This window comes from Xanthomonas sp. NCPPB 3569, assembly GCF_041475645.2.
Classification (GTDB): Bacteria; Pseudomonadota; Gammaproteobacteria; order Xanthomonadales; family Xanthomonadaceae; genus Xanthomonas; species Xanthomonas phaseoli.
Window position 1 is genome coordinate 746,101 of record NZ_CM192969.1, and the last position, 57,355, is coordinate 803,455.

Below are 57,355 nucleotides of genomic sequence, written 5' to 3' on the forward strand. Positions count from 1 at the left end.
ATGCCAGCAGCATCCAGCTGCGCAATGTCGGATTCACCGGCCCGGATGGACAAAATCGCGATGGCTGGTGGGCGCGTATCGTGCTGGACGATGCGCGCATGCAATGGCGACAACCGGTGGGCGTGGATGGGCGTGTACGCATCCAGGTGCGCGATCTGGCATTTCTGGTGGCGTTGTACGCGCGCGACCGCTCGATTCCGAACTGGATGCTGCGGCTGGTGGATGCTGGCCAGGCGCAGCTGACCGCACGCGCGCACTGGCAAGGCGAGACGGTCATCGTCGATCGGTTGCAGGCACGTAACGAACGCTTTCAGGTCGATGCGCGCCTGCGCCTGCAGGGCACTCAACGGAGCGGCAGTCTGCTGGCCCGCTGGGGGTTGCTGAGCGCGGCAGTTGGCTTGCGCGGCGACACACCCGAATGGCATCTGCGCGGCGCGCCAGAGTGGTATCGCGCGCAGCCCGACCTGTTGCGCTGAAGCCCGCATCTCGCGCGCTGGCGTGAAGAAAAACACCAGTTCTGTACTGCCTGGTGTTGTTTTGCAGTGCAGCGTGCAAGTCCGATTCGGGGCGCGCACTATGATCCTGCATCCCGACGTGGGGGAGGGAGCAAAGCCCGCTGGCAGTTCGCTGCAAGCGGGCTTTTTTATGCCTGCAGGTTGCCGGGTCAAACGCCAACCGGCGCAAGATCCGCTGCAAATGAAGGCCGCCCGCATGCCGTGGCTGCCGCCGGTCTGCATCGCGGCGAGCAGGCTTGCATGGCTTGGAGCTGCCCTCGATACCTGGCGAGCCATCGTGCTGCTCGATGTGCACGGCGGGCTCGGAACGGTTTGTAAGTGTGATTCCTGCCATCGCGGGCAATGGCCGCGTCCGCCTGGCGGTTTTCGTCAACCGTGCTTAGTGCTGCAACTCCAGCAACCACAGCGTGCTGCCGCCGGTGATGAACAATCGTTTTTGCTCCAGGTCGAAGGTGCAGTTGGACGCTGTCTGCGGCGTCGGTACCAAGCCGAGGCAGTGGCCATCGGTGTCGAAGACGCACACGCCCGCGCCGGAGCTGCTCCAGAGCCAACCCTGGCGATCCACGCAAAAGCCATCCGGTAGGCCATCCGGCACCACCGCGAAGCGGCGCCGGTTGTGCAATGCGCCATCGCGCCAGTCGAAGGCGGTGATCTCCGGCGAGGTCGGGCCACCTTCAGGCGTCTGCGAGACGTACAGCACGCGTTCGTCCGGGGAGAACGCCAGCCCGTTGGGGTGATCCAGGCTGACCATGCACTGCAGGGCACCGCCATCGGGCGGCAGCCGGTAGACACCGTGATGGTCCAGCTCCTGCGGGCCTGGGCAGCCCTGGCTGGGCTTGAGCAGCCCGAATGGCGGGTCGGTGAACCAGATCGCGCCGTCGTGCGCCACGATCAGATCGTTCGGCGAATTGAGCTGCTTACCCTCGAACCGCCCGACCAGCAGATGCGCGCGCCCATCGACATCGCTACGGGTGATCGCGCGGCGCCCGTGTTCGCAATGCACCAGGCGCTGTTGCGCATCCACCGCGTTGCCGTTGGTGAATGCGGTGGCATCCAGCAGCACGTCCACCGCGCCGTCCTCGCGCCAGCCAAGCACGCGGCGGCCCACCACATCGCTCCACACCAGCGTGCGCTGTGCTTCCCACCAGGCCGGCCCCTCGCTCCAGGTGGCCTGGTCGTAGAGGGTCAGCAGGCGCGCGTTGCCCAGCCGCGCCGCTAGGGCGGCGTGGTGCGTGGTGGGGGGCGGGCAGTCGGCCGGCCGGGCGGCGCCGGGTGCACGCAGGCGGCAGCGGCGGTCCATCAGCGCGGCGCTGGATGGCCGAATGGATGCGCGGTGGCCGCGCCTGGCGATTGCGCAAACTGCACCATCATCTGCAGGCAAGGTTCATCGCCAAGTTGGCCGGAGCGATGGCCGCGCTGATCGCTGGTGCCCTGGTCCTGGCCGAAATGGATGTCGCCAGGGCCCATCTCCACGCGTGTGCCGTCGCCGGTTTCGATGAACCAGCGGCCGCGCAACGGAATCACCCACTGCGGGTGCGGGCTCTCATGCCAGTCGCCAACCCAGCCCACGGGCAGCACCGCGAACTGGATGCCGAGCACCTCGCCGGGAAACGGTCGCAACCACTGTGGCGCCGCACCGCCCCCCACGCTCTTGCGACCGAAGCCGGGCAGCTGCGAGGCGTTGAGGCAGCTGTTGCCATCCGGCCCGGTCCATAGATGCAGGAAGGGCAGGCTGGGCGGCAATGCAGGATCGTTGCCATCGGTCTGGAGCGGAATCTGCGAGGGCAGCAGGTGGGCGGGCAAGGTGGTGGGCGACATGGCATGACCTCGTGCGAAAGCGGCAGTGCAGCATGGAGATCGTCAGGGCTGCGTAAGCGAGATGTTCAAAGCGGCGAAATGCTGCACGCCGCGTTGCAGTCGCGGTGCGGATGTCGCGCATGCGTGTACTCACTGCATGGCGGGGATGCCAAAATCCGGTCATGCCGATGCCTACCGTTTCCATGTCTGCTGCGCTTACCGCCCTGATCGAGCGGGCCGTGGCCCGTGTCCGTCAAGCATTGCCTGCCGGGCAGGCATGGCCGGGCGGCGCGTTCGATCGGCAGCTTGCGCAGGTCGCACTGGCGAGCGAATTCGCGCTGGATACCTTGGCGCGGCAACCGGCATTGCTGCAGCACCTGGCGCAACCCGATCCGCCGCCACTGCCCTTACCGCAGCTCGATCCGGCCCAGCCACAGCTGTGGCCTGCACAATTGCGACGCTATCGCAGCGCCGAGTCCACGCGCCTGGTGTGGCGCGATGTGCTCGGTCTGGACAGCGTGGAGGCGACCCTGGCCGGCGCCACCCAGCTGGCCGAACACTGCCTGCAATGCGGCCTGCACGCGCTGGAGCAGCAATTCCACACCCGCCACGGCAAGGTCGTTGCTGCAGACGGCAGCGTGCAACGCCTGGTGGTGTTCGGGCTGGGCAAGCTGGGCGGCGGCGAGCTGAATTTTTCCTCGGACGTGGATCTGGTGTACGCCTATCCGCAAGGCGGCCAATCCGATGGCGCGCGCGCATTGGCAGCGGAAGAATATTTCGCACGCCTGGGCCAGCAACTGGCCAGGTTGCTGGACGAAACCACCGCCGACGGCTTCAGCCATCGCGTGGATCTGCGCCTGCGTCCGTTCGGCACCGCCGGCCGCGTAGCGTTGTCGTTCGCCGGCATGGACCAGTATTTCCAGCGCGAAGGGCGCGATTGGGAGCGCTATGCCTGGCTGAAGGCGCGCGCGGTGGCGGGCGATGTCGACGCCGGCGAAGCCTGGCTGGAAACGCTGCGCCCCTTCGTCTTCCGGCGGTATCTGGACTTCACCGCACTGGATGGCTTGCGCGAAATGAAGGCAGCCATCACCGCCGAAGTGGCGCGGCACGATCGTCTGGACGACATCAAGCGCGGGCCCGGCGGGATTCGCGAAATCGAGTTTCTGGCGCAATCGCTGCAGCTGATTCGGGGTGGACGCGAGCCGAGCCTGCGCGAACGCCGGCTGCTGTCCGCATTGCAGGCGCTGGTGGCCGCAGGCCAGATCGACCAGGAGAACGGCCAGGCGCTGTCGACGGCGTATCGGTTTCTACGCCGGCTGGAAAATCGCCTGCAGATGTTGCGCGATGCGCAGACCCACGCATTGCCGCAGGCGCCGCTGGATCGCGAGCGCATTGCGTTGGGCCTTGGGTATGCGGATTGGTCGGCATTGCTGGACGCGCTGGCACCGCAGCGCACACGCGTGGCCGCGGAATTCGCCGAGCTGCTGGCTCCGCGTGTGCGTGCCACCGCACCAGATACGCTGGCCGATTACTGGCGCGCGCTGCCGGAAGGCGATGCGGCGCCGTTGGCGGGGATTGGCTTGCACGATCCCGATGGCGCGCACCAGGCGCTGGCCGATTTTGCGCAGTCCTCCGGCGTGCGCGCGTTGTCCGATAGCGCGCGTGCGCGGCTGGATCGGGTGATGCCGGCACTGCTGCACGCGGCCACCCGCGCCAGCCAGCCGGATGCGGCGGTGCGCCGCATGCTCGGCCTGTTGCAGTCCACCTTGCGCCGCACCAGCTACCTGGCCTTGCTCGACGAGCAACCCAGCGCGCTGGCACGCCTGGTCGATGTGCTCTCGCGCAGTGCGCTGCTGGCCGAGCGGCTGGCGGCGTATCCGTTGCTGCTGGACGAATTGCTCGACACCCGCATCAGCGGCCCGCTGCCGGATCGCGCAGCGTTGCACGCGGCCTGCGCCGAGACCTTGCACATCGACGACACCGAAGCGGCGCTGCGCGAGCTCAACGAGCGTCGGCTCGCACTGAGCTTCCGCATTGCGCTGGCCACGCTGGATGGGCGCCAGCAGGCGGTGGAGAGCACCCGACAACTGGCCTGGCTTGCCGAAGCGGTCGTGCAGACCGTGCTGCAGCTGGCGCGCAGCGACATGGCGGCCGCGCACGGACACGTGCCTGGCGGCAGCTTTGCCATCGTCGGCTACGGCAGCCTGGGCGGGCTGGAGCTGGGGTTCGGATCGGATCTGGATCTGGTGTTTCTGTACGACCATCCGCCCGCGGTGGAGGCCTCCGACGGCAAGCGCCCGCTGGAAGCCGGGCGCTGGTTTGCGCGGCTTGCGCAGAAAGTGATGGCATTGCTGGCTGCCGAGACCGGCGCCGGCCGGCTGTACGACATCGATGTGCGACTGCGCCCGGATGGCGGCAAGGGCGCCCTGGTGTCCTCGCTGGCCAGTTACCGCGAATACCAGCGCGACCGCGCCTGGACCTGGGAGCATCAGGCGCTGGTGCGTGCACGCGCGGTGGCCGGCGACGCGGCGCTGTGCGATGCGTTCGCACAGGTGCGTCGCCAGACGCTGATGCGGGTGCGCGACACCGCGCAGCTGCACGAGGACGTGCGCAAGATGCGTGCGCGCATGCGCGCCGAACTGGATCGCAGCGATGCCGGCCGGCTGGATCTCAAGCAAGGCGCTGGCGGCCTGGTGGATCTGGAATTCGTGCTGCAGGCCGGCGTGCTCGGGCTGGCAGCGCAGCAACCGCAGCTGTTGGACGCCTGCGATACGCCCGCGTTGATCGACGCACTGGCGCGCACCCACTGGCTCCCGGACGAGCGCGCCGCACCACTGCATCAGGCGCACGCAACGCTGGTCGATGCCGGCCTGAGCTGCACGCTGGACCGACGCCCACGCCTGCTCGCACCGACACCGGCCATCCAGCAGGCGCGCGGCATCATCTTCAACGCAGCACGCGGGCAGGGCCTGACGTTTCCGCTGGGCAAGGATGAAACAGCGCTGTAGGTGCAGTGGCGAGGACGCCGCTTTCGATGTGCCTGCAGCAAATGGCAGCAACGGTGCCTTGCTGGCCTGGCGGGATGCCCTGCACCCAGGAGCGCCATGCGTTCTACCGACGCGGCGCACTCCGCCACAGCAGGGCGCGAAACGGGCCGAGCAGGAACACGCCCATGCCCAGTTTTACCGCCAGATCGCCTGCGGCCCAGCTGATCCATGGCAGGCTCGCGCCGGCAAACGCAATGCTCCAGAAGAGGGTGGTATCCAGGGTGGCGCTGCAGGTGGTGGCCACGATCGGTGCGCGCCACCAGCTGCCGTCGCGCAGGCGGTCGAACACGCTGATGTCCAGCAATTGCGCCGCGATGAAAGCGCTGCACGAGGCCACTGCAATGCGCGGCGTCGCCAGCCAGATCGACAGCAGCACCGCCAGCGCGAACCCGCACCAGGCAACGTGGCGTGCAGCGCGTGGACCGAAGCGGCGGTTGATCAGGTTGCTGACCAGGAACGCCAGCGGATAGGAGAACGCGCCCCAGGTCAGCCAGTCGTTGATCGGGTATTGCACCAGGATGTTGGACAGCAGCACCACCGCGCCCATTGCCAACACCGCCCAGAGCAATGCACGGGTGGTGAGCGGGGCAAATGCAGGTGGCGAGGCACGACGCATGGCGACACGGTGTTGATGGGGCGCGCAATTATCGCTGCGACGGCAGGGATGAACCAGCGCAGCGCTGCGCTCGCCGGCCATGGCCTCGGTGCGCAAAGACCCTTTCCCGTATTGCGCCGGCGCCTGGCGCCAGAGCGTGCCTGTATCGTCGGCGACGACGACGACGACGACGACGACGACGACGACGACGACGGGGCGCGTGCGCGCCGCGGCTGCAGTCGAATGGCGCGTGCGCCTGCATTCGTGGCGGCGCATACGCTCGGCGGCAGTGTCGGCAGGCGATGTGCAGAGCGGGGGCAAGCCTGCGCCCCGGCATCGGGGCGTCATCGGTCACGCGTGCACCTGACGCCCGACTGGCGGCATCGGCAGCACGCGGTGATCGCAAGGCGAGCCGCAGTCTCGGCGTAGGAAGTGGGGCCGTGAGCGGCTGCATGTGCGCGCAATGGGCGCTCGCAGGTGCTCGCGGCAACGGCGTGCAGCGTGAGACGGCCAGCTGGCTTGCAGCGGCACCTGCAGCCGCAGACACGCGCACCTCGCTGGTGGCGACACAATCTCGCCCGCTGGCATTTCAGCGGTAGACATCGCACGTATCGTCCCGGCTCCCGACCCGCTGTCTGACTGATGGCAGTCCTTGCAAGCCCCGCGACCTGCCGATGCCGATGGAGATAGCCGCCGAATGTGCAGTGTCGCGATGATGCACTGGCAGCGTTGGGTCTTGCTGTCGTCTGTTGCAGCGATCAGGTGTGCGTCTCGCGGCCGCCGCGGCCATCGATCGCAGCCGGCATCTGCTTTCCGTTTTCGTGTCGACACGATCGCGCCGTTGGTCGCGAGCGGTCGTGCGCGCCCCTGCGATGCCATTCGGCCTCGCTCACTGCTGTGCCCCCCGGAGAGATCCATGCTTACTCGCATCCGCTGTCGGCCGCTGCTGGCGGCCGTGTTGTCCGCTTCGCTCTTGGCCTTCGGCAGCGCCAGCGCTGCCACAACCGTCCCCGATGCCCGCTTGACGCGATGACGGCCAGCTTGCGCGCAGCGCCCGTGTCCTTCGAGGTGCATCTGCCATCACGCGACCAGGTAGCGCTGAATGCGCTGCTGGCCGACATCCAGGACCCGCTGTCGCCGCAGTACCACAAGTGGCTGTCGGCGACCGAATTCCAGCAGCGTTTTGGTCCGGCGCCTGCGCAGCTCGCGCAGGTGCGCGCCGCCCTGCAGGCCGCACACATGACCGTGGTGCAGCAGGGGCCAACCCTGCATGTCAGCGCGAATGCCGACAGCGTGGAGCGGTTGTTTGCCGCGCCGTTGGTGGCTGATCTGAATGCCGGCCAGCAGGTACGCCTGGCGGCTGCCGCTCCGCTGCAACTGCCGGCCGCGCTGCGTGCCAACGGTGTCACCGTCACCGGCCTGAGCCGTGGACTGCCGGCGGCACGCATGGACTCGCGCACGCTGGCCGCCGACCCCGCCAACCGCACTGGCGATGGCACCACCAGCTATTGGTACAACGATCTCAAGCAGGCCTACGGCTATCCGTCCTACCAGACGATGATCGGTGCGCCAGGCAAGCAACAGCGGCTCGACGGGAGCGGCAGCACGATCGCCGTGTTGATCGGCAGCGACGTGCTGGACACCGACATCGCCGCGATGTTCGACCACGAGCGCTTCAGCCGCTATGCCGGCAATCACGCCAATCCGACCCTGTATGCACGCCGCTATGTGGCCGGTGCCAAGCCCGGGGTGCAGGATGGCAACCGCGCTGCGGCGCGCGAGGCAACGCTCGATGTGGACATGGCGCTTGGCGGCGCGCCGGGCGCGCACGTGCTGCTGTACGTGATCCCCGATCTGTCCATCGATTCCATCCTGGCCGGTTACCGACAGATCGTGCAGGACAATGAGGCCGACGTGGTCAGTTCCTCGTTCGGGTTCTGCGAACAGGTCTTCACCGCGGCCTATAACGGCAAGGACGCCACCTCCATCCTTGGCGTGTTCGATTCGGTCTTCAAGCAAGGCAACGCGCAGGGCATCAGCTTCGTCGCCTCCAGTGGCGACAATGCCGGCCTGGATTGCCCGGACACCCAATACCTGGTGGAAGGCAAGAACGGCCGGTACGTCCCCAGCGTGCATTGGCCCGCCGCCGATGCGTATGTGACCGCGGTCGGTGGCGGCAACCTGCTCACTGCCTACACGAAGGGCAGCCTGGATTCGAGCTACCTCAGCGAAAGCGCGTTTGCCGACCCGTTGCAGGCCGAGGACCCGTATGGCGTGGGCGCGCTGCTCAGCGGCGGCTACTGGGGCGCCGGTGGTGGCGTCAGCACGCTGTTCCAGCGTCCGGCGTATCAGCTGCGCGCGCTGGGCGGCACACGCACATCGATGCGCGCATTGCCCGATGTCGGCATGCTGGTCGGCGGTTGCCCGGGAATCGCCGTGCATCCCTGTCAGCAGGGCACCAGCTCGGTGTCCATCTACGTGGCAGGTGCACTCACCAAGTTGATCGGCACCAGCGTGGCGGCGCCGGAGTTCGCCAGCGTGGCCGCGTTGCTGGTGCAGAAGCAGGGCCGGCAGGGCAATCTCAACGATTACCTGTATCGCCTGGCCGCCAACGGCCCGCAGGCCTACCACCGCGGCATCCCCGGCAATAACGGGGTGGTCGGCAACGATGTGCCGATCGCCGGCAAGTACAACTACACCACCGGCTTGGAAACCCCGATCGTGCGGCTGATGATCGGCGCGCTGGACGCGGCGCCTGCCGGCATTCCGCGTTCTCCCAGCAATCCGTAACGGATAGTGTCGCCGCGCCGGCGGGGCCTTGTCGGTGCGGAGAGGGGCGGTAGAGCGCACAGTGCGCGTTAGTGCTGTGCGCTCTTGCTCCGCTTCGAGGGTTGGGTGCGCGAGCGAGGGGCGATGCAAGGTCACCGCCGCCCGCAGGAAGGCAACACGCACGCATCGCGACCCAAATAGACAGCCCCCTGGTCCACGACGGTGGCCGCTGCGGGTCGGCGGTTGCCCGGCAGCGCGCCCGCCTACGCGTGATCGCCGTGCAGGCAGCGCTGTTGCTCAGCGCGTTGAACTCACCAGCTGCGGCTGCTGTTGTAGGCCGCCGCGTCGCCGGTGGGCAGGAACGCCAGGGCCTCGCCTTGCGGTGCATGTACGGTCCAGCCACTGCCGGCCGGGCTGGGCTGGAACGACACCATGTCGCCAACCCGAAACCCGGCTGCCGGGTCGTCCTGGCGCGCGGGCCAGCGCAGCATCACGGTCGCCTCAGGCTGTTGCGGATCCTGCAGCCTGACCTCGCGTTCGCCCGCGGGCAAGGTTTGCACCGCGTCGACCCGCATCGGCGGCAGCGTGCCCGCGCGCGGTTGACGGCGGTCATCGCGTCTGTCTGCGTAGGCGTTGACGGACGCAATGAACGGAGACACGACGATAGCGCTCGCCACCACCACTGGGACAGAGACGGTCAACATGGCATAGAACCCGGATTTATCGGCCGGGCTCATCTCCCCGGCCTGCACGCAGGTTGGCAGTAGGGTGGCGAGCGACAGGGCAGCGGCAAACGGGGCGGACAGCAGGCGCGTCATGGCGTGGCTCCAGGCGTGGCGGTGGCGTGTGGGATCGACAGCTCCTGTGCAAGGGCGTCGCGTTGATGCAGGAAATTGAACACCGATTCGACGGTGACCACCGAGTGGTTGCCGGAAACGCGCTCGCCGACAGGATGATCGGTGGTGGTGGCATTGGCGGCGACAAAACGTGCGCCCACGCGCTGCTTCAAATCCAGATGCAGGATGCTGGGGTGATACCGCGCCGCTTGCAGCCAGGCCTGCGATGCGCGGCGATCGCCGATGACCGTCGGTGGTTGCGCATCGGCTGCCAGCGCCGCTGCCAGCACTTCCAGCACCCACTGGTTGGAATTCTGGTAGTCGGTGGAGAAGGGATAGGCGACCATGCTGTAGCGCGTTTCATGCAGGCGATGCGCGAGCTCGCCTGAGTCACTCAACAATGCCCGCAGGCGCTGTTGGATCGCGGGTGTCAGGACGCCGACACGCAGATCGTGGCTGACCGCGCTTTCGCCGACGAAATTGCTCAGGCCTTCGACATAGAGCTGCGAGGCATCGCTCTTGCAGCGATTGAGCAGGTGCCGCACGCGCCAGATGCCATCATCGTCGCGCACGGCAAATGCCAGGTGGCTGTGCTTCAGACCGTAGCGGCTTAGATCCTGGCCGCCGCGCGCCAGCAGCACCACCTTGGCATCGGGCAACGCATCCAGCGCCTGCGCGGTGGAGGTGGCCATGTCGAACATCGCGGCAGTGGCTTGCGGTGTGGGATAACGCGGCACGCAACGCGGTGTTGTTGCGGTGGCGGACAGCGGTAATGTGGCGAGTACCAGCAGCGCAATTGCCTTGCGCCGGGTTTGTCGAATCCATCGCGCTTTGATCGTCCCTGTCATGCACATCGTCCTTGTCTCGGTGGCCCGGTGGTGGGCGTTGGGTTATGGCAGCAGGCGCGCGCGTACCTGCATGGCGATGCGCTCGGTTTCGCGCACAGGAACGATATCGACAGCGCTGGCGAGAACTTCATCAACGAAGTGCAAGCGCTGGCGTTGCCGCAACGCTCGCAAATAGGTGTCAACGCGCCCACGTGCCTGCTCGGCAAACGCGGCAGCGACCGGCACACGGGTGGCGCAGGCTTCGGAGAGCAGGTTGACCGAATCGGCGCTGGCCACGATGGCATCGGCCCAGCCGAGCAGGCCGGCGTATGGGTTGGGCCCATCGCGTTCGTCGCACCACAGCAGATGCGGCAGGCCGGCGCAGGCCGCGCGCAGCGTTGCGATTGCATCGCCCGGCGTGCGGCGCGAGGTGGTCACCAGCAGGCTGCCGCCCAGCGCGCGCAGTTGGGCACGCAACGACGTGCACAGGGCCGCCAGCGCCTGTAGCGTCCACGGCACCTGGTCGGTAGGCCCACCGACCAGCAGGGCCAGCCGCGGGCCCGGCAAGTCGCCGATTGCGGGAAACGCGGCCCGGCCGGCCGCCAGCCACGCATCGTCCACCGGGTGCAGGCTGCCGAGCAGGGTGAGTACGTTGCTGCCGCGCAGTGCATCGTGCTCGGGCACGACCAGCAGGTCCCAGTGCCGCGGGTCCAACCGCGGATCCAGGATCTGCACGCTGCGGCTGCCCTGGGCACGCAGCAACCGGGTGGCCAGCGCCGCCTGCCGGCCGCAGCCGATGGCCAGCGCCGGGGGCTGCTGCAGTTGCCGGGCAAATTCCGCGCCGAAGGCCTGCCGTGCGCCGGGGAGCCGCCGCGGCGCCGCCCAACGCCACGGCGCGTTGGTCTGCAGGTGCAGTGGCTGACAGGCATCGGGCTGCAGTGCACGCGCCAGCGCCTCGGCCTGGCGCGCATTGCCGGCACGGCCGTCGCTCAGTGCCCAGGTCAGCCCCATCGTTTCAGATCCGACATAGATTTGTTTCAGATTGAACGCGTGTGGCGGCAATCGCGCCACTCTACACTGCGGGTCTTCACACTGGCGCCGACGCCGCAGCCTACCGTCGCACCACCCCTTCCCCTGGAGTGCTCATGTCCGACTCGCTCAACGCCGCCGCACTGGATCAGCTGTTCCGCACCGCCCGCACGCAAAATGCGTTTGCCGACACGCCGGTCAGCCACGAGGTGCTGCGTGAGCTGTATGAGCTGGTGAAGTGGGGCCCCACCGCGGCCAATAGCTGTCCGGCGCGCTTTGTATTCGTGACCAGCGCCGAGGGCAAGGCCAAGCTCAAGCCGGCGCTGTCGGAGGGCAATGCCGCCAAGACGCTGGCTGCGCCGGTGACGGTGATCGTGGCGCACGACGAAGACTTCCACGAGAAGCTGCCGTACCTGTTCCCGCATGCCGACGCCAAGAGCTGGTTCGAGGGTCCGCGCGCGGGCCGCACCGAATCGGCGTTCCGCAATGGCTCGCTGCAGGGCGCCTACCTGATTCTGGCCGCGCGTGCGCTGGGGCTGGATGCCGGCCCGATGTCCGGCTTCGACAACGCCAAGGTGGATGCGGCGTTCTTCGCCGGTACGCCGATCAAGTCCAACTTCCTGGTCAATCTTGGCTACGGCGACCCGGCCGGGCTGTTCCCGCGTTCGCCACGCCTGAGCTTCGACGAAGCGGCGCGTTTCGAGTAAGGCGATACATGCGTGCCGGCTGCGGCGCAGCGCCGTGGGCGGCGCGTGCCGGCCCGGCTACCGCGTGTGCCTGCTACGTTCAAGCGACGCAGTTGGCCGTTTGCCGGCCGATCGCTTGATCTAGCTCGCCGTGTCGACGTACATGGTGTCTTGCGTTTCCTGCAGTCCTCGTCCGTCTGCATCTGTCCCACCCGCGTTGATCCGACGCGTCTCTCATCCCATGGAGTTCCAATGAAGACCACCCATAAGCTGTTGCTGCCGCTCGCCCTGACCCTGGCCATTGCCGCCTGCTCCAAGCCGGCCGACAACGCTGCCGCTCCGGCCGCCGAAACCCCGGCCGCTGCCACCGCACCGGCCGACGCCGCTGCTGCGCCGGCGCCGGCACCGGCGGCGGCCGCCTCGACCGCCCCGGCCGTGGAAGTGGCGTCGGGCACCTACACCCTGGACCCGTCGCACACCGACGTGCTGGCGCAGTGGAGCCACTTCGGTTTCTCCAACCCGAGCGCGCACTTCGGCAATGTCGACGGCACCCTGGTGTACGACGCGGCCGACGTGACCAAGTCCACCGTGCAGGTCACCCTGCCGCTGTCCGGCTTGAACAGCTTCATCGCCAAGTTCGACGAACACCTCAAGAGCGGTGACTTCTTCGACGCGGCCAAGTTCCCGACCGCCACCTTCAAGAGCACCAAGGTGGAAGCTGCCGGCACCAACAAGCTGACCGTCACCGGCGACCTGACCATCAAGGGTCAGACCAAGCCGGTCGTGCTGGACGTCACCCTCAACGGTGCCGGCGAGCACCCGATGAAGAAGGTGCCGGCCGCCGGTTTCGACGCCACCACCACCATCAAGCGCAGCGATTTCGGCCTGGGCCAGTACGCCCCGAACGTCAGCGACGAAGTGAAGATCCGCATCACCACCGAAGCCCTGCAGGCCAAGGCCGGCGATGCTGCGGCGAAGGATGCCGCAGCCAAGTAAGCGGTCTGGCTGCTGTCCAGGCAAAGGCCCGCTTCGGCGGGCCTTTGTCGTTGAGGGGGACGACCACGTGCGACCCGTCGGGTGTGGGCACGACATGTTGGGGCAGCCTGCGTGTCGGGGCGTGTCTTGGGAAGCGCCGCCGCGTACGGCATAACCGGCAGCGTGGGCCGCATGGACTCTGGCATCGGCAAACAGGTGGTCGCCGCGTTGGGCAAACTTGCTGCAGCGTCGCTGTCCGCAGATCGCGCCTTCGCCATCGCCGCTCATCCACTGCCGGGCGCAACGCACGGCAACGGAGTTGGCGGTTGTCATCCACGCGTCATCCGGTCCACGCAGGCTGGGCGCATTTTTCTGGACCGGTGATGTCTGTCGTGCGCTTGGTAGATCGCTGCTTCTGTTTTTGCAAGCGCAGCCTTTGCGTCGCCGCGGTGTCCGGCCTGGCGGCACGCGCACCGTCGGTGTGCGTGCCGTCCATGCTCAGCGGTCTGTCGGTCGGTCTGGACGCGGGGTCGTGCTCGCGTTGTCGGCGACCTTCTGAGGCAAGCCATGCGTAATCGCTCTTTTGCCACGACGATGTGGCACGCACTGCTGGGTCTGGCGCTCTGCCTGCCGATGGCGAAACCGGTTGTGGCAAAAGAGACCGCCGCCGCAACCGCGCACCTGCGCCTGAGCATCGTGCTGGTGCGGCATGGCATCCGTGCACCGACCCAGCCCGGCAGCGAGCTGGATCGCTACAGCGCGCAGCCATGGCCGCACTGGCCGGTGGCCGAGGGCCAGCTGACGCCGCACGGACGGGCCGGCATGCAGGCGTTGGGCGCACGTTATCGCGCGCTGCTGGCGCCGCCGCTCGCGCTGCCGGCCCGTGGCTGCGCGGGCACCGAACAGATCGTCACCATCGCCGACAGTACCGCCCGCAACCACGCCAGCGCGCAAGCGCTGCTGCAGGGCATGGCGCCTGGCTGCGCAGTGCACTACCAGGCCCTGCCGGAGGGCGAGCGCAATGCATTGTTCGATGGCGGCAAGGCGCCCGCACCGCCGGTGCGGCTGGAGGCCGACACCCGTGCGCAGTTGGCGCAACTGCAGGCGGTGTTGAGCGGCTGCCAGCACGGGCGCTGTGTCGTGCCGCCGCCGGAGAGCCTGCTCTACGATCCGGCCACGCGCGACGGCTCGCCGGCCGCAGCCAGCACCCTCAAGCTGGCCGGTGGACTGGCCGAGAACCTGATGCTGGAGGACGTCGAAGGTTTCGATGCGGCGCAGCTGGGCTGGGGCCGGGTGGATCGCGCCGCAGTGGGGCAGTTGATTACCTTGCACAACGCCTCGTTCGCTCAAAGCAAGCGCCCGTTGCCGGCCGCCCGCGCGGCGGCGTCCAACCTGCTCGCGCATCTGCTGGCCACCGTGCAGGCAGCCGTTGGGCAAGCGCCGTCGGTGGCGGCGCTGGCGCCGCCATCCACGCGGCTGCTGGTGCTGGTCGGCCACGACACCAACCTGGCCACGCTCGGCGGCCTGCTCGGTGTGGACTGGCATCGCAGCGATCGTCCCGACGACTATCCGCCCGGTGGCGCGTTGGTGCTGGACGTACTCGAACGCGACGGCGCGCCGTTGCTGCGCGTGCGGACCTTGATGCCCAGCTTGGCGGCGTTGCGCAGCGGCCGCTTCGATGGTGATGCGCTGGCCTCGTCCACCCTGGTGCTGCCCGGTTGTCATGGCCAGGCCCTGTGTCCGTTGCCGGTCGCGCTGGCCTGGCTGCGCACGCGCATCGATCCGGCCCAGTTGCAAGCGGACTTGCCTCAGCTGCGCTCCTGGCCGGCGCAACCGTAGCGCATGTCATGCACGGCAAGTGCGGGAGAAGCGGCTTGGCGACGTGTTGAGGGCCAACGCACGCTGCGTGCACGCAGGGCATTCACTCCTCGCCGTGTTCGCCGCGCGCCTTCCAGTAGCCTTTGGCGCGTACCCATTCCTTGTCCACGCCCAAGTGCTCTTCCAGGAATTTGCGCATGGCGCGCGCGCGCATCGATTCGGCGCCGATCCAGTAGAACGTATCGCCGTCTTCTGGCTCGTAGTCGCGCAGGCTGTCTTCCAGCAGGGTGCTGCTGGCGGCATCGAAGCCATTGCGCTCCAGCCAGTTCACCTGCACTTCGGCGGCGCTGAGCAGTTCCTGCCGCTCGGCGGCATCGGCGATCTCGATGAACACCTGCGCGTGCATGTCGGCGGGCATCGCTTCGAGCCAGCGGCCGATCGCCGGCAGCGCGGTTTCGTCGCCGATCAATACGTAGTGGTCATAGTCGTCGGCAACCAGGAACGAGCCGCGCGGGCCGCCGATTTTCAGTGGGTCGCCGGGCTGTGCGCGCGCGGCCCAACTGGAGGCCACGCCCTCGCCGTGCAACACGAAGTCGATGCTCAATTCGCCGCTCTGCGGATCGAAAGCGCGTGGCGTGTAGTCGCGCGCCGGCGAAGGCAGCGCGCCTTCCTCGTAGCGCGGGCCTTCCGGCGTCATGGTCGGCAGCACGAAGGCGCCGTCGGCATTGGGAAAGAACAGTTTGACGTGATCGTCTGGCGCCTCGCTCTGGAAACCGGCCAGTTCGCCGCCGCCGAACACGATGCGGCGCATGTGCGGGGTGATCGCTTCGCAACGCAGCACCTGCACGGAGCGCAGGCGTGGGTCGCGACGCAGTTGGGTGTTGGTGTGTGCAGCCATGGGGTGCAATTCCTGGAGGGCCGCAGGGATGCGCGGCGGTGCGGGAGAGGGATGGAGCGTTAGGAAATCACTGCGTGATCAGTCAATGAGGTGGTGAGTGGCGACCTGCCACGGTGATGCGCTGGCACCCAGCGCAGGGGGGTTGCCCTCTCCCTGCGCGAGCCGTGCCCCGTAGGAGCAGATGAGGGGAAATGCGAAGCTGCGTGCAGTGGCATTGCCTCACTTCGCATCTGGGCAATGCCGTCGTTGGATCGACCTACGCGGCTGGCAGATCGCTGTCAGGCCGGCCCCAAACGTCACCCCACGACACCGGCTCAGTCGTCGTCGCGCTCCATGCCGTCGGCGGCGGCGTTGAGTAATGCAGCAATCCGCGCGGTCTCTACCGCGTTCCATTGCCCGTGGCGCGCGAACAAACCATGTTTGATGCGATGAATCGCCTCGCGAATCGGGGCCGGCGTTTGCGACTTGATCAACTCGCGCGCGCGCCGATGGGTACGGGCCAAGGCGGCATCGAGCGCATCGCGTTGCTGTGCAACGTAGTCGCCGCCAGCGTCAGTGACCTGATAGCGCTTGCGGCCGGCATCCAGATCGGTGTGCACCCAGCCGGCCGCTTCCAGCTGCGCCAGCGCCGGATAAATCGCCCCGGCGCTGGGTGTGTATAGCCCCTTGAAGAGGGCGGCGATCTGCCGCATCAGCTCATAGCCATGGCACGGGCGATCGGCAATCAGCGCCAGCAGCAGCAGGCGCAGATCGCCGTGCTCAAGCGGACGCACGCGCGCGCCGTCACTGCGACCACGGGCAGGCGCAGCATCGAGATCGGCCGATGGACTGAAGGGAGGGAGCTTTTTCATTCGATATATCGAAGCATGGAGAAACGATATATCGAAGTGCGCTGATGCACAAGCGCCCGACTCTTGGATGGCTAATCGCCTCTCAGGCGAGACCCGGATGCTGCAACGCGTCTAGACATGCAAGGATTCCATAATTACGATGTAATTACTTTGACATTACGGGCTTGCCCCCGGCGAGGCAGAGGCATGAGTCGACAGTGGGACACCCAGGCCGAAAGCCGGCGTCAGCGCTTGCAGCGGGCCGCCGCGCTGGCGCCGCAGGGCCGCGTGGTGGCTGCCGACGATGTGGTGGCGCTGCTGGAAGCGGTGATCGAGCCCGGCGACCGCGTGTGCCTGGAAGGCAACAACCAGAAGCAGGCCGATTTCCTGGCACGTTGCCTCACCGAGGTGGATCCGGCCCGCGTGCATGACCTGCACATGGTGCAATCGGTGCTATCGCTGGCCGCGCATCTGGACGTCTTCGAACGCGGCATCGCCAAGCGCCTGGATTTTTCGTTTTCCGGCCCGCAGGCAGCGCGCCTGGCCGGGCTGGTCGGTGAAGGTCGTATCGAAATCGGTGCCATCCACACCTATCTGGAATTGTTCGGCCGCTACTTCATCGACCTGACCCCGCGCATCGCACTGGTCACCGCGCAGGCGGCCGATCGCCACGGCAATCTCTATACCGGCCCCAACACCGAAGACACGCCGGTGATCGTGGAAGCCACCGCGTTCAAGGGCGGTATCGTGATCGCGCAGGTCAACGAAATCCTCGACACCCTGCCGCGCGTGGATATTCCCGCCGATTGGGTGGATTTCGTGACTCAGGCGCCCAAGCCCAATTACATCGAACCGCTGTTCACCCGCGACCCGGCGCAGATCTCCGAGATCCAGGTGTTGATGGCGATGATGGCCATCAAGGGCATCTATGCCGAATACGGCGTGGACCGGCTCAATCACGGCATCGGTTTCGATACTGCCGCCATCGAACTGCTATTGCCGACCTATGCCGAATCCCTGGGGTTGAAGGGCAAGATCTGCCGGCATTGGGCGCTCAATCCGCATCCGGCGCTGATCCCCGCGATCGAATCGGGTTTCGTGCAGTCGGTGCACTCGTTCGGTTCCGAGCTGGGCATGGAGCAATACATCGCCGCACGCCCGGACGTCTTCTTTACCGGCGCCGACGGCAGCATGCGCTCCAACCGCGCGCTGTCGCAGACCGCCGGGCTGTATGCCTGCGACATGTTCATCGGCTCCACGTTGCAGATCGATTTGCAGGGCAACAGTTCCACCGCCACGCGCGACCGCATTGCCGGTTTCGGCGGCGCGCCCAACATGGGTTCGGATGCGCGCGGTCGCCGGCACGCCAGCGCCGCCTGGCTCAAGGCCGGGCGCGAAGCGGCAATGCCGGGCGAGATGCCGCGTGGGCGCAAGCTGGTGGTGCAGATGGTGAAGACCTTCCGCGAACACATGGCGCCGGCATTCGTGGACAAACTCGACGCCTGGGAATTGGCAGAGCGCGCCGACATGCCGCTGCCGCCGGTGATGATCTACGGCGACGATGTCAGCCATGTACTCACCGAAGAGGGCATCGCCAACCTGTTGTTGTGCCGCACGCCGGAGGAACGCGAACAGGCCATCCGTGGCGTGTCCGGCTATACCGCAGTGGGCCTGGGGCGCGACAAGCGCATGGTCGAGAACCTGCGCGACCGCGGCGTCATCAGGCGGCCGGACGATTTGGGCATTCGCCCGCGCGATGCCACGCGCGATTTGTTGGCAGCGCGCACGGTCAAGGACCTGGTGCGCTGGTCCGGCGGCTTGTACGACCCGCCGAAACGTTTTCGTAATTGGTAAGGGCACAGCATGGAAACCCTGCGATATCGCTTTGATGGCCAGCGCGGTGCACGCGCCGGGCTGGAACACGCGTTGGTCGGTGTCGTGGCCTCCGGCAATCTGGAAGTCCTGGTCGAGCGCGTGCCGCTCGACGGTGCCATGGAAATCGAGATCCTCACCGCCGCACGTGGCTTTGGCGCGATCTGGCAGGCAGTGCTGGACGATTTCGCCGCACGTCATCCACTGCGCGATGTGCGCATCAGCATCAACGATGTCGGCGCCACGCCGGCGGTGGTGAGCCTGCGCCTGGAACAAGCGCTGGATGTGCTGCAGGGAGAGGTTGCATGAGCCGCCGCAGCTATTCCGTAGGAGCGCACCAGGGCGCGAAGGGCATTCCCAGTCATGCCCCGGTCGCGCCCAGGTGCGCTCCTACGCGCGTCGTCGGGAGCACCATTGTCGATAGTGCCGACCGCAGCAATCCCGTAGGAGCGCACCAGGGCGCGAAGGGCTTTCCCGGTAACGCTTCAGTTGCGCCCAGGTGCGCTCCTACGTGTGTTGTCGGGAGATATGTATGAGCACCACCATTCCCATGGCCGAGCGCAGCTATTACGAGGCCGATGCGCGCGAGCGCATCGATGGCGTGCTGGATGCCGGCAGCTTTCGCGAATTCGTTGGCCCGCGGCGTCGCTTGATCAGCCCGCACCTGGCACAACTGGAAACACCCGGCGCCTTCGATGACGGCATCGTGGTGGGCGAAGGCACATTGCGCGGGCGCAATGTGTTGATCGCGGCGCAGCAAGGCGCCTTCATGGGCGGCGGCGTGGGCGAAGTGCATGGCGCCAAGCTCACTGGCCTGCTGGAGCGCGCCGCAACCACGCAGCCGGCAGCGGTGCTGTTGCTGTTGGACACCGGCGGCGTGCGTCTGCATGAAGCCAACGCCGGGCTCATCGCCATCTCCGAAATCATGCGTGCCACCATGGGTGCGCGTGCCGCCGGTGTGCCGGTGCTGGCCTTGATCGGCAGCGGCAACGGTGCATTCGGCGGCATGGGCATCGTGGCGCGCTGCTGCAGCGCAGTGATCATGTCTGAAGAAGGCCGCTTGTCGTTGTCCGGCCCGGACGTGATCGAAACCGTGCGTGGGGTGGAGGAGTTCGACGCGCGCGACCGTGCCCTGGTGTGGCGCGTCACCGGCGGCAAACACCGCTACCTGATTGGCGAAGCCCACACGTTGGTGGCCGATCGCATCGATGCATTCGCCGATGCAGCGTTGGCCACGCTCGATGCACTCACCGAGGCGACCGGCGAGGCCGCATTGCAGGCGTTGGAGCATGCGCAGCAGCAGCTGGCAGCGCGCATCGATGCATACGGCGATTGCCGCGACGGGCTGGAAATCTGGAAGCGCCAGGGCATCGTCGATGCGCAGCGCCTGCCGCTGCTGGACACCGAGGCCTTCCTTGCCGCAACCGCAGACCGGAGCCTCCCATGGAACTGAGCCGCTTGCTCGACCAGCTGTTTCCGCTCGGTCACGCCATCGCGCGTAACGACGATGTGCTGACCGGCAGCGCAACCACTGCCGCTGGCGAGGTCACCGTGATCGGCACCGCCAACAAGCTCGAAGTGGGTGTCGACCACGCCTTGGCCTTGGCGGCCACCGTCTTGGCAAGCACGCGCGCCTACCCGCAGCGCCCGATCGTGATGCTGGCCGACACCGCCGGGCAGCGGCTGGCACGGCGCGATGAACTCCTCAGCATCAACGGCTATTTCGCCCACCTGGCACGCGTACTGGAGTTGGCACGCAGGCGCGGCGCGCGGCTGATCACGCTGGTCTATGGCGAATCGGTCAGCGGTGGATTCCTGTCGTTCGGGCTGATGGCCGACCATATCCATGCACTGCCCGATGCACAGATCCGGGTCATGGATCTGCGCGCGATGGCGCGCGTGACCAAGCAATCGGTCGACACCTTGCAGGCATTGAGCAAGAGCTCGCCGGTGTTTGCGCCGGGCGTGGAAAACTACGTACGCATGGGCGCGGTGGAATCGCTGTGGGAGGGCGACCTGGCGCAGGCACTGCTCGATGCATTGGCCGCGCCCACCGATGGCGACCAACGCCGCGCGCTCGGCGCGCAACGTGGTGGCCGTACCCTGGCGCGCGATGTCGCTGCCGCCGTGGCAGCGGGCGAGGCCTGAGCATGGCTGGCCGCCACGCCCTGGTGTGGTTGCGCGAGGATGCGCAGTGGCAGGCCCTCACGCCTGGCGCGCAGCCACGGTTGCAGCAGTGGTTCGCGGCCGGCCTGCCCGCGGTGGTGGCGCGTGGCGATGGCAGTCAGGCACCCGACACCGTTCGGCTTGGCGTGCCGCTGCCGCCCAGCGAAGGCAAGCAGCGCCTGGCCCTGCACGCACACGCGACCGAGATCGCACGCTGCACCGCGCCCCTGGCACTGGATGCGGTGATGCCGCATGCGCCTGTCGCGCTGCAGCCGGCACTGCAGGCCCTGCTCGCGCACGCGCAGGTGCACGCATTGCACCCGCGTGTGTTCGGCAGCTTCGCCTGGCAAGCCCTGACCGGGCTGACCTATGTGCATGCGCAATCGGATCTGGACCTGCTGTGGCCCATCCACACTCCCGAGCACGCGCACGTGGTGGTCACGCTGCTGCAGCGCTGGGAGCAGCACCACGGGCTGCGTGCCGATGGCGAACTGCTGTTGCCCGGTGACCACGCGGTGAACTGGCGCGAGTACGCCGGCAACGCGCAACAGGTGTTGGTGAAATCCAACCAGGATTGCCGGCTATTGCCGCGTGCTGCGCTGTTTCCGGTCCGGAGTGCGGCATGAACGCACAGCTGCAGCAAACCTGGATTGCCAGTGCGCCTGCACCGCCACGCGATGCTGCCTACCGGCTCGGTCGTCTGGCAGTGGGCGCCCTGCACGCGGAGCTGGCCTGCGCGCCCAAGCCGGGTTTGGTAACGCCGTTCGACAGCGGCAGCCACACCGACATGGATGCCGCCACCTTCATGCGCAGCCTGTTCGCCTTGCGTGGCTATTTTGTCGCCATTGCCCAGGCCGGCATCGACCACGCGCCATTCGAGCGGCTCCGCGCGCTGGGCATCGGGGCCGAGTCGGCGATGTTGCGCGCGACCCGTGGCATCAATACGCATCGCGGTGCGATTTTCAGCCTGGGGCTGCTCACTGCGCAGGCGGCGCGCCTGTGGGCTGCGCAGTGGCGGCGGCCCACTGCAGAACACGTGTGCGACGGCGTACGCGCCTGGCGCGAGGCATTGCAGGCTGCGCCGCTGAACCCGCACAGCCATGGCCAGCGCGTGCGTGCGCAGTACCGCATCGGCGGCGTGCGCGAACAAGCCGCGGCAGGCTATCCAGTGCTGCGTGAGATCGCCCTGCCTGCATTGCGGACCGCGCTTGCCGGTGGCGCCACGCGTGAGGCAGCGCTGGCGCAGACCTTGATGCAGCTCATCGCCCAGGTGGACGATCTCAATCTTTTGCATCGTGGCGGGGCGGAAGGCCTGGCATTTGCCAAGGCGCAGGCGAATGCCTTCCTTGCCGACGGCGGCATTGCGCATCCGCAATGGCGCGCACAGCTGCATGCCATCGGCCAGCAGTTTGTCGCCCGTCGCCTGAGCCCTGGCGGCAGCGCGGATCTGCTGGCCTGTGCATGGTTCCTGCATCGGCAGGAGCTGGCATGAGCCGTCCTCGCTCTCTGGCTGCAGAACATATGGTGCATGCGCAGACGCAGTGCCGCAGCGTCTTGCTTGCAGCCACAACGACTGCTGGCCCGCCTGCGGTCGCAACAAACCTCGCATGGTGCCCCCCAGTCAATCGCCGCATCCAGGTTTCCCGGCACATCGCTCGCACGACGGAACACGCCAGCGTACGCGCAGGCCATTCCTGCGAACTCGGTCAGGCCAGCGCATGAGCCTGGCCGTGCTCTGCCCTGGCCAAGGCGGCCAACACGCCGAGATGTTCGCGCGACTGGGCGATGCGCCTGCGGCAGCCGCCGTCATGGCCAGCGCACAGCGTGTGCTGGGCGTCGCACCACACACAGTGGCCGCAGATCCGGGCCGCTACGCCAATGCCATCGCACAACCGCTGGTCTGCGCCGGCACGCTGGCGCATTGGCAGGCACTGCGCACGCAGCTTCCCACGCCGCTGCTGGTGCTCGGTTATAGCGTTGGCGAGCTTGCCGCACATGCGGTGGCCGGCAGCATGTCCACCGACACCTGCCTGCAGCTGGCAGCGACGCGCGCCCGGCTGATGGATGCGGCCAGCCCGCAGCAGGCGGGGCTGATGGCGGTGATCGGTGTGCCCTTGCGCGCCCTGGAAACGCTGTGCCAGGCGCACGGCGCAGCGCTCGCGATCATCAACGGCGACGATCACGCCGTGCTCGGCGGCCCGCACGTTGCGTTGCGGGCGCTTGGCGAGGCGGCCAGCGCACAAGGTGCGCGCGTCACCTTGCTGCCGGTGAGCGTGCCGGCGCACACGCCGTGGTTGAGCGCGGCCGCCGAAGGCTTTGCCATCGAGCTGGAAAGCGCAGACCTTCTCGCCCCCAAGCTGCGCGTCTTGGCAGGCATCGATGCACGTGCGGTCGGCACGCACGCCCTGGTGGTCGACACGTTGTCCAGGCAGATCGCGCAGACCGTGCGCTGGTACGACGTGCTGGTGCAAGCCGCCGAACGCGGCGCACGCGTGTTTCTCGAACTCGGTCCTGGCAGCGCATTGGCGCGGATGGCGCGCGAGTTACTGCCGGCGTGCGAAGCGCGCTCGGTGGACGAATTCGACAGCACCCACGGTGTTGTCGAATGGGTCGCGGCTGCGTGCGAGCGCGCGGCATGACGATCAGGCAGGTGCTGCACACGGTGTGACCCCAGGGTGGCGGGCGGCCATCCGTGCTGTACGCGTATCAGGTGTCTGGGAGGGCGCATGACCCCGCAAATTGCAACGATTCTTGGCTTGGTGATCATGTTCATCGTCGCCACTGCATTGCCCATCAACATGGGGGCGGTGGCGTTCGCGCTGGCCTTCATCATTGGCGGCGTGTGGGTGGGGCTGGAGGGCAAGGAAGTGCTGGCCGGCTTTCCTGGCGACCTGTTCCTGACCCTGGTCGGCATTACCTATCTGTTCGCCATCGCGCAGAAGAACGGCACCATCGATTTGCTGGTGCATTGGGCGGTGCGTGCGGTGCGGGGGCGCATCGTCGCCATCCCGTGGGTGATGTTCGTCATTACCGGGCTGCTGACCGCCTTCGGTGCGCTGGGGCCGGCAGCGGTGGCCATCATCGGGCCGGTGGCGCTGCGCTTTGCCAAGCAGTACCGCATCAATCCGTTGATGATGGGGTTGCTGGTGATCCACGGTGCGCAGGGCGGCGGTTTTTCGCCGATCAGCGTGTATGGCGGCATCACCAACAAGGTGGTCGAAAAAGCCGGGCTGGACGTCAGCGAGATGGCGGTGTTCCTCACCAGCCTGGGCTTCAACCTGATGATGGCGATCATCTGCTTCTGCGCCTTCGGTGGACTGAAGTTGATGCGTCGGCAGGAGCTGTCGCTGGCCGATGCGCAGTACGTTGCGGTTGCCGGCGACCAGGCGTCGCACCGCGGCTTTGCGATCGAAGGGCACGGTGCACTGGTGGCGCCGGGCGGCGGCACCCTGTCCACCGACCCGCTGGCATTGGAGGCGGTATCGATCACCCGCGACCGCGTGATCACCTTGATCGGCCTGCTGGGCCTGGGCGTTGCTGCGTTGATCTACAACCTCAACGTCGGCCTGGTCTCGATCACGGTCGCGGTGGCACTGGCGCTGATTTCGCCCAACGCACAGAAAGGCGCGGTAGATGGCATCAGCTGGTCTACCGTGCTGCTGATCAGTGGCGTGGTGACCTATATCGCCGTGCTGGAAAAGTCCGGTGCGGTGGACTACATCGGTACCGGTGTCTCGCACATCGGCATGCCGCTGCTGGGCGCGCTGCTGGTCTGCTACGTCGGCGGTATCGTCTCGGCATTCGCCTCTTCGGCAGCGGTGCTGGGGGCCACCATTCCGTTGGCGGTGCCATTCCTGATGCAGGGCCAGTTGGGTGCGGCCGGGGTGATCTGCGCGCTGGCAGTGTCCTCCACCATTGTCGATGTCAGCCCGTTTTCCACCAACGGCGCGCTGGTGGTGGCCTCGGCGGCCAAGGAAGAACGCGACGGCCTGTTCCGCCGCTTCCTGATCTACAGCGGCCTGGTGGTGTTGCTGGGGCCGCTGGCAGCGTGGCTGGTCTTCGTGGTGCCGGGCTGGCTGTGATGCGGGCCACACGCCACAGCGCAGCGGGGCGCCCACGTAGAATGGGCGCCCCGCCCCGATGCCGACAGCCTGCCTACCATGACCCTCGCTCCTGATTCGCGCGCCTCCAAAAAGCGCGTGCCGCTGTACGAGGAAGTGGCCGAGCGCCTGCGTCAGAAGATCTACGATTACGCGCTGCCGCCGGGCGAGTGGATCGACGAGCCGGCCCTGGCCGAGGAACTCGGCATCAGCCGCACGCCGCTGCGCGAAAGTCTCAAGCTGCTCGCTGCCGAAGGCCTGGTGCAGCTGGATGCCGGCCGCGGCAGCCGGGTCACCCGGCTGACGCTGGAAGACCTCAACCAGTTGTTCCCGGTGATGGCGATGCTGGAAGGCCGCTGCGCGCACGATGCGGTCAAGCGCATCGACGCGGCCGGCGTGCAGCGCCTGGAAGAGCTGCATGCGGCGATGGAAGCCGCATCGGCGGCCGGCGATGTGGCCGAGTACTACCGCAACAATTACCTGATCCACGAAACCGTGCAGCAGTACGCCGGCAATCCGTGGTTGATCCGTGTGACGCACGATCTGCACCGCATCTTGAAGATGCACCGCGGCCGTCAGTTGCTCACGCCCGGGCGCATGGCCCAATCGCTGGCCGAACATCGCCAATTGATGGACTGCGTGCGACGTGGCGATGCCGAAGGCGCCGAGCGCACCATGCACGGGCATTTGCTCAGCCAGGGGCAGGCCTTGGCCGCGTATGTTGCGTCAGGCGGCATGTTGAATGTACCGGCGCCGTTGCCGCGCTCGGGCGGAGTGTAGTCGTCTGCTTGAACGGGGCGGAGTGCTGCACTCTGCATCACGTGCGGCAGCTGGGGACTGACACGGCCGATCAAGGGAGCCACGCCTGAGCGAGGCGCGCGCGGAGAGTGGCATGCGCGTGATGCTTGATGTCGAACAGGTGTTCGCCTGGCGGGCGAACACCTGAGAGTTTCACGGTCAGCACCAGACATGCGTCACGCGGTGCGTTGCGTCACGAACATGCCCAGTGCTTCCAGGGCCGCGACGATGGAGGCAACCGGCGGCAAGTGTTCTGTGTCGTAGTCGAGCCGTACGCCAACGCGCAGGTCGCCGTGCGCCTGGGTGAGCTGCGCGCGGCCATACACGTCGGGCAGATAGAGCAGGGCACCCCACGGCGCATCCATGCGATGGGCAGCCGGTGTGAATCGCAGGATGGCATCGGCGACGGCATCCACGATCAGCGCCTGCACGGTGAACAATTCGACAGTGGCGCGATCGATGCCGGAATCGAAGCTGACGAAGGCCGAGCGCAGGGCGGGGCCGGCAGCGCCCCAGTCCAGCGGGTCGGCCAAACCCTGCGGCATCCAGTACACGCGTTCGTCCTGGCGCGGCAGCACGAACAGTGCGCGGCGTGCGTGGCTGTAGAAGATCTTGTCGCCGTCGAGCGAGTACGCGAATGCCACGCCCTGGGCCGCTTCGTCGCGGCTCAAGGTGTGGTCCTCGCCCCAGAACTCATCGAAGTATTCCCGCACGAATGCCTGTTCGGCCGGCGTCTCGGCGATGATCTCGGCGGGCAGGCGCACGATCACGCGATTGTCGTAGGTGCCGGCCCCCCAACGGGTCACGTATTCGGCGTAGCCGGTCGGCAGGGGATGGCCCAGCCAGTCGGCAAGCATCTGCACATCGGCGTCGGTGGCGCGTTGCAGCTTGGGGGTGACCAGGTAGGGTGGCGGTGCGGTCATGGGCAGTCGCGGATCGTCGTGTCGCGGAGGAGACCGGACTCTATACAACGTGGATGCGTCGGCCGGTGTCTGCGGGTCGGGTCGGCGTTAGCTGCAGCACGGCGCCCAAACTCGCTTCGCTCAGAGGAGGGTGCCTCCTCGGCCATGCATGACGACGGTACTCGGCTCGCTTCAACGCGACTTGGATACAGCCAAATGCGCATGCAACAGCGACAGCAAGCAAGCCAAGCGCAGGCCAGGCATATGGGTCGCGTCCCAATCGGCGACCCGATCTCACATGCATTGCCTGTGCCGGGGTATCTGCGGTGGCGCGCAACACGCGGCGAAACCACGCCGTCTGCCCGACAGATGCGCAGCCCTCGCTACGGGCGGACCACGTCGTTGGCACACCTCGGGCCAGCGGCCGGCCGCAAGCTGTCGTCACGTCCTTCTCCCACCGGTGGGAAAAGGTGCCCGAAGGGCGGACGAGGGCGCGCCTGGTGCTAGCGCGTCCCCAGCGCAAGCAGGTCTTCCACCCGCGCGATCAGCTGCGTTCCGGCCAATCCGGCGAACACGTCCGGATGCGCGTAGCCCCAAGCCACTGCGGCGAACGGCAGGCCCACGACCTGTGCGGCTTCCCAGTCGGCGACCTGGTCGCCCACGTAGACCGCTTGCGACGCAGGGTGCCCGGTGGCATGCAGCACACGACGCAAGGCGCGTTGCTTGCCCAGCAGATGCGCGCCGCCCTCGATGACGGCAAACCTGGCGCTCAGCTCTGCGCCGAGCGCGCGTTGCACGTTCTCCACGGAGTTGGACGACACCACGGCCAGCCGGGCGCCCCCGGCATGCAGCGCGCTCACGGTGTGGGCAATGCCGGGAAACAACGCCACCGGCGGTGCGGCACGCATGAGCCGGATGAAGTCGGCTGCCACCCATGGCACGCGCCAGGCGCTCAGGCCCGATGCCTTGAGCAGTTCGCGCGTGCTGAGTCGACGGGCATCGTCGACCTCGTGCGCTTGTGCCGCGCGAAAGCCATGTCGCTCGGCCAGCAGCCGCTGCGTGCTCAGGAAAAAACCAAACGAATCGGCAAGCGTGCCGTCGAAATCGAAAATGATCAGTGCAGGCATGGCAACGCGTGGGGCAGGGCGTCATAGCCTAACCAAGGTGGTGCCGGCACCCGCGCACACAGGTCCCCACATGTGCGCGCAGGCGTCCGCTCCGAAGGAAGGCCTGCAGCCACCGTGCGGCGCGCGGTACAAGCCGCACCGCGCCTTGCCGCGCCCACACGGCGGTGAGCGCTGGCGCGAGTACAGCTGCGCTCAGGCTTCGGCGAAGTGCGGCACGATCGGCGTATCGCTCTGCGCGCTTTGTTCGATCACCTTGCGCTGCATCGCGGCCAGGTACGCGTCCAGCTCTTCGGTGGAGGCGAACACGTCGCTCAACGGCACCGCCTTGACCATGTCGAAGACCTTGCGGATCTGCGGTTGCGGGTTGCTCACCAGCACCTTGCCCTGGCGCGTGGCCAGCGCCTTGCGCGCCTTGAAGATGCAGCGGATGCCGGCGCTGGAAATGTATTCCAGTGCGCTCAGGTCCAGCACCAGCGTGGTGATGCGGGTGCCCAGCAACGGCGACAGCGCCGCGTCCAGGTCCTGGTAGGTATGGGTGTCCAGCCGCCCGGTCAGAATGACGCGTTGACGGGTGTCTTGCGGCGGGTCGATCTGGATGGCAAGGGTGGTCATGACAGGGCCTCGGGGACAGGGGCGTACGGGTGCAGCAGGGTGACGCGCACGACGTTATATGCACCATCGCGGCGGTAGTCGATGTGATCGGCGAACTGATGGACCAAAAACAACCCCAGCCCGCCGATGGTGCGGTCGTCGAGCTCGTCGCTCACCTCGGGCATGGGCGCAGCGCAAGGGTCGAAGGCGCTGCCGGCATCGTGCATTTCCAACACCAGCGCCTGCGCGTCCAGCTGCAGCTGCAAGCGCAGCGGCTGTGCGGCGCACTGGCCGTGGGTCAGCGCATTGCAGCCGAGCTCTTCCACGATCAATCGCACCTGGCCGATGCGCTCGGCGTGCAGGCCCTCGAGCGTGAGCGACTGTTCCAGCGCATCGTTGGCGCCGGCCAGTTGGGCCAGCGATGGCGCGATGGCCAAATCGAGCTTCATGCAGTCGTTGCCTTTCCGGGCGCGTCCCGGCCAGCGTGTGCGACCCGCCCAGCATGCTCCTGGCGCAGCCAGATCGCCAGCAGCGTGATGTCGTCGTATGGATCGGCGCTGCCGGTGAACCGGGCGATATTGGCGATCACCGCCTTGCACTGCGCCGCCGCGCTGCGGCGCGGGTGCAGTGCGGCCAGCAACCGCTCCAAGCCGTAGCTGGCGCCGCGCTCGTCCATCGCCTCGGTCACGCCATCGGTGTAGCCCAGCAAGGTCTGCCCGGCGCTCATGCGGCCCTGCAGCACCGGGTAGGACTCCTGCGGCTCGATTCCCAGCGGCGCACCGGTTTCCAGCGGCAACGGGCGCGCCTTGCCATCGATATCGATCAACAACGGCGGCTCGTGCCCGGCGCTGGCCAGCCAGTAGTCGCCGCTCACCACGTTGATCAGGCCGCATAGCACGGTGGCGAACATGCAGGTCTCGTTGTTCTCGGCCAACCGCGTGGAGGCGGCAATCAAGATCGCGTCCGGGCGCGTGTACCGGCGCGCAGCAATCTCCAGCACGCTCACCGCGCGCGCCATGAACAAGGCCGCCGGCACGCCCTTGTCGGAGACATCGCCCACCACGAACCACAGCAAGCCCGGTTCGGTTTCCACGAAGTGGTAGAAATCGCCGCCCACCGCCTTGGCCGGTTCCAGCCATACGCAGGTTTCCAGATGCGAACTGGCGCGGTCGAAGGTGCGCCCGGAAGGCAGCATCGCCTGCTGGATCTCGCGCGCAATCTGCAGCTCGCTGTGCATGCGTTCGCGCGCGGCGGTCATCTCGCCAATCTCGGCGATGTGGTGGCGGATCGCATCGCGCGCGCTGTCGAAGGCGCGTGCCATCACGCCGACCTCGTCGTCGCGCTCGATGTGCTGCAACGGGTACTCGAATTCGCCGCGCCGGAAGTGCTCGGCGGTGTCTGTCAGTTCTTCGATCGGCCGCGTCAACTTGCGCGTGATCCGCCGCATCAACCACCACCACACCAGCGCGCCCAGCAGCGCGGCCAGCGCCACCCACGCCGCCAGCCAGTTCAGGCCGGCCAGCACATAGCCTTCGGACGCCGACAACACGAAGGTCCAGCCGCTGCGCCCCACCGCCGCGCTATGGGTCAGAAAGCGCTCGCCGTCGGGCGCGGTATGCGAAAACGAAATCGGCTGGCCGGCCGCCACGGCGCGCTGCAATGGCCGCAGATCCGGGCGCGAACGGGCCACGTAGGCCGTGAGCGAATGGCGCAGATTGAGTGCCGGATCAGGGCTGAAGACCAGCAGGCCTTCCGGCGACAGAAGCATCGTCTGGATGCCGATATCGCGCGGCAGCTGGTCGATGATCTCGCGCAGATGCTGCAGCGGCAGATCCACGCTCACCATGCCGACCGGCGCGGTATCCGGTGCATCGCCAGGCCGGCGCAGCGGCAGGTTGTAGCTGGTGTGCAGGCCGCCGCCGTTGGCATCCAGGTAGGGCTCGGATCACCATGCGCGGCCCTCGCGCTGGGTGCGCAGATACCAGGGCATTGCGCGATAGTCGTAACCCAGTTCCAGCGCGGATTTTTCCAAGACGTGGGTGCCGCTGCGGTGCACGTACCACACAAACCCGCTGTCTTGGGCCTTCTGCGTGCGTGGCGCAATGATCAGCCGCGCCGCTCCGATATCCGGGTCGCCGGTCAGCGTGGCCAGCAGCAACGCACGCAGATTGAACGGTTGCAGCCCCACGCCGCTACTGCTGGCGGCCAGCGTGCGCCCGCTCACCTGCACCGAATCGAGCAAGGCCGCCAGGCTGCGCGCAGTCTGTTCGGTCAAACCATCCACCTCGGTGCGCGCCGCCTCCACCAGCTCGGCGCGCGCGCCCAGGTAGAACACCGTGCCCAGCACTGCCAGCAAGGCCACCAGCACGGCGGTGGCAGCCAGCAGCACACGCATGCGCAAGCTGCGGCGCCAGGGCATGCGTGCGGCGACCGATGTGTGTTGCGGCAGTGATCGCGGGCGGTTGCGCATGGCGCACTCTTGGTGGGAGCAGCTGCGCTGGATGATGGCAGCTTTGCTGCCACGCACAACTCTTCTGGCAGCCTCATCCTCACCTGGTCTCGATTGACCGGCCGAATGCGAGCGGACTAGATTGGCTGCCCCACTGCCACGGAGGCCGGCCTTGCGCCAGATGTTGACCCCCAGCCTGCTGGCCCTTTTGCTTACGGCCTGTCACCCCCCGGAGACCAGCATGACCCAGACCCACTCCCCCGCCACCGAGGCCACTGCAGCAGCCGACGTCCAGGCCGGCGGCCGCGGTCTTGCCAAGTTGAATCCGAGCCCGCGTCAGGCCTACGCGCTGACGCTCACCCTGGACAAGGCGCCTGGCGCCTTCGGCCTGGTGGAGGCTGCGGCGCAATACGATATCAGCAACGAGCAGGAGTGCGGCAAGATCCAGCCCGAAACCGGTACTGCCGGCCGCATCACCAGTCAGGAAAATGTGGCGCTCAAGAAGATTTCAGACACCGAATACCGCGGTACGGTGTATCTGGATCTGATGCAGGACGAAGACTATTACGGTCGCGGTGTCTGCCATTGGGAATTCAGCGGCGCCAGCGTGCTGCTCAAGGCCACCGGTGCCGAAGAAGAGACGCGGTTCTTGTCGTTTATCGAAGCCAAGACGGTGACCGCGCAGCAGGCGCTCACCAAGTACTACTGGAAAGACGGCTATCCGCGCTCGGAATCCAAGAGTTTCCCGGATACCGGCGAGCTCGGCCCGGAGCAGTTCAAGCCTGACATCCGCGATAATCTCTTCACCATCACGCTGGCTGCAAAGGAAGTTGCGCCATGAGTATCCCGTCACCGCAATACGCCGGTTTATCCGAGGATGCCTACAAGGATCGCGCCGTTGGTCGGCGTGCACCGGGGCACGAAGAAGTCGTCACGATCGAGGGAGAGCGTTATGCCGTTCTCGATCATGTCAACAATCAATCCAATGGCTACCAGGGCACGGTTTACCGCCGCGAAAGCAGTGGCGAAATCGTGGTTGCGCATCGAGGCACCGAGGGCGCGGTCAATGACGTGCTCACCGATGCCACCATGGTCACCTCGCGGACCAATCCACAGGCTGCAGATGCGCTTGCGCTGACCAAGAATGCGATGGACATCGCCAAGGATGTCGGCAAGCGAACCGGCCATCAACCGGAAGTCACCGTCACCGGCCATTCGCTCGGTGGCGCGCTTGCGCAGGTGTCTGCGCACCACTACGACCTCAAGGGCGAAACCTTCAACGCGTATGGCGCGGCAAGTCTGAGTTATCGCATTCCGGAAGGTGGCGATAGCGTGATCAATCATGTCATGGCATCGGACCCGGTCAGCGCGGCATCGCCGCACTTCGGGCAGGTACGCATGTACGCCAAGCCCGATGAGATTGCCACCTTGAGTGGTGCCGGCTACAGCAATAGCAAGGCGAACTTTCTGATTCCGGATTACCCGCTGGTGGCTGCCGGCGGCTCGCTCGGGGCGCACAAGCTGGGCAACTTTCTGGGCGAACACTCTGCGCTCAGGGATCCCAACGCGCGTCCGCTCGCCGGGCAGAACAAACGCATGATCGACGAGTACCGCAGCGATATCGATGGGCTGCGCACCGGTACCACCATTCTCACGCGTAGTGCGCGGGGCCTCGGCCAAGACGCCATCGACGCCATCCGCGGCCCGCTCGCGCCGGGCGAGCCGGCCAAACGCGACGCACGCGAGCACGGCAACGGCCACACCTCCTTGCGGATCGATCAACCGGGACACGTGGGCAATGGCCTGTTCCAGGATGCCCAGCGCGGCGTGCATGCGCAGGACGCACGTGCCGGGCGCACGCCCGACCAGCACAGCGCGCAGTTATCCGGTTCGCTCGCATCGGAAATGCACGCCGCCGGTGGCCAGCGCATCGATGCGGTGATGATGAGCCCGGATGCCGCACGCACCTTCGCCGTGCAGGGCCGCGTCGACGACCCGGCACAGCTGCGCGTGAGCGTGGACACGATGACGGCAATGAATACGCCGCTGGAACAAAGCAGCCAACGCGTTGCCGAAAACGCGGCGCGTCAGTCGGTGGCATTGGAACAGCAACAGGCGCAGACTCAGCAACAGCAGCAGGGCGCACGCGCCATGGGCTGAGTGGGGAGGCGTGGCGCTGCCGCGTTTGGGTGTGAAGTGACACATCACGCCGCGGCCGTGCCCCAAGCCACCCGGACGGCACATCGCCACCATCGAACCTTGCATCAAGACGCCGGGCCTGCCCGGCGTTTTTGCGTACGTTCGCGCAGTCACGCGCATCGCTGCTGCTGCATCTGCACAACAACTGGCCCGCACGACATGTGCGAACGCAAGGTTTTCCTGCATCGAGCTATGCCACAACTCCTCCCACCTATAGCGGTCTCAACCGGGCTGTGCGGCCGTGCTTGAATCGCCGCGGATTTGCAGCGATGCGCGGCCAGGCACTGGCCACCCCGCGCACGCACACGAGGCAAGGCAGGGGATCACGCAAGGCGCCACCCGGCGCGACATCCATCGATCAAGGTAGCGTTCCATGACCATTTCGTGCAGGCACTACCACCGTGTATGGCTCATCCTGCTGCTGTGTCTGTGCAGCACCGGCGTCGGCGCGCAAGGCATCGCCAAGGGCGCGGACGTCAGCTGGCTCAACCAACAGGCAGCCAACAATCCGCCGCAGGTCTTTCGCGATGCAGCCGGCAACACCACCGACTTCATCAAGCTGTTCAAGGATGTCGGCGGCAACGCCATTCGCCTGCGCGTGTGTGGGTCAACCCGTCCGGCGGCTGGAACGATGGCCGCGACACCCTGGACAAGGCCAAGCGCGCCGCCGCGCAAGGCATGCGCATCATGATCGACTTCCACTACAGCGACAGCTGGGCCGACCCGGGCAAGCAGACCAAACCGGCGGCATGGGCCGGCCACTCCGTTGCCCAGCTCAACACCGATGTGTACAGCCACACCCAGGGCATCCTCAAATACCTCAAGGACAACGGCATCACCGTCACCTGGGTGCAGGTGGGCAACGAGATCAACAGCGGCATGTTGTGGAACGAGGGCAAGACGCCCAACTTCGCCACCCTGGGCCAGTTCATCAACAGCGGCTACAACGCCACCAAGGCGGTGTATCCCAACGCCAAGGTCGTCGTGCATCTGGCCAACGGCTACGACAACGCCAACTTCCGCTGGTTCTTCGACAACCTGCGCTCGGCCGGCGGCAAGTGGGACGTCATCGGCATGTCGCATTACCCGCCGGTTGGCAGCTGGCAGGATTACAACAACCGTCTGGACACCAACATGCGCGACATGATTGCGCGCTACGGCAGCGATGTGGTGATTTCCGAGGTCGGCATGGATTGGCAGCAGGCGGCCACCACCCGCGCCATGCTCAGCAACCTGCTCAGCCGCAGCAGCAGCATCGGCGCGCGCGTCCTGGGCGTGTTCTATTGGGAGCCCAACGCCTACCCGGGCTGGCAGGGGTACACCATGGGCGCGGTCAACAACAACGGCCAACTGACCGAAGCGCTGCAAGCGTTCTGAAAGCACGCTGCTAAGGGGCGGCGCCCACCGCAGGAGATGTCCTGGCACGAACCCAAAGGCCACGCCATCCCGTAGGAGCGCACCCGGGCGCGAGGGCGTTACCGAGAAAGCCCCTCGCGCCCAGGTCCGCTCCTACATCGGCGGCGCCCGCCGCCGGGATGTGCTGGCGACGGCACCCAGCCGCACCCAGAGACCACGCCATCCCGTAGGAGCGCACCCGGGCGCGACAGGCTTCACCGAGAAAGCCCCCCGCGGCCAGGTCCGCTCCTACATCGGCGGCGCCCGCCGCTGGGATGTGCTGGCGACGGCACCCAGCCGCACCCACAGACCCCGCCATCGCGTAGGAGCGCACCCGGGCGCGACAGGCTTCACCGATAAAGCCCCTCGCGGCCAGGTCCGCTCCTACATCGGCGGCGGCCCGCCGCTGGGATTTTCTGGCGACGGCACCCAGCCGCACCCAAAGACCCGCCATTGCGTAGGAGCGCACCCGGGCGCGACAGGCGTTACCGAGAAAGCCCCTCGCGCCCAGGTGCGCTCCTATGGGGGCCATGCACATCGGCCCACCTGGCACGGCAGCGGCCGTTCATCGCCGGCGTAGGCCCTCATCCTTTGGTCGTACACCGGCCGCACCCGCTGCGCCGCAGCGTCGTTCCCGCCGGCGGCGATGCCCCACTCGGCGCACGACAGCGTCCCATTCCATACGCACCCGTAGCGAGGAATGACAACAGGTGCGTGCGGTACACTTGGGGGTTCACGAATTCACGATGTCGACACACCCGCGGGGTGTGTCCCCCCGGGAGCGCTAATGAACTGGTTGAACGAAGTGCTGCACAACGATCCGAACCCGCTCGAGACCCAGGAGTGGCTCGAATCGATCAAGGCCGTCATTGACGTTGAAGGCCCGGAGCGCGCCCATCAGCTGCTGGAAGGCATGGTCGAACAGACCCGCCGCGCCGGCGCTTACCTGCCGTTCTCGCCCACCACCGAGTACGTCAACACCATCGCACCGGCCAACGAGGCCAAGAATCCCGGCGATTCCGCGCTGGAGTGGAAGATCCGCTCGATCATCCGCTGGAACGCCATGGCCACCGTCGTGCGCGCCAACCGCAAGCCCGGCGACCTGGGCGGCCACATCGCCTCGTTCGCTTCCAGCGCCACGCTGTATGACGTGGGCTTCAACCACTTCTGGCGCGCGCCTTCGGATAGCCATCCGGGCGATCTGCTGTTCATCCAGGGCCATAGCGCCCCGGGCATCTACGCCCGCGCCTTCCTGGAAGGCCGCATCAGCCAGTCCCAGCTGGACAACTTCCGCATGGAAGTGGACGGCCAGGGCATCTCCTCCTACCCGCACCCGTGGCTGATGCCCGAGTTCTGGCAGACCCCCACCGTGTCGATGGGTCTGGGCCCGCTGGCCGCCATCTACCAGGCGCAGTTCATGCGCTACCTGGAAAACCGCGGCCTCATCGAGAAGTCCGACCGCAAGGTGTGGTGCTTCATCGGCGACGGCGAGTCTGATGAGCCAGAAACCCTCGGCGCCATCGCGCTGGCCGGCCGCGAAGGCTTGGACAACCTGATCTTTGTGGTCAACTGCAACCTGCAGCGCCTGGACGGCCCGGTGCGCGGCAACGGCAAGATCATCCAGGAACTGGAAGGCGTGTTCCGTGGCGGCGGCTGGAACGTCATCAAGCTGCTCTGGGGCGGCTACTGGGACGCCCTGCTGGCCAAGGACACCGACGGTGTGCTGCGCAAGCTGATGATGGAAACCGTCGACGGCGAATACCAGAACTGCAAGGCCTTCGGCGGCGCCTATACCCGCGCCAATTTCTTCGGCAAGTACCCGGAAACCGCGGCCATGGTCGCCGGCCTGTCCGACGACGACATCTGGCGCCTGAACCGTGGCGGCCACGACCCGCACAAGGTGTATGCCGCCTATCACCAGGCCGTGAACACCACCGGCATGCCCACCGTGATCCTGGCCAAGACGGTCAAGGGCTACGGCATGGGCTCGGCCGGTGAAGCGCTCAACCCGACGCACCAGACCAAGAAACTGGACGATGCGGCGGTCAAGCACTTCCGCGACCGCTTCAACATCCCGGTCACCGACGCCCAGCTGGAAGACGGCCAGGTGCCGTTCTACCACCCCGGCGACGATTCCCCGGAAGTGCAGTACCTGAAAGAACGCCGCAGCGCGCTCGGCGGTTTCCTGCCCTCGCGCCGTCCCAAGGCCAGCAAGTCGTTCGTGGCGCCCACGCTCGACAAGTTCGAGCGCCTGCTCAAGGACAGCGGCGAGCGCAGCTATTCCACCACCATGTCGTTCGTGCAGAGCCTCAACATCGCCCTGCGCGACAAGGAACTGGGTCCGCGCATCGTGCCGATCGTGGCCGATGAAGCGCGCACCTTCGGCATGGAAGGCATGTTCCGCCAGATCGGCATCTATGCCCCGTTCGGCCAGAAGTACAAGCCGGTCGATGCCGACCAGCTGATGTACTACCGCGAAGACCAGACCGGCCAGGTGCTGCAGCAGGGCATCAGCGAGCCGGGCGCCATCGCCTCGTGGATGGCCGCCGGCACCAGCTACTCGGTGTCCGACGTGCCGATGCTGCCGTTCTACATCTACTACTCCATGTTCGGCTTCCAGCGCGTGGGCGACATCGCTTGGCAGGCAGCGGACATGCGCACGCGTGGCTTCCTGCTCGGCGGCACCGCCGGCCGCACCACGCTCAATGGCGAAGGCCTGCAACACGAAGACGGCTTCAGCCAGGTCATCGCCGGCTCCATCCCGAATGTGCGTAGCTACGACCCGACCTTCGGCTTCGAAGTCACCGTCATCATGCAGCACGGCATGAAGGCGATGATGGAAGACCAGATCGACGAGTACTACTACATCACCCTGATGAACGAGAACTACGCCCACCCCGGCATGCCGGACGGCGCAGCCGAGGACATCATCAAGGGCATGTACCTGCTCAAGGACGCCGGCAAGCCCAAGAAGGGCGAGCTGCGCGTGCAGCTGCTGGGCAGCGGCACCATCCTGCGCGAAGCCATTGCCGCGGCCGAGCTGCTGGACAAGGACTTCGGCGTCACCGCCGACATCTGGTCCTGCCCCAGCCTCAACGAAGTCCGCCGCGACGGCTACGCCGTGGAACGCTGGAACCGCCTGCACCCGGAAGCCGAACAGCGCAAGCCCTACGTCACCCAGCTGCTGGAAGGCCGCCAGGGCCCGGCAATCGCCGCAACCGACTACGTGCGCGCCTTCGCCGACCAGATCCGCGCCTTCGTGCCGATGCACTACACCGTGCTGGGCACCGACGGGTTTGGTCGCTCGGATACGCGTGCAAACCTGCGTCGGTTCTTCGAGGTCGATCGGTACTACATCGTGCATGCCGCCATCGCGGCGTTGGCGAAGGATGGGAAGATGACCGGCAAGGATGTGGCTCGGGCGATCAAGCAGTACAAGATTGATCCTGAGAAGGCTAATCCGGTTGGGGTTTGAGTAACAGCCTTCTCCGTTTGACGTGATGGGTTCAGGCTTTGAGTCGATCAAGGAGACTGGCTCGCTAGTATCCCCAACCTAGGATATCCAACAAGCCGCCCCTAGGGCGGCTTCTTTCCTTCAATTTTGGGGTAGCCAGGAATCCGTCCCTTCGTACGCTTCAGCTAGCGTAAAAATAATTTCGCAGCGATCGCAGCTGGTGCGACAACACGTGTGTACGTCTGTTCTTTGCTTGTTTGCAAGAGCGTGCCACTAGGGACGCCAGCAGCTATTCTTTAAGTTTCGCGCAGCTAGCAACTGTGCATCTAGGATGTTGAGGTTAGACATGAGCAAGTCCAAGGGTACATCTGAGCGTCGCAGTGAACTTCTTCTTCATGAATTGCTTGCCGCGCAAGGATGGAGTATCAAGCGCCCCCCGATAGGCGATCTGCTGCTTCAAAACGAATACGGTGCTTTTCCGGAGCTGGAGAAGCGCTTGCGCAAGGCAAGTAAAACGGGTGGGGCTAGTGGTTATCCCGAGGCGCTCCTTGTCGACAAGTCATCCAATCGGGTTTTAGCCGTGATAGAAGCTAAGAAGTACAGTGCTGAAATTATTAAAGCACTAGCTGAGGCCCAAAATTACGCTAGTAACTTCACTGAGGGCGGATATGCGCCTCTTTCCATCGGCTTGGCGGGGACTTCTGACGATAGCTTTGAGCTTCGTGTATCGAAGTGGACAGGGAAGAAGTGGGATGTCGTTACATACAACGACAAGCCTATCTCTTGGATTCCTAACCGCATTGACTTGGATCGAGTCGCGACGCCACACGGCTCTTCGGAATTACGGCCGACCATTCCGCCTCCTGAAGTACTTGCAAAACGAGCAGATGAAATAAATAGGTATCTCCGCGAGGCTAAGATTAAAGATGAATTTCGCCCGGCAGTTGTCGCGGCGATCATGCTCGCGCTTGCAAGCTCGAAAGGAAAAATTCGACGTGATGAAGATCACATCCTTGGCGATATAAACGCTGAGTGCAATAGAGCTTTTTTGAAAGCAGGCAAACCTGAGCTTGGAAAAAGTTTGCGAGTTGAAGAGGCAAACGCAAAGCTTGCAGCTAAAGCTGTTGAAATTGCGCGGATTCTCGAAAAATTAAACGTCAGTGTGCTTACTGCTGAGCACGACTATCTAGGTCAATTATATGAAACTTTCTTCCGATACACTGGTGGAAATACAATAGGGCAGTATTTCACGCCGCGGCATATTGCTCAGCTCATGGCTGATCTTTGTGAAATAGGAAGGAATGATGTTGTACTCGATCCGGCATGCGGTTCGGGTGGCTTTCTCGTGGCTACGATGGATCGACTGCTGCGCGTTCATGAGCTGAGTCGCGGTGAAATGGTAAAGGTTGTAAAAAGGCAGCTTTGGGGTTTTGAGACGGAGCCCGTCACGGCGGCGCTTTGTGTCGCCAACATGATCCTTCGTGGGGATGGCTCTACTCAAGTTCATCAAGAGGATTGCTTCACCGCAGAAGACTATCCAGTCGGCAAGGCTGATGTAGTTCTAATGAATCCGCCCTTTCCCCACAAGAAGACTGACACGCCCTCAGAAGGATTTGTTGATCGCGCACTAGATGGACTACATAACAGAGGGCGACTGGCAGTAATTCTTCCGACTAGTCTTATCGTTAAAAAAAGTAAAGGCGCTTGGCGCAAAAAAATTCTTTCTAATAATCGTTTGGTGGCAGTTTGTCAGTTGCCTGATGAGCTTTTTCAACCTTACGCATCTGCTACAACTTCGATTGTTGTGTTGGAAAAGGGTGTAAGGCACGATTCAAAAAAGTCGCCGATGTTCGTGCGTCTTCATCATGACGGGCTTACTCTAAGGAAGGGGATTCGTGTCGAGCGTGAAAATGAACCTAACCATGTCAATAAAGCACTTGATGCCATTTTGAATTATAAAAATATTCCCGGCTTCTCGGGCTCTGGTAGGGTTGCAGGTGAAGGGGAGTGGGCAGCAGGTGCATTCGTCAAGTCTGCTCCTCCAAGTGAGGACGAAGTTCGAAACGCGGTCGACGTCCATCTTAGGCGGCTTGCTTCTTTTTATATTCGTTATTCCAAGGAGGTTGCAAACCAGCGCTCGCAGATTGCGGCTGGTGTCATCGGAATTTCAGATTATAGGAAGCAGGTGTCAAAAGCGAAGCTAGAGAACGCTTTGGCTGTTTCTCAAGGGGCTGGGCCAAACACTATTGGCGCCATGTTTGATATTTTTTACGGGATGAAAGAGCTTCACAGTCGGGAAGGAATAGCGCATGGAGATACGCTAGTTATATCTCCAACAGAGGCGTACAACGGATGCTACGGCTGGTTAGAGTTTTCGAGGACCTTAAAGCCTCCGTTCGTTACAGTGGCGCAGACAGGCTCAATCGGTGAGGCCTTTGTGCAGTTCGAGCCATGTGCGGTGAATGATGACTGTCTAGTATTGGTCCCCAAGATGAAGGGGATGAGTGAGGCGAATTTAGTAATTGCAGCAGCTTGTCTCCATGAAGAGAAGTGGCGATTCTCCTATGGTCGCAAGCTCACGCCCGCCCGTATCGCCGAATTTGTTCTGCCAAACGATCGTGAGTTGGAGGAGTGGGTGGCAGAGCAGATCACGCAGACAAAGCGTGTAGTCAAGGCTGCATTGGAGGGCTATGACCCGGCGATTAGAGATGCTTTCTATATATAGTTCAATACGGTATGAAGTGGGGTAAAGTGCATTTTGCTTACAAAAGAGCGGGGCTGAGTGCATTTTCCTCTGCTGTTATTCTGTCTTCACAGTTCAGTCGATTGTGAAGGGGAAATAAGGGCGGAGTACAGTTATTGTTTCTGATGCCTTGAAAACAGGAAGTCACAGCGCAATTTCCTCTACTAGTGTCCAGCCCTCACGGGTCAGTCATTATCGGAGAAGGCACTTTGCTCATTCTCGAAAACTGCGCTGGTCCGAGCTGAAGCATGCATATGGCTTAGGGAAACTCTGAACAATCCATCGTGATCTGCCACAATCGATCAACGACCCGAGTAGACGATTTCGATGCAGCTGACCTTCGGCGACGCGGAGTACAACGGCAAGCGCAAGCGGACGCGGCGTGAGGTGTTCTTGGCCGAGATGGACCAGGTCGTGCCGTGGAAGGACCTGCTGGCGCTGATCGAGCCGCACTACCCGAAGTCGGGGCAGCCGGGGCGACAGCCGTATCGGCTGGAGACCATGCTGCGCATCCACTTTTTGCAGCAGTGGTATGCACTGAGCGATCCATCGGCGGAAGAAGCGCTGTACGACACGGTGTCGATGCGCCGTTTCGCCAAGATCGGCGGGCTGGATGAGGTGCCGGACGAGACGACGATTCTCAACTTCCGCCATCTGTTGGAGCAGCACGATTTGGCGCGCAAGCTGTTCAATCGGGTCAACGCGCACCTGTCGCGCAAGGGGCAGAGCTTGCGCGGCGGGACGATCGTGGACGCCACGATCATCGCTGCGCCCAGCTCGACCAAGAACAAGGATGGCGAGCGCGATCCGGAGATGCACCAAACCAAGAAGGGCAACCAGTACTACTTCGGGATGAAGGCGCACATCGGGGTGGACGATGACTCCGGGCTGGTGCACCACGTGGAGTGCACGGCGGCCAACGTGGCCGATATCACACAAGCGCACAAGCTGCTGCACGGCAAGGAGGACACGCTGTGCGCGGACAGCGGCTACACCGGGCTTGAGAAACGCGAGGAGATGAAGCGCAAGCGCAAACTGCGCTACCTGATCGCGGAGAAGCCCTCGAAGCTGAAGCAGATTAAGAACAAGCGCGAACTGAAGTTGGCCAAGCGCTGGGAGCACACAAAAGCCAGCCTGCGTGCAAAGGTGGAACACCCGTTTCGGGTGATCAAGCGCCAGTTTGGCTACGTCAAGGTGCGCTATCGCGGTTTGGCGAAGAACACCGCACAGATGCTGATGCTGTTTGCGCTGTCGAATCTGTGGCTGAAGCGCAAAGAGTTCATTACCGCCGCGGGGTAGGTGCGCCCGTAATCGGGACGATACCCCGAAAAAGCGCCAAAAACGGCGAAAAACCGAGGATCTGAGCGCGGTCACCGCGACCGATATGGCTTACCACATCCTCCGATCGCGTTGTTCAGACCTTCCTTAAGGTGAAAAATCTGGATCTTATTGATGTTGAATCAATGGATATATACGAGAGAATTAAGCGTCCGCCTGCCAAGTAGGGGTTTTTAGAATGTGTGACGGGATTTCTTGTTGGGAGCGCCCAGATGACTGTTTAGCGTAAAGTGCTGACGGGCTTCTTCGTGATGGGGGATACAGCTGGATCCTTGATAGGGATTTTGAGGAAATGGATGCAGTAATCAAGCAATTAATACAGGCTGGTGGTCTATCGTTAGCCGTTCCGATTATAATAATTGTGCTAGGAAGCATCCTAGTGAAGGGTGGGTTCAGTCTTCACCGATCGCGGAGCGCAGACCGAAAAGATTTTCTCGATGCGTTCAAGGATATAGAAGGGCGCAGCGACCTATGGCTATGTGTAAGTGTTCGTCATCTGTTTGGGAAATATCTGCCTACAATTTTGATTCGTAAGCTGATGGTTAGTCAGAATCCTGGTAGAGCACTACTTGACGTCTCGGACGGATGGAGCCTTTTTACGTTCGACGTGGCGACATCGCAGGTACATTGGCGTAATCCAAAGAACATCAGTGCGATCACTCGAAAGCGCAAGGTGCTGATGCTAAGTGTGGGGTATTTCTTGCTGGGCTGCCCAGGACTTTTTCTGGCCTACTGGATTGTTACTGGAAAATTGGCTCAGCAGTTCGCAGTCGTAGCTTGGGTCTACGTTGCATTGGCTGCCATCGGCGCAATTACCTGTTTGACCAACGGCGATCAGCTGAAAGATGCTGGTCGAGCTGCAGAGTGGTTGGAAATTGGGGGCTAGAAATTTCGGCCAATATCTATCGATTTCCTTCGGCTGCAGGGAATACGGTTTATCGTAGACCCCTAGATTTTGAAGCGATTTTGCCTGTGCCACTCCAGGTAAGCTTGGTGTGGCCGCAGTTCTAAATCCTTAGGGAAGGTCTGAACAACGCGATCGGAGGATGTGGTAAGCCATATCGGTCGCGGTGACCGCGCTCAGATCCTCGGTTTTTCGCCGTTTTTGGCGCTTTTTCGGGGTATCGTCCCGATTACGGGCGCACCTACCCCGCGGCGGTAATGAACTCTTTGCGCTTCAGCCACAGATTCGACAGCGCAAACAGCATCAGCATCTGTGCGGTGTTCTTCGCCAAACCGCGATAGCGCACCTTGACGTAGCCAAACTGGCGCTTGATCACCCGAAACGGGTGTTCCACCTTTGCACGCAGGCTGGCTTTTGTGTGCTCCCAGCGCTTGGCCAACTTCAGTTCGCGCTTGTTCTTAAGGAAGGTCTGAACAACGCGATCGGAGGATGTGGTAAGCCATATCGGTCGCGGTGACCGCGCTCAGATCCTCGGTTTTTCGCCGTTTTTGGCGCTTTTTCGGGGTATCGTCCCGATTACGGGCGCACCTACCCCGCGGCGGTAATGAACTCTTTGCGCTTCAGCCACAGATTCGACAGCGCAAACAGCATCAGCATCTGTGCGGTGTTCTTCGCCAAACCGCGATAGCGCACCTTGACGTAGCCAAACTGGCGCTTGATCACCCGAAACGGGTGTTCCACCTTTGCACGCAGGCTGGCTTTTGTGTGCTCCCAGCGCTTGGCCAACTTCAGTTCGCGCTTGTTCTTAATCTGCTTCAGCTTCGAGGGCTTCTCCGCGATCAGGTAGCGCAGTTTGCGCTTGCGCTTCATCTCCTCGCGTTTCTCAAGCCCGGTGTAGCCGCTGTCCGCGCACAGCGTGTCCTCCTTGCCGTGCAGCAGCTTGTGCGCTTGTGTGATATCGGCCACGTTGGCCGCCGTGCACTCCACGTGGTGCACCAGCCCGGAGTCATCGTCCACCCCGATGTGCGCCTTCATCCCGAAGTAGTACTGGTTGCCCTTCTTGGTTTGGTGCATCTCCGGATCGCGCTCGCCATCCTTGTTCTTGGTCGAGCTGGGCGCAGCGATGATCGTGGCGTCCACGATCGTCCCGCCGCGCAAGCTCTGCCCCTTGCGCGACAGGTGCGCGTTGACCCGATTGAACAGCTTGCGCGCCAAATCGTGCTGCTCCAACAGATGGCGGAAGTTGAGAATCGTCGTCTCGTCCGGCACCTCATCCAGCCCGCCGATCTTGGCGAAACGGCGCATCGACACCGTGTCGTACAGCGCTTCTTCCGCCGATGGATCGCTCAGTGCATACCACTGCTGCAAAAAGTGGATGCGCAGCATGGTCTCCAGCCGATACGGCTGTCGCCCCGGCTGCCCCGACTTCGGGTAGTGCGGCTCGATCAGCGCCAGCAGGTCCTTCCACGGCACGACCTGGTCCATCTCGGCCAAGAACACCTCACGCCGCGTCCGCTTGCGCTTGCCGTTGTACTCCGCGTCGCCGAAGGTCAGCTGCATCGAAATCGTCTACTCGGGTCGTTGATCGATTGTGGCAGATCACGATGGATTGTTCAGAGTTTCCTTAATCTGCTTCAGCTTCGAGGGCTTCTCCGCGATCAGGTAGCGCAGTTTGCGCTTGCGCTTCATCTCCTCGCGTTTCTCAAGCCCGGTGTAGCCGCTGTCCGCGCACAGCGTGTCCTCCTTGCCGTGCAGCAGCTTGTGCGCTTGTGTGATATCGGCCACGTTGGCCGCCGTGCACTCCACGTGGTGCACCAGCCCGGAGTCATCGTCCACCCCGATGTGCGCCTTCATCCCGAAGTAGTACTGGTTGCCCTTCTTGGTTTGGTGCATCTCCGGATCGCGCTCGCCATCCTTGTTCTTGGTCGAGCTGGGCGCAGCGATGATCGTGGCGTCCACGATCGTCCCGCCGCGCAAGCTCTGCCCCTTGCGCGACAGGTGCGCGTTGACCCGATTGAACAGCTTGCGCGCCAAATCGTGCTGCTCCAACAGATGGCGGAAGTTGAGAATCGTCGTCTCGTCCGGCACCTCATCCAGCCCGCCGATCTTGGCGAAACGGCGCATCGACACCGTGTCGTACAGCGCTTCTTCCGCCGATGGATCGCTCAGTGCATACCACTGCTGCAAAAAGTGGATGCGCAGCATGGTCTCCAGCCGATACGGCTGTCGCCCCGGCTGCCCCGACTTCGGGTAGTGCGGCTCGATCAGCGCCAGCAGGTCCTTCCACGGCACGACCTGGTCCATCTCGGCCAAGAACACCTCACGCCGCGTCCGCTTGCGCTTGCCGTTGTACTCCGCGTCGCCGAAGGTCAGCTGCATCGAAATCGTCTACTCGGGTCGTTGATCGATTGTGGCAGATCACGATGGATTGTTCAGAGTTTCCCTAGTGGGCATTACTGCACTCCGGCACTGGCATGGACGTTGTTCTTGCAACGTTTGCGGCTTGAAGATCCAACCGTGCAGCATCCTGTGCTGAGCGTGCTCAAAAGCCGCTCTCCGCGTCTGTACATGTCTCGGCTGAAATCTGCTGCACCTCGCTATCAGGCTGCAGGGCAACAGTTCGTTTTTCACCCGCACCAAACCTCTGATAACGGACCAGAGCCCCGCTTTCCAGCACGAAGTAGTCTTCATCCCCCGAAAACGTTGGGCACGCCTGGTAGCCCGCGTACCTGCCTTGCACAGCGCGCCGCTCGCGGAGGCGTGGAAGCCCCACGCCAGGCAGACATATAAACCTCACACCATGCGGTGTTGAGGTGCGATCGATTGCTCGCGCTGCTGCTCCTGCTGCTGGGATTGCTGTTGACGCTGCGTTTCTCCAAGCGACTGCAATTGTGCCAAGGATTGCTCAACCGGCTGTGCAATCGCGTCGCTTGTTTCATATGCGCCATCTTGTGAGCGGGGTCGCTCAACGCGCCTTCCACCACGAAGACGTTTTCGCCCTGTCGCACGGATTTTGTGTTCTCGCTCAGTACGACGTGATCGATCCGCGATAGCCCGTTTTCCTTCGCCAGATACGCGCTGCTTGCTGCAAGGCGGGCGCTGTTATCGTCGTACTCTCGACCGAGCCCTTGCTCAAGGCGGCGAACGGCTTCTTCTGCCTGGCGATGAAGCGGATCTTGCGTGGGCGCGGAACCATGGATATTTCGATAGGTCGGCGCTGCATCGTGATCGTCCCTATTGAGCTCCGGTGGAAATATACGCGGAGCGATTTGCTGCAACGTCGCGGAATCGATATCTCCCGTCGGAGAGAGGCCACGGGCCTGCTGGTAGCTGATGACAGCCGGCTGCATCGACAGACGGTACACACCATCCTCCTGAAGCAGCTGGTTATCTGCGCCCCGGAATCCCTCTGCATTCAATGTGCGCTGCACCTGCCGCACGATGTCAGACGATTCGCCAATGCGGATGGTGCCGTCGTCCACAATTGGCCTCGGCTCGATGCCACCAATCCGTGTCTGGGCATCAACCGATAGACGCCCGCTCGCGAGGTCTTCCATGTAGTTTTCGGATTGCTGGTAGTAACGTGTATCCATCTCCATATGCACATGCTTGCCGGCGTTAGGCAGCCCCTTGTTGCTCTGCGTACCGAGCGACTGACCGTATTCCACGCTGTCTCCTACCGAAACGCCAACTGGATCCAGATGTAAGATGCGCGCGATCAATTCGCCGCCTTTGCGATCGTAGATATCTACTGCACCAAACCGGTCGGCATCAACACGGGCTATATAGCCTGCAACGGGCGAAGGCACATCAACGGCGCGGACGTTAGCGCCACCTGGCGGGATCCGGCTATCTTCAAGCATAAAATCTTTGGTCAATAGCACCTGATCCGCGCCCAGAGCGCTGGAAGGTCCGCCGTCAGTTCTACGCGTCTCCAGCTCCTGAATTTCCCCGCCAATCACACCGTAAGACCGGGTACGCGGGTTTTCGACATTGACAGGAATGCCGTCCACCACCTGAGCATGCGCATTTGCTCCGGGATGATGAGTGACCAAACCCTCGAAATCTTCGACACGCTGATTGCCAAGCCTGGGGCTATGAAACTGCTGCAGCCTGTACGGCGCAGCTTGAACGACATTCCCGTCTTCATCTGCCATGACGTCTCTCCTTGATCATGTAAAACCTTGTTCAATTATTTACACCGACGATACTGCTTGACTGATTCACCGTCGGAAATCACTAGATGATCGCCCTTCAAAATGTACAAGTCATCAGTTCTTATATCTGGCGCAATGTCCGACTTGGCGGAAACAACCCAGGCGTGCGGGCCGGTGGAAACAAGCTTGATTGCTACCGGAACCTCCTCGTGCTCGTATCCACGCAGCCGGGTCTTCTCGATGCGTATGGGCGAATCAGAATCAGGATTCAAGGGTAGCTTGCAGGATTGTGGCCCCAGATCCCACATCCCCTGGAGTTCTGTGGGATATGCAATGGAGTGCCGCACCTTGGTGGCCGACACCGCACTGCAGCTAGGCAATAGAAGAGAAACTGAAAGGAACGCAGTCAACATCCGCATACTTACCTCTACTCGGTGGTCATGGTCGGCGCGCAAGCCTGATAGAGGGCGCGTGACCACTATACCTAAGCCACTAATCGAGCAGATACATTATTACGCAGCACGCATCTTATGCCCCGTGGACGAATTGCCTCGCATGCCGCGTAGGCAACATCTAGCGCCGCGCCCTGCGCGGCTGCAGCGGCACCTCCACCGGCGCTAACACCTCCATCAACAACTGCCCTTCGCTGGCGGTGATGCGCAGCTTGGTGCCGATGGCAAAGCCCAGTTGTTCCAACCATAGGCCGCTGAGGCGGACGTGGGGCACGTGCTGGTCGCCGGCGTGGTCGTGGGCGCCGGGGTAATGGGTGTAGCTGACGGTGCATTGGCGCGGGCGGCGGGCGCGGCGGGGGTCGCGTAGCGTGCCGGGGCCTTGCGGGGAGGCGTCCGGGTCGGGCGGCAGCATCGGTCGCAGCTTGGTGCGGTCGGGTTCCACCACAACCCACTGCACCCGCTTTGGCTGCGCGGGGCGCGTACGCGTGGGGGTGGGCCGTGCGCTGGCAGATACCGTGGGTGGGCGGCGACGTGTCATGGCGCCTCCGCGTAGTCGCTGGTGGATGCGGCGACGCGCTGCTGCAGCGCCACGGCCCTGCGTGCGACCCGGCGGCGTAAGGTGTGCGGCAACACATCGAGTTGGCGACTCAGCGGATGCGCGGGATCATCACTCGCCTGCTCAAAAGCTGCGCCTGCGGCCAGCCGGCGCAGCACTTCGGCGATATCCCAACGCAAGTGGTGAGCGGATGCTGGCAATAAATCAAACGGCACAGATGCCGGCAGGGATGGTGCGGTAGACATGGCAACGCGTTCCTGGAACAACCCAAGAACCGCCGCCAACGGCGACGGGATGCCGGGAGGTTCGAAAACGGAGAGAGCCGGCCGGCGTATTCCCCTTGCGGGTGCTGTATTAGCCGCCCTCCCGACGCAGGCATTGCATCGGCTTGTCCCTGCGCGATGCAGGCACAAAAAACCCACCGGTTTGACGGAGGTGGGTACCGCTATGTACGGAGTTTCGACGCTCCTTGTTGGGGAGCTTGCATGGTAATCCCCCCGCTTTGAGCGTTCGCCAAAAGTGGAGCTAGGCGGCCATCGCCAATTTCATTGCTGGCGTGATACCGCCGAGCGCCATGTTGGGGCGCTCATGGTTGTACGTCCATAGCCAGCGCGTGGCCTTGTCCTGAACCTGCTCGATGGTGTCGAACAACGTTGTGGCCAGCCAGGCGTAGCGGACGGTGCGGTTGTAACGTTCGACATAGGCATTCTGCTGCGGCTTGCCTGGCTGGATGTGCTCGATCCGAATCCCGCGCTGCTGTGCCCAAGCTAGCAGCGCGCCGCTGATGTACTCCGGGCCGTTGTCGCAGCGAATGGCGTTTGGCTTGCCGCGCCAGTCAATGATCTGTTCCAACGAGCGGATCACCCGGGCCGATGGCAGCGATAAGTCGACCTCGATGCCCAGACCCTCACGGTTGAAGTCATCGAGCACATTGAACAACCGGAAGCTGCGGCCGTCGGCCAGCTGGTCGTGCATGAAATCCATCGACCAGACCTGGTTGATCGTCTCCGGCACCGCCAACGGCTCTGGCCGCTCGCGCACCAGCCGCTTCTTCGGCTTGATCCGCAGGTTCAACTCCAGCTCCCGATAGATGCGGTACACCCGCTTGTGATTCCAGCCAAAGCCCTTCACGTTGCGCAGGTGCAGAAAGCACAGGCCGAACCCCCAATCACGATAGGTTGTGGTCAACCGCACCAGCCAATCGGCAATCCGGGCGTTCTCCTCGCTGGCCTTGGCTTGATAGCGAAAGCAGGTCTCGCTCACCGCAAAGGTCCGGCAGGCATGCCGGATGTTCGTGTGGCCACCATCTACGGCCCATCGGGCCATCTCCCGGCGTTGAGATGGCCTCACCATTTTTTTGCCATCGCCTCCTTCAGCAGGTCGGCGCTGAGCTGGGCATCGGCGTACATCTTCTTCAGGCGCCGGTTCTCGTCCTGCAGCTCCCTGAGCTGGGACATCAGCGATGCGTCCATGCCGCCGAACTTGCTGCGCCACTTGTAGAACGTCGCCGAGCTGATGCCGTGTTCCCGGCACAACTCCGGCACGGGCGTGCCGGCCTCGGCCTGCTTGAGGACGGCAATGATCTGGCTGTCGGTGAAGCGGGATGTCTTCATGGAACCTCCTCGGAAAAGGGTACGAGAAAATTCCACTTCTGGCGTCAGCTAACCTGTGGGGGGATTACCGCATCTGGCAAAGAAAGCTTGTCAACCACTAAAACAAGCGGCCAAGAAAGAAGCTTTGAACTGGCTCCACATCTTCGAGCATCAACTTGCTAACCTGGTGCACAGCGAGGATGACTATGACCCATGCCGTTTTCACTGCGTCCGAGAGTTCTGCATATGACGACAGGATTGAGGAGCGCTATCACTTCCCTTCAACCTACCTTCGCGCGGTCAACGCAGCGCTTGGCGATCTGATTATTTACTACGAACCGAGACGGACCTCTGGCCCTCACAGCGCCACTAGACGCAGCGCGTATTTTGCTTGCGCACGGTTGCTCTCAGTCGATCCAGACCCGATGCACCAAGATTACTTCTATGCTCGGCTGGGGGAGTTCATAGAATTTGATCGTGCAGTTCCATTCTCTCAGAACGGCCACTACTACGAAGCGATGCTGAAGAAGGAAGATGGGTCAACAAACAAGGGGGCATTCGGAAGGTCCGTACGCGGCATCAGCCCCGAAGAGTTCGATGCAATTGTCAGGCTAGGCATGTCCGCCCCGATCGAATCGTGGGAGCGTCAGGACTCTGCTATCGACTCCATAGGGCACCGGATCAGTGAGCACGAAGCCCCTCTCTATGCAGAGAGAAGCGTTGTGCAACGACTGACAAACAGGACATTCCGAGATGTGGCCTTTCGCAGACATGTCAGGATTGCCTACGAGAACACTTGCTCGGTCACTGGCCTGAGGCTAATCAACGGAGGCGGCAGGCCAGAAGTGCAGGCTGCACATATTCGCCCTGTGGAAGCGAATGGCCCGGACACGGTGCGTAACGGCATCGCGCTCACAGGAACTGCCCACTGGCTCTTCGACCGTGGCTTGATTTCCATCTCTCCAACCTACGACATTCTCGTATCGCCACAAGGAGTGCCTGATGAACTCGACAGGCTGATCGTTAGGGATCGTCGCCTCATCCTCCCTAAGGAAACTCTGAACAATCCATCGTGATCTGCCACAATCGATCAACGACCCGAGTAGACGATTTCGATGCAGCTGACCTTCGGCGACGCGGAGTACAACGGCAAGCGCAAGCGGACGCGGCGTGAGGTGTTCTTGGCCGAGATGGACCAGGTCGTGCCGTGGAAGGACCTGCTGGCGCTGATCGAGCCGCACTACCCGAAGTCGGGGCAGCCGGGGCGACAGCCGTATCGGCTGGAGACCATGCTGCGCATCCACTTTTTGCAGCAGTGGTATGCACTGAGCGATCCATCGGCGGAAGAAGCGCTGTACGACACGGTGTCGATGCGCCGTTTCGCCAAGATCGGCGGGCTGGATGAGGTGCCGGACGAGACGACGATTCTCAACTTCCGCCATCTGTTGGAGCAGCACGATTTGGCGCGCAAGCTGTTCAATCGGGTCAACGCGCACCTGTCGCGCAAGGGGCAGAGCTTGCGCGGCGGGACGATCGTGGACGCCACGATCATCGCTGCGCCCAGCTCGACCAAGAACAAGGATGGCGAGCGCGATCCGGAGATGCACCAAACCAAGAAGGGCAACCAGTACTACTTCGGGATGAAGGCGCACATCGGGGTGGACGATGACTCCGGGCTGGTGCACCACGTGGAGTGCACGGCGGCCAACGTGGCCGATATCACACAAGCGCACAAGCTGCTGCACGGCAAGGAGGACACGCTGTGCGCGGACAGCGGCTACACCGGGCTTGAGAAACGCGAGGAGATGAAGCGCAAGCGCAAACTGCGCTACCTGATCGCGGAGAAGCCCTCGAAGCTGAAGCAGATTAAGAACAAGCGCGAACTGAAGTTGGCCAAGCGCTGGGAGCACACAAAAGCCAGCCTGCGTGCAAAGGTGGAACACCCGTTTCGGGTGATCAAGCGCCAGTTTGGCTACGTCAAGGTGCGCTATCGCGGTTTGGCGAAGAACACCGCACAGATGCTGATGCTGTTTGCGCTGTCGAATCTGTGGCTGAAGCGCAAAGAGTTCATTACCGCCGCGGGGTAGGTGCGCCCGTAATCGGGACGATACCCCGAAAAAGCGCCAAAAACGGCGAAAAACCGAGGATCTGAGCGCGGTCACCGCGACCGATATGGCTTACCACATCCTCCGATCGCGTTGTTCAGACCTTCCCTAGGTTTGCGCCGTTGGGCGGATGACCAGGCTGCCGATCTCGACATCAGCTGGCTGATCGATCGCATAGGCGATGGCGCGCGCGATGGCTTCTGCGGGCATGCCGCTCGCCTCAGACTGCGCCTGCAGGGTTTGACGCAGCGCCGGGTCGCTCACGGTGTCCAGCAACTCCGATTGCACCATGCCGGGCGAGATCTCGGTGACGCGGATGTGCGGCCCGGATTCCTGGCGCAGGGCCTCGCTGATGGTTCTGACCGCGTTCTTGGTCGCCGCATAGACGCCCATCGTCGGCACGATGCGTAACCCTGCTGTCGAGACCACGTTGATGACATGGCCGCTTTGCTGGCGTCCAAAGATCGGCAGCGCGGCAGCAATGCCGTGGAGTACGCCGCGCAGATTGACATCGATCATCGCGTTCCATGCTTCCACTTGCAGGGCATCGAATCGAGACAGTGGGCTGATGCCGGCATTGTTGACCATGACGTCGAGCCGCCCGAACTGCGAGCAGGCCAGGTCCGCCAAGGCCAGGACTTCCTCGTGCACAGTGACGTCGGTTGGCCGGTAGACCGCCTGTCCGCCGGATAGGGTGATTTGCCTGGCGACCTCGGCAATGCGCGCCTCGCGGCGTGCTCCAAGGACCACCTTGGCGCCGAGTGCGGCCAGGTGAAGTGCCGTGGCCCGGCCCATGCCGCTACCGGCGCCGGTGATGACCACGACCTTGTTTTCGATCGTCATTGCGTGCTCCATGGTGTGGATATGCCACCTACGGTAGCGCTGCGGCTTGGATGCATTATGCTTTGGCAGCCATGATTTCGTCGCAATCGTCCAAGGATGACCCGCTCTCGCAGGTTCTGGCTGCGTTGGGCGCCAGGAGCGCCGGACTCAACCGCCTGGAAGCGCGTGGCGATTGGGCGCTGTCGTTTCCGGAAAAGCATCGGCTCAAGCTGGTCGCGGTGGTACGCGGAGAATGTTGGATCCGTCTTCCACGGCGGGCGCCCACGCGCGTTGTCGAAGGCGATGTGCTGCTGATCGGTAATACGCCCTACGTTGTCGCGAGCGATCCGCAACGCGCGCCTGTCGATGGCGTCTCGCGTTATGCCGGACAGCAGAGCCTGCGCCTGGGCGATGGCGACGACACCGTGCTGCTTGGTGCGGGCATTCTCTTCAGCGGCGAGAACAGTGGCTTTCTGATCGATGCGCTGCCGCGACTCATGAAGATCCAGAGTGTCTCGCCATCCGCCTTGGCCGTGCGCACGGCACTGGATCTGCTCGATGCGGAAATGGGCCGGCATCGGATGGGTAGCGCTCGGGTCGCGTCGTGTCTTTCCGAAGTGCTGGTGGTGGAAGCCATTCGCGCCTACATGCACGCGCATAGACAGGCGCACACAAGCTGGATTGGCGCACTTGGCGATCGCCACATCGGTGCCGCACTCGCGCTGATGCACGGCGATGTCGCTCACGCGTGGACAGTGGCCGGACTGGCCTTGCGCGTGGGCATGTCGCGCTCGGCGTTTTCGTCGCGCTTTTCGCAGAAGGTCGGGCAGGCGCCGCTCCACTACCTGACGCAGTGGCGCATGCTGTTGGCGCACAGGCTGCTTGCTGAAACCGCTCTGGATATCGCCCGCGTTGCCGAGCGCGTCGGCTACCAGTCGCCGAGCGCGTTCGGCCATGCGTTCAAGCGCATGTTCGGGGCGGCCCCCAAGCGCTTGACGAGGCCGAGCGAGACATAGCGCAGCAAGCGGCCGGTTGTGGTGATGATCCGGAGCCTTGTTTGCCTGTCCTGCGGCGCTGATTGGAGAAGCAACCGTTGAAGTAGGTCGTGCGCGCGTCAACGTGTGCGCGTGGCGCATGCTCGGCGGCCGCAACGCCGATGCGAGGCGGCCTCACCGCGCACTGCGCGGCGGTGCAGACAGTGGCCCGCGCATCATCGCAACGCTTGCGGTGCAGTGCGGCCTCATCCATGCGACGCCAACGCACGCTTGGCCCCCCACAGAGGAACTGCCATGTCTAACGAACCGAAACAGGCCCATGCCAGCCATTCGCGCCGTTTGGTGCTACGCACCGCACTGCTGGGTAGTGCGGCCATGATCTGCGCTGGCGCAACGGGCAACGATGCGCGTCCTGCAAGCGCACGGCGCGCCAAGGTGGCCTTCGATGCAGCGCAACTGACGCTATGCATGCTGGTGTTCGAAGGCTTCCAGCTGCTGGATGTGTTCGGGCCGCGGAGATGTTCGGCTATCTTGAAAGGAACGGTGCCAAGCCCCAGCATGGCGGCGACCGCGCTCAAACGGATTCGCGTGCGCGCAGGTGATTGAGCAGCAGGACGTGCTGCACTGGCGGCATCGGCATATCGCGCTGCCCCTGATCCCATTGCTGAAGGAATGGGATTAGATGCCCGCGATGCCAGGCATTTAGACGTGTGCGCGCGTCATTGCGTGCGCGCAGGCGCTCGACCACCGCTGCTACAGCGGCGTCGTCCCCATGTTCCAGATGGTGGAACACGAACGCCAATAATGTGCTGTCGGGACTGGCAAGCAGCACATCCTGGGCGATTGCGCCGGTGCTGTCGCCTTCCTCCATCATGCGCATGACCATATCCAGGTCGTGATCGAAAAACGGCCCGGACAACTGCTGCGCGATCGCATCGAAGTAGCGCGCATCCAGGGTGGGAAGGGCGGCGGCCAGGCGGTCGAGGGCATTGCTCAGCTGCGCATCGCTGTGAGTGGGGTCCAGTCTCCAGCCGCCTTGGTTGCCGACGTCCCCGGGGTTGAGCGTGTGGTTGCCAAGCAGCGGTGCGGCGCGATCGTACACATGCAGATCGTGCAGCTGTGTGGTGGCCGTACGTTGTTGCCAGTCCAGCAGCCGTGCGTGCTGCAGGCCTGCCTGGACGATCAACTCACCGTACGTCGCGTCGTGGGTGGCCCACAGACACTGGCGGCTGCCGTCGCGGTCGCGGGTCCAGCACCATTGGCATTGGGGTTGCTCGGCGACTGCCAGCCAACCTGCCTGCTGCAGCGCGGCGCTCAAACGCTGCTCCACCAGCATCGGGATCAGTTCATGCACGCGTGCCAGCTGGCGGCGGGTCTTTTCGCGTGCGGCCAGCAAGGCGGTGGGCGTGCGCTTGGGCTGCAGGAAGAAGCGCAAGCCGGCGTCTTGCTCGATCTCGCCAGGCGCCTGGCTGTCGCTTGGGCGAGGCAGTGCGAGATCCTCCGGCACGCCACGCCGGCGCTTGAGTCCACGCCGCGCGGCAAGGCCCCGGATCGCCTGCAGGTCGTCGCAGGCCACCAAGCCGTCCAGCGACGGCGACAGGCCGTCCCCGGCGGTGAATGTGGCGTCGAGCCAGCCGTTGACCAGCAGGCCATAGAGGTCGGTGAACAACTCGCCATCGTCGGCCTGATCGGCAAGCGTCAGCACGTCACGGAACAAGGCGGAGACCGGCATGGCGTGGCCGGTTGCCGTCTGCTGGTAGAGCGCAGGTGCGTCTTTTTCCAGGTGCAGATAGCCCGTGCCACGATCGCTCCCCAACCAGCACGATGTCTTGGCAGCCCTCGCTTGGGCGCGCAGCGCTGCATCGTCGATGGCCTCCACCGGCGTGCGCACCAGCACGCCGTGGCGCAGCAACACCTCGTGCATGCGCAACCAGGTCAGGCCGGTGTCGTAGCGCGCCTGCAGGTGAAGCAAGGCGTGGATGAGCGCGGACTGCTGCGCGGCGTCCTGTGCATTACGATCGACCAGGTGGATGGCGCGTTCGATCACATCCTCGATCGCATGCTGCGACATGGGCAACGTCCTTGGCGGGTCAGCGACACTGGGCAATATCGTAGCGGCTCCCGACAATCGATAAACGACTTCGCCGGCCCGAAGCGTTTCGCGAGTGCATGTAAGTCCGTCTCTGGCGCCCGTGTACTCCATCGCTGGTCGGGCGCATGCTGCCGACCACCGTCATCGGTTTAAGCTGCTGCATTGGCGGCTTCAGTGGTGTGTCGTGATGGCGTGAAGGGCGCCTGGTTGCGTGCTGGTGAACGCACCCGCGGGCGCTTGGATCACAGCGCGGCGACGGCCGACCGCCGATCATTGCCTGCATGAATATCGCGAACCAGATCACGGCGCGCACCGTGACCGTCACCTCGGGCGATAGCGGGCGCGCGACTAGCAACGTCAGTGTGGAGCTGTCGGGCCGTCCCGATCCACGGTGGCAATCGTGCTTCCACTTCGTCGTGCAGGGCCGCGATGGCTTCTACATGGAAGGCCGCCCGATCTTCGACCAGTCAAACGTGGAAGGTGTGGTGCGAACCGGGCACGTAGATGCCTTTCGGCACGAATTACCGGAGGTTCTTGCGTTGACCAACACGCTTGCGCGCGCGCAAGCCATCAAGGATGCGGATCGGCGATAGGCTGCAGCCGATGCATGCCGCAGCCGATACGCAGGTGTAATCGGCGCCGCATCGCATTGACGCAGTATTGGTTGGATCCGGGTGCAAATCACCAATCGGTTGGTGCGTAATCCTTCAAGAACTGGCCCCACACATGTTCGCCGGTGTTGAAGCCGTGGATGATCGGGTCGACGATGCGCGCGGCGCCGTCGACGATATCCAGCGGTGGATGAAAGCGTTCCTGCTGGACTTTGAGCGCGGCGATTTCCGCGGGGTCTTCGTCGGTGACCCAGCCGGTGTCCACACTGTTCATATGGATGCCGTCGTTCTGGTAGTCGGCTGCCGAGGTGCGCGTCATCATGTTCAGCGCGGCCTTGGCCATGTTGGTGTGCGGGTGGCGCGTGGTCTTGAAATTGCGGTAGAACTGGCCTTCCATCGCCGAGACGTTGACGATGTGCTTGTCGCGTTCGGGCGTGCGCAGCATCAGCGGCTTGAGCCGCGCATTGATGATGAAGGGCGCGATGGCGTTGACCAGCTGCGTTTCCAACAGCTCCACCGACGGCACTTCGGCCATCAGCAGCCGCCAGGAATTGCGGCCGCGCAGATCGACCTGCTGCAGGTCCTGATCCAGGCGCCCATCAGGAAACAGATGCTGTTGGCCTACCAGCTCGTCGTCCAGCAACGCGATCTGCGAGAGTTCGGCGGCACGGGTGAGGCCGTCGGCGCTGTCGAGCCCACGGCCATGCACCGCGGGCAACGCGGTGGCCGAGGCATCGCGGAGCAACTCAGGAGTGCGCAGGCCTTCGTACTGGCCGACAAGATTGCGCACGGTCTCCGGCAATTCGTGCAATGCGGCGGTTTCGCCGGCCATCATGTGGGCGTAGAACTGCGGCGGGCGACGCACGGTCTGGCAGGCGTTGTTGATGATGAAGTCCAGCCGTTCGCGTGTGGCCAGCAGTTCATTGCAGAACGCTTCCACGCTGGGGGTATGGCGCAGGTCCAACCCGAATACCTGCAGGCGATGACCCCACTGCGCGAAGTCCGGCTCCTGCGCATAGCGCGCGGCCGAATCGCGCGGAAAGCGCGTGGTGACGATCAACTCGGCACCGGCACGCAGCAGCTTCAAACCCGCCTGGTACCCGATCTTGACGCGCCCGCCGGTCAGCAAGGCGACGCGCCCGCGCAGGTCGGCGGTTTCGGTGCGCTTGAAGAAATTCAGCTCCGCACAGGTGCGGCACATCTGGTCGTAGAAGTGATGCAGCTCGGTGAACTTCTGCTTGCACACGTAGCAATGGCGCAGCTCGGGCGAATGCGTGGGCTCCGGCGCGGCAGTAGCGTTTTCGCCGTTGTGG

General features: G+C 64.1%; 46 protein-coding genes and 8 pseudogenes (2 of these 54 running past the window's edge). 29 read left to right on the forward strand and 25 right to left on the reverse strand.

Going from position 1 to position 57,355, the window contains the following annotated elements:
- Positions 1-476: the final stretch of a hypothetical protein gene (locus tag ACCQ03_RS03090; protein ID WP_057678079.1), read on the forward strand. Its footprint begins 1,963 nt before the window's first position; the window shows 476 of its 2,439 coding nt (coding positions 1,964-2,439); the start codon falls outside the window, past its left edge; its stop codon occupies positions 474-476.
- A 418-nt stretch (positions 477-894) separates the two neighbouring features.
- On the opposite strand, the gene ACCQ03_RS03095 is transcribed toward ACCQ03_RS03090, so the two are convergent.
- Positions 895-1,815: an SMP-30/gluconolactonase/LRE family protein gene (locus ACCQ03_RS03095; protein WP_057678081.1), complete on the reverse strand. Its 921-nt coding sequence runs from the start codon at positions 1,813-1,815 to the stop codon at positions 895-897.
- A complete protein-coding gene (locus tag ACCQ03_RS03100; RefSeq protein WP_017155915.1) occupies positions 1,815-2,333 on the reverse strand; it encodes a cupin domain-containing protein in 519 nt (172 codons plus the stop codon). Before ACCQ03_RS03100 ends, ACCQ03_RS03095 begins: the two co-directional genes overlap by 1 nt.
- Positions 2,334-2,494: 161 nt before the next feature.
- Between ACCQ03_RS03100 and glnE the strand changes: the two genes are divergently transcribed.
- Complete coding sequence (glnE, locus tag ACCQ03_RS03105) at positions 2,495-5,320, forward strand: bifunctional [glutamate--ammonia ligase]-adenylyl-L-tyrosine phosphorylase/[glutamate--ammonia-ligase] adenylyltransferase (RefSeq protein ID WP_057678082.1); 2,826 nt, start codon at positions 2,495-2,497, stop codon at positions 5,318-5,320.
- A 103-nt stretch (positions 5,321-5,423) separates the two neighbouring features.
- On the opposite strand, the gene ACCQ03_RS03110 is transcribed toward glnE, so the two are convergent.
- On the reverse strand, positions 5,424-5,975 hold the full coding sequence (locus tag ACCQ03_RS03110; protein ID WP_017155913.1) for a VUT family protein: 552 nt from the start codon (positions 5,973-5,975) through the stop codon (positions 5,424-5,426).
- Between the two features lie 48 nt (positions 5,976-6,023).
- On the opposite strand from ACCQ03_RS03110, the gene ACCQ03_RS03115 reads away from it, so the two are divergent.
- On the forward strand, positions 6,024-6,383 hold the full coding sequence (locus ACCQ03_RS03115; protein ID WP_209228015.1) for a hypothetical protein: 360 nt from the start codon (positions 6,024-6,026) through the stop codon (positions 6,381-6,383).
- Positions 6,384-6,870: 487 nt separating this feature from the next.
- Positions 6,871-8,744: pseudogene (locus tag ACCQ03_RS03120) on the forward strand (S53 family peptidase).
- A gap of 290 nt (positions 8,745-9,034) precedes the next feature.
- Here the strand turns inward: ACCQ03_RS03120 and ACCQ03_RS03125 are convergent.
- From ACCQ03_RS03125 to ACCQ03_RS03135, 3 genes are read right to left on the reverse strand one after another with little or no spacing between them, the layout of a single operon-like run.
- Positions 9,035-9,541 carry a hypothetical protein gene (locus ACCQ03_RS03125; protein ID WP_057678084.1) on the reverse strand — a complete coding sequence of 169 codons (507 nt, stop codon included), beginning with the start codon at positions 9,539-9,541 and terminating at the stop codon, positions 9,035-9,037.
- On the reverse strand, positions 9,538-10,407 hold the full coding sequence (locus ACCQ03_RS03130) for a DUF2145 domain-containing protein (RefSeq protein ID WP_209225285.1): 870 nt from the start codon (positions 10,405-10,407) through the stop codon (positions 9,538-9,540). Before ACCQ03_RS03130 ends, ACCQ03_RS03125 begins: the two co-directional genes overlap by 4 nt.
- A gap of 42 nt (positions 10,408-10,449) precedes the next feature.
- On the reverse strand, positions 10,450-11,397 hold the full coding sequence (locus tag ACCQ03_RS03135) for a mitochondrial fission ELM1 family protein (RefSeq protein WP_057678086.1): 948 nt from the start codon (positions 11,395-11,397) through the stop codon (positions 10,450-10,452).
- 134 nt (positions 11,398-11,531) lie between these two features.
- Here ACCQ03_RS03135 and ACCQ03_RS03140 point away from each other — a divergent pair, with 134 nt between their 5' ends.
- The 4 genes from ACCQ03_RS03140 (at position 11,532) to ACCQ03_RS03155 (ending at position 14,915) form a co-directional block, all read left to right on the forward strand.
- Positions 11,532-12,122 carry a malonic semialdehyde reductase gene (locus tag ACCQ03_RS03140; RefSeq protein ID WP_057678087.1) on the forward strand — a complete coding sequence of 197 codons (591 nt, stop codon included), beginning with the start codon at positions 11,532-11,534 and terminating at the stop codon, positions 12,120-12,122.
- A gap of 231 nt (positions 12,123-12,353) precedes the next feature.
- The gene (locus ACCQ03_RS03145; RefSeq protein ID WP_209225287.1) at positions 12,354-13,097 is read left to right on the forward strand and encodes a YceI family protein; all 744 of its coding nucleotides are present in this window, start codon (positions 12,354-12,356) and stop codon (positions 13,095-13,097) included.
- A 126-nt stretch (positions 13,098-13,223) separates the two neighbouring features.
- The gene (locus ACCQ03_RS03150) at positions 13,224-13,460 is read left to right on the forward strand and encodes a hypothetical protein (protein WP_057678088.1); all 237 of its coding nucleotides are present in this window, start codon (positions 13,224-13,226) and stop codon (positions 13,458-13,460) included.
- A 183-nt stretch (positions 13,461-13,643) separates the two neighbouring features.
- On the forward strand, positions 13,644-14,915 hold the full coding sequence (locus ACCQ03_RS03155; RefSeq protein ID WP_057678089.1) for a histidine-type phosphatase: 1,272 nt from the start codon (positions 13,644-13,646) through the stop codon (positions 14,913-14,915).
- A gap of 82 nt (positions 14,916-14,997) precedes the next feature.
- Here ACCQ03_RS03155 and ACCQ03_RS03160 read toward each other — a convergent pair whose 3' ends face one another.
- Both ACCQ03_RS03160 and ACCQ03_RS03165 read right to left on the reverse strand, forming a co-directional pair.
- Positions 14,998-15,792 (reverse strand): siderophore-interacting protein, encoded by a 795-nt coding sequence (locus ACCQ03_RS03160; protein WP_057678090.1) that lies wholly within the window; start codon positions 15,790-15,792, stop codon positions 14,998-15,000.
- Positions 15,793-16,106: 314 nt separating this feature from the next.
- The gene (locus ACCQ03_RS03165; protein WP_057678091.1) at positions 16,107-16,643 is read right to left on the reverse strand and encodes a PadR family transcriptional regulator; all 537 of its coding nucleotides are present in this window, start codon (positions 16,641-16,643) and stop codon (positions 16,107-16,109) included.
- 186 nt (positions 16,644-16,829) lie between these two features.
- Between ACCQ03_RS03165 and mdcA the strand changes: the two genes are divergently transcribed.
- The 9 genes from mdcA to ACCQ03_RS03210 all read left to right on the forward strand — a co-directional run bounded on the left by mdcA (position 16,830) and on the right by ACCQ03_RS03210 (position 25,540).
- Complete coding sequence (mdcA, locus tag ACCQ03_RS03170) at positions 16,830-18,476, forward strand: malonate decarboxylase subunit alpha (RefSeq protein WP_209225288.1); 1,647 nt, start codon at positions 16,830-16,832, stop codon at positions 18,474-18,476.
- 9 nt (positions 18,477-18,485) lie between these two features.
- Complete coding sequence (gene mdcC, locus ACCQ03_RS03175) at positions 18,486-18,803, forward strand: malonate decarboxylase acyl carrier protein (RefSeq protein ID WP_017155902.1); 318 nt, start codon at positions 18,486-18,488, stop codon at positions 18,801-18,803.
- A 241-nt stretch (positions 18,804-19,044) separates the two neighbouring features.
- A complete protein-coding gene (locus ACCQ03_RS03180) occupies positions 19,045-19,947 on the forward strand; it encodes a biotin-independent malonate decarboxylase subunit beta (protein WP_170922376.1) in 903 nt (300 codons plus the stop codon).
- Positions 19,938-20,642 carry a biotin-independent malonate decarboxylase subunit gamma gene (gene mdcE / locus ACCQ03_RS03185; protein WP_150145469.1) on the forward strand — a complete coding sequence of 235 codons (705 nt, stop codon included), beginning with the start codon at positions 19,938-19,940 and terminating at the stop codon, positions 20,640-20,642. The genes ACCQ03_RS03180 and mdcE overlap by 10 nt, the downstream gene beginning before the upstream one ends.
- A 2-nt stretch (positions 20,643-20,644) precedes the next feature.
- Positions 20,645-21,286, forward strand: coding sequence for a malonate decarboxylase holo-[acyl-carrier-protein] synthase (gene mdcG / locus ACCQ03_RS03190; RefSeq protein ID WP_209225290.1), 642 nt, complete (start codon positions 20,645-20,647; stop codon positions 21,284-21,286).
- Positions 21,283-22,152, forward strand: coding sequence for a triphosphoribosyl-dephospho-CoA synthase MdcB (gene mdcB, locus ACCQ03_RS03195; RefSeq protein WP_209225292.1), 870 nt, complete (start codon positions 21,283-21,285; stop codon positions 22,150-22,152). The genes mdcG and mdcB overlap by 4 nt, the downstream gene beginning before the upstream one ends.
- Before the next feature lie 226 nt (positions 22,153-22,378).
- The gene (mdcH, locus tag ACCQ03_RS03200; RefSeq protein ID WP_209225294.1) at positions 22,379-23,299 is read left to right on the forward strand and encodes a malonate decarboxylase subunit epsilon; all 921 of its coding nucleotides are present in this window, start codon (positions 22,379-22,381) and stop codon (positions 23,297-23,299) included.
- Between the two features lie 87 nt (positions 23,300-23,386).
- Complete coding sequence (locus tag ACCQ03_RS03205; RefSeq protein WP_003483268.1) at positions 23,387-24,742, forward strand: SLC13 family permease; 1,356 nt, start codon at positions 23,387-23,389, stop codon at positions 24,740-24,742.
- Between the two features lie 78 nt (positions 24,743-24,820).
- Entirely contained in the window at positions 24,821-25,540 is a 720-nt protein-coding gene (locus ACCQ03_RS03210; RefSeq protein WP_209225296.1) for a GntR family transcriptional regulator, read from the forward strand.
- Positions 25,541-25,734: 194 nt separating this feature from the next.
- Here the strand turns inward: ACCQ03_RS03210 and ACCQ03_RS03215 are convergent, their stop codons facing one another.
- From ACCQ03_RS03215 to ACCQ03_RS03235, 5 genes and pseudogenes are all read right to left on the reverse strand, one after another.
- Positions 25,735-26,481, reverse strand: coding sequence for a hypothetical protein (locus ACCQ03_RS03215; protein WP_209225298.1), 747 nt, complete (start codon positions 26,479-26,481; stop codon positions 25,735-25,737).
- Between the two features lie 482 nt (positions 26,482-26,963).
- Positions 26,964-27,587 (reverse strand): HAD hydrolase-like protein, encoded by a 624-nt coding sequence (locus tag ACCQ03_RS03220; protein ID WP_209225300.1) that lies wholly within the window; start codon positions 27,585-27,587, stop codon positions 26,964-26,966.
- A gap of 192 nt (positions 27,588-27,779) precedes the next feature.
- Entirely contained in the window at positions 27,780-28,199 is a 420-nt protein-coding gene (locus ACCQ03_RS03225; protein WP_011346238.1) for an STAS domain-containing protein, read from the reverse strand.
- Complete coding sequence (locus ACCQ03_RS03230) at positions 28,196-28,627, reverse strand: ATP-binding protein (RefSeq protein WP_039567883.1); 432 nt, start codon at positions 28,625-28,627, stop codon at positions 28,196-28,198. The genes ACCQ03_RS03225 and ACCQ03_RS03230 overlap by 4 nt, the downstream gene beginning before the upstream one ends.
- Positions 28,624-30,731: pseudogene (locus ACCQ03_RS03235) on the reverse strand (SpoIIE family protein phosphatase). Before ACCQ03_RS03235 ends, ACCQ03_RS03230 begins: the two are co-directional and overlap by 4 nt.
- A gap of 137 nt (positions 30,732-30,868) precedes the next feature.
- On the opposite strand from ACCQ03_RS03235, the gene ACCQ03_RS03240 reads away from it, so the two are divergent.
- From ACCQ03_RS03240 to ACCQ03_RS03270, 7 genes and pseudogenes are all read left to right on the forward strand, one after another.
- On the forward strand, positions 30,869-31,468 hold the full coding sequence (locus tag ACCQ03_RS03240; RefSeq protein WP_209225302.1) for a hypothetical protein: 600 nt from the start codon (positions 30,869-30,871) through the stop codon (positions 31,466-31,468).
- Entirely contained in the window at positions 31,465-32,787 is a 1,323-nt protein-coding gene (locus tag ACCQ03_RS03245; RefSeq protein ID WP_209225304.1) for an XVIPCD domain-containing protein, read from the forward strand. The genes ACCQ03_RS03240 and ACCQ03_RS03245 overlap by 4 nt, the downstream gene beginning before the upstream one ends.
- A gap of 412 nt (positions 32,788-33,199) precedes the next feature.
- Positions 33,200-34,203 (forward strand): annotated as a pseudogene (locus tag ACCQ03_RS03250) (arabinogalactan endo-1,4-beta-galactosidase).
- An 805-nt stretch (positions 34,204-35,008) separates the two neighbouring features.
- Complete coding sequence (aceE, locus tag ACCQ03_RS03255; RefSeq protein ID WP_209225306.1) at positions 35,009-37,696, forward strand: pyruvate dehydrogenase (acetyl-transferring), homodimeric type; 2,688 nt, start codon at positions 35,009-35,011, stop codon at positions 37,694-37,696.
- Positions 37,697-38,021: 325 nt separating this feature from the next.
- A complete protein-coding gene (locus tag ACCQ03_RS03260; protein WP_081023011.1) occupies positions 38,022-40,400 on the forward strand; it encodes an N-6 DNA methylase in 2,379 nt (792 codons plus the stop codon).
- Positions 40,401-40,745: 345 nt separating this feature from the next.
- Positions 40,746-41,717 (forward strand): IS5 family transposase, encoded by a 972-nt coding sequence (locus tag ACCQ03_RS03265; RefSeq protein ID WP_150147813.1) that lies wholly within the window; start codon positions 40,746-40,748, stop codon positions 41,715-41,717.
- A 331-nt stretch (positions 41,718-42,048) separates the two neighbouring features.
- Positions 42,049-42,642: a hypothetical protein gene (locus ACCQ03_RS03270; RefSeq protein ID WP_139790910.1), complete on the forward strand. Its 594-nt coding sequence runs from the start codon at positions 42,049-42,051 to the stop codon at positions 42,640-42,642.
- 259 nt (positions 42,643-42,901) lie between these two features.
- Here the strand turns inward: ACCQ03_RS03270 and ACCQ03_RS03275 are convergent.
- From ACCQ03_RS03275 to ACCQ03_RS03310, 8 genes and pseudogenes are all read right to left on the reverse strand, one after another.
- A pseudogene (locus ACCQ03_RS03275) lies at positions 42,902-43,123 on the reverse strand (transposase); the annotation flags it as partial.
- 125 nt (positions 43,124-43,248) lie between these two features.
- A complete protein-coding gene (locus ACCQ03_RS03280; RefSeq protein WP_150147813.1) occupies positions 43,249-44,220 on the reverse strand; it encodes an IS5 family transposase in 972 nt (323 codons plus the stop codon).
- Between the two features lie 63 nt (positions 44,221-44,283).
- Positions 44,284-45,039 (reverse strand): annotated as a pseudogene (locus tag ACCQ03_RS03285) (IS5 family transposase); the annotation flags it as partial.
- Positions 45,040-45,453: 414 nt separating this feature from the next.
- Positions 45,454-46,259: pseudogene (locus ACCQ03_RS03290) on the reverse strand (XVIPCD domain-containing protein).
- Between the two features lie 42 nt (positions 46,260-46,301).
- Positions 46,302-46,523, reverse strand: a pseudogene (locus ACCQ03_RS03295) (XVIPCD domain-containing protein); the annotation flags it as partial.
- Positions 46,524-47,390: 867 nt separating this feature from the next.
- Positions 47,391-47,807: a SymE family type I addiction module toxin gene (locus ACCQ03_RS03300; protein WP_057679142.1), complete on the reverse strand. Its 417-nt coding sequence runs from the start codon at positions 47,805-47,807 to the stop codon at positions 47,391-47,393.
- Positions 47,804-48,070, reverse strand: coding sequence for a hypothetical protein (locus tag ACCQ03_RS03305; protein WP_237377078.1), 267 nt, complete (start codon positions 48,068-48,070; stop codon positions 47,804-47,806). Before ACCQ03_RS03305 ends, ACCQ03_RS03300 begins: the two co-directional genes overlap by 4 nt.
- Positions 48,071-48,350: 280 nt before the next feature.
- A protein-coding gene (locus tag ACCQ03_RS03310; protein ID WP_223842567.1) for an IS3-like element ISXcd1 family transposase occupies positions 48,351-49,438 on the reverse strand; the annotation gives its coding sequence in 2 pieces (ribosomal slippage) (positions 48,351-49,186 and positions 49,186-49,438; 1,089 coding nt in all).
- Positions 49,439-49,623: 185 nt separating this feature from the next.
- Here ACCQ03_RS03310 and ACCQ03_RS03315 point away from each other — a divergent pair.
- Both ACCQ03_RS03315 and ACCQ03_RS03320 read left to right on the forward strand, forming a co-directional pair.
- Entirely contained in the window at positions 49,624-50,493 is an 870-nt protein-coding gene (locus tag ACCQ03_RS03315; RefSeq protein WP_209228355.1) for an HNH endonuclease, read from the forward strand.
- Between the two features lie 39 nt (positions 50,494-50,532).
- Positions 50,533-51,504, forward strand: a complete 972-nt coding sequence (locus ACCQ03_RS03320; protein ID WP_150147813.1) for an IS5 family transposase — start codon at positions 50,533-50,535, stop codon at positions 51,502-51,504.
- A gap of 126 nt (positions 51,505-51,630) precedes the next feature.
- On the opposite strand, the gene ACCQ03_RS03325 is transcribed toward ACCQ03_RS03320, so the two are convergent.
- The gene (locus ACCQ03_RS03325; RefSeq protein ID WP_209227614.1) at positions 51,631-52,365 is read right to left on the reverse strand and encodes an SDR family oxidoreductase; all 735 of its coding nucleotides are present in this window, start codon (positions 52,363-52,365) and stop codon (positions 51,631-51,633) included.
- Positions 52,366-52,415: 50 nt separating this feature from the next.
- Here ACCQ03_RS03325 and ACCQ03_RS03330 point away from each other — a divergent pair, with 50 nt between their 5' ends.
- Positions 52,416-53,360, forward strand: a complete 945-nt coding sequence (locus ACCQ03_RS03330) for an AraC family transcriptional regulator (RefSeq protein ID WP_057679140.1) — start codon at positions 52,416-52,418, stop codon at positions 53,358-53,360.
- A 273-nt stretch (positions 53,361-53,633) separates the two neighbouring features.
- Complete coding sequence (locus tag ACCQ03_RS03335) at positions 53,634-53,945, forward strand: hypothetical protein (protein ID WP_150145485.1); 312 nt, start codon at positions 53,634-53,636, stop codon at positions 53,943-53,945.
- On the opposite strand, the gene ACCQ03_RS03340 is transcribed toward ACCQ03_RS03335, so the two are convergent.
- Together ACCQ03_RS03340 and ACCQ03_RS03345 are read right to left on the reverse strand one after the other, a co-directional pair.
- Positions 53,914-54,258, reverse strand: coding sequence for a hypothetical protein (locus tag ACCQ03_RS03340; protein ID WP_017155525.1), 345 nt, complete (start codon positions 54,256-54,258; stop codon positions 53,914-53,916). The two genes, ACCQ03_RS03335 and ACCQ03_RS03340, sit on opposite strands and share 32 nt — an antisense overlap.
- A 42-nt stretch (positions 54,259-54,300) precedes the next feature.
- A pseudogene (locus ACCQ03_RS03345) lies at positions 54,301-55,410 on the reverse strand (hypothetical protein); the annotation flags it as partial.
- Positions 55,411-55,712: 302 nt separating this feature from the next.
- Here ACCQ03_RS03345 and ACCQ03_RS03350 point away from each other — a divergent pair.
- Entirely contained in the window at positions 55,713-56,024 is a 312-nt protein-coding gene (locus ACCQ03_RS03350; protein WP_057679138.1) for a hypothetical protein, read from the forward strand.
- 88 nt (positions 56,025-56,112) lie between these two features.
- Here the strand turns inward: ACCQ03_RS03350 and ACCQ03_RS03355 are convergent, their stop codons facing one another.
- Positions 56,113-57,355: the 3' portion of an SDR family NAD(P)-dependent oxidoreductase gene (locus ACCQ03_RS03355; RefSeq protein ID WP_150145487.1), read on the reverse strand. The gene runs 344 nt beyond the window's last position; the window shows 1,243 of its 1,587 coding nt (coding positions 345-1,587); the start codon falls outside the window, past its right edge — the gene reads right to left on this strand; it ends in the stop codon at positions 56,113-56,115.

Bases quoted from the DNA above. Each gene is read 5' to 3' on its own strand.
- ACCQ03_RS03315 (WP_209228355.1), top strand. From the start codon at position 49,624: ATGACCCATGCCGTTTTCACTGCGTCCGAGAGTTCTGCATATGACGAC.
- ACCQ03_RS03245 (WP_209225304.1), top strand. From the start codon at position 31,465: ATGAGTATCCCGTCACCGCAATACGCCGGTTTATCCGAGGATGCCTAC.
- ACCQ03_RS03205 (WP_003483268.1), top strand. From the start codon at position 23,387: ATGACCCCGCAAATTGCAACGATTCTTGGCTTGGTGATCATGTTCATC.
- glnE (WP_057678082.1), top strand. From the start codon at position 2,495: ATGCCGATGCCTACCGTTTCCATGTCTGCTGCGCTTACCGCCCTGATC.
- mdcG (WP_209225290.1), top strand. From the start codon at position 20,645: ATGGCTGGCCGCCACGCCCTGGTGTGGTTGCGCGAGGATGCGCAGTGG.
- ACCQ03_RS03350 (WP_057679138.1), top strand. From the start codon at position 55,713: ATGAATATCGCGAACCAGATCACGGCGCGCACCGTGACCGTCACCTCG.
- ACCQ03_RS03165 (WP_057678091.1), bottom strand. From the start codon at position 16,643: ATGAAAAAGCTCCCTCCCTTCAGTCCATCGGCCGATCTCGATGCTGCG.
- ACCQ03_RS03100 (WP_017155915.1), bottom strand. From the start codon at position 2,333: ATGTCGCCCACCACCTTGCCCGCCCACCTGCTGCCCTCGCAGATTCCG.
- ACCQ03_RS03325 (WP_209227614.1), bottom strand. From the start codon at position 52,365: ATGACGATCGAAAACAAGGTCGTGGTCATCACCGGCGCCGGTAGCGGC.
- ACCQ03_RS03210 (WP_209225296.1), top strand. From the start codon at position 24,821: ATGACCCTCGCTCCTGATTCGCGCGCCTCCAAAAAGCGCGTGCCGCTG.
- ACCQ03_RS03160 (WP_057678090.1), bottom strand. From the start codon at position 15,792: ATGGCTGCACACACCAACACCCAACTGCGTCGCGACCCACGCCTGCGC.
- mdcB (WP_209225292.1), top strand. From the start codon at position 21,283: ATGAACGCACAGCTGCAGCAAACCTGGATTGCCAGTGCGCCTGCACCG.
- ACCQ03_RS03240 (WP_209225302.1), top strand. From the start codon at position 30,869: ATGACCCAGACCCACTCCCCCGCCACCGAGGCCACTGCAGCAGCCGAC.
- ACCQ03_RS03270 (WP_139790910.1), top strand. From the start codon at position 42,049: ATGGATGCAGTAATCAAGCAATTAATACAGGCTGGTGGTCTATCGTTA.
- ACCQ03_RS03305 (WP_237377078.1), bottom strand. From the start codon at position 48,070: ATGTCTACCGCACCATCCCTGCCGGCATCTGTGCCGTTTGATTTATTG.
- aceE (WP_209225306.1), top strand. From the start codon at position 35,009: ATGAACTGGTTGAACGAAGTGCTGCACAACGATCCGAACCCGCTCGAG.
- ACCQ03_RS03125 (WP_057678084.1), bottom strand. From the start codon at position 9,541: ATGACGCGCCTGCTGTCCGCCCCGTTTGCCGCTGCCCTGTCGCTCGCC.
- ACCQ03_RS03280 (WP_150147813.1), bottom strand. From the start codon at position 44,220: ATGCAGCTGACCTTCGGCGACGCGGAGTACAACGGCAAGCGCAAGCGG.
- mdcH (WP_209225294.1), top strand. From the start codon at position 22,379: ATGAGCCTGGCCGTGCTCTGCCCTGGCCAAGGCGGCCAACACGCCGAG.
- ACCQ03_RS03130 (WP_209225285.1), bottom strand. From the start codon at position 10,407: ATGACAGGGACGATCAAAGCGCGATGGATTCGACAAACCCGGCGCAAG.
- ACCQ03_RS03230 (WP_039567883.1), bottom strand. From the start codon at position 28,627: ATGAAGCTCGATTTGGCCATCGCGCCATCGCTGGCCCAACTGGCCGGC.
- mdcC (WP_017155902.1), top strand. From the start codon at position 18,486: ATGGAAACCCTGCGATATCGCTTTGATGGCCAGCGCGGTGCACGCGCC.
- ACCQ03_RS03335 (WP_150145485.1), top strand. From the start codon at position 53,634: ATGTCTAACGAACCGAAACAGGCCCATGCCAGCCATTCGCGCCGTTTG.
- ACCQ03_RS03330 (WP_057679140.1), top strand. From the start codon at position 52,416: ATGCATTATGCTTTGGCAGCCATGATTTCGTCGCAATCGTCCAAGGAT.
- mdcE (WP_150145469.1), top strand. From the start codon at position 19,938: ATGGAACTGAGCCGCTTGCTCGACCAGCTGTTTCCGCTCGGTCACGCC.
- mdcA (WP_209225288.1), top strand. From the start codon at position 16,830: ATGAGTCGACAGTGGGACACCCAGGCCGAAAGCCGGCGTCAGCGCTTG.
- ACCQ03_RS03140 (WP_057678087.1), top strand. From the start codon at position 11,532: ATGTCCGACTCGCTCAACGCCGCCGCACTGGATCAGCTGTTCCGCACC.
- ACCQ03_RS03225 (WP_011346238.1), bottom strand. From the start codon at position 28,199: ATGACCACCCTTGCCATCCAGATCGACCCGCCGCAAGACACCCGTCAA.
- ACCQ03_RS03145 (WP_209225287.1), top strand. From the start codon at position 12,354: ATGAAGACCACCCATAAGCTGTTGCTGCCGCTCGCCCTGACCCTGGCC.
- ACCQ03_RS03260 (WP_081023011.1), top strand. From the start codon at position 38,022: ATGAGCAAGTCCAAGGGTACATCTGAGCGTCGCAGTGAACTTCTTCTT.
- ACCQ03_RS03115 (WP_209228015.1), top strand. From the start codon at position 6,024: ATGAACCAGCGCAGCGCTGCGCTCGCCGGCCATGGCCTCGGTGCGCAA.
- ACCQ03_RS03265 (WP_150147813.1), top strand. From the start codon at position 40,746: ATGCAGCTGACCTTCGGCGACGCGGAGTACAACGGCAAGCGCAAGCGG.
- ACCQ03_RS03155 (WP_057678089.1), top strand. From the start codon at position 13,644: ATGCGTAATCGCTCTTTTGCCACGACGATGTGGCACGCACTGCTGGGT.
- ACCQ03_RS03180 (WP_170922376.1), top strand. From the start codon at position 19,045: ATGGCCGAGCGCAGCTATTACGAGGCCGATGCGCGCGAGCGCATCGAT.
- ACCQ03_RS03320 (WP_150147813.1), top strand. From the start codon at position 50,533: ATGCAGCTGACCTTCGGCGACGCGGAGTACAACGGCAAGCGCAAGCGG.
- ACCQ03_RS03215 (WP_209225298.1), bottom strand. From the start codon at position 26,481: ATGACCGCACCGCCACCCTACCTGGTCACCCCCAAGCTGCAACGCGCC.
- ACCQ03_RS03220 (WP_209225300.1), bottom strand. From the start codon at position 27,587: ATGCCTGCACTGATCATTTTCGATTTCGACGGCACGCTTGCCGATTCG.
- ACCQ03_RS03095 (WP_057678081.1), bottom strand. From the start codon at position 1,815: ATGGACCGCCGCTGCCGCCTGCGTGCACCCGGCGCCGCCCGGCCGGCC.
- ACCQ03_RS03300 (WP_057679142.1), bottom strand. From the start codon at position 47,807: ATGACACGTCGCCGCCCACCCACGGTATCTGCCAGCGCACGGCCCACC.
- ACCQ03_RS03135 (WP_057678086.1), bottom strand. From the start codon at position 11,397: ATGGGGCTGACCTGGGCACTGAGCGACGGCCGTGCCGGCAATGCGCGC.
- ACCQ03_RS03110 (WP_017155913.1), bottom strand. From the start codon at position 5,975: ATGCGTCGTGCCTCGCCACCTGCATTTGCCCCGCTCACCACCCGTGCA.